The 57133-nt window shown below is 62.7% G+C and carries 50 protein-coding genes and 2 tRNA genes (1 of these 52 only partly in view); 28 read left to right on the top strand and 24 right to left on the bottom strand.

From position 1 onward, the window contains the following. Positions 1 to 360 carry the 3' portion of a DeoR/GlpR family DNA-binding transcription regulator gene (locus tag QA637_RS02925; RefSeq protein ID WP_283063316.1) on the top strand. 390 nt of this gene lie to the left of the window's left edge, so only the last 360 of its 750 coding nucleotides appear in the window; the start codon falls outside the window, past its left edge; its stop codon occupies positions 358 to 360. A 57-nt stretch (positions 361 to 417) separates the two neighbouring features. Here the strand turns inward: QA637_RS02925 and QA637_RS02920 are convergent, their stop codons facing one another. Continuing rightward, positions 418 to 1425, bottom strand: a complete 1008-nt coding sequence (locus QA637_RS02920; protein WP_283063315.1) for an asparaginase — start codon at positions 1423 to 1425, stop codon at positions 418 to 420. A 71-nt stretch (positions 1426 to 1496) separates the two neighbouring features. On the opposite strand from QA637_RS02920, the gene QA637_RS02915 reads away from it, so the two are divergent. Continuing rightward, positions 1497 to 2234 (top strand): DUF3750 domain-containing protein, encoded by a 738-nt coding sequence (locus QA637_RS02915; protein WP_283063314.1) that lies wholly within the window; start codon positions 1497 to 1499, stop codon positions 2232 to 2234. A 297-nt stretch (positions 2235 to 2531) separates the two neighbouring features. Here the strand turns inward: QA637_RS02915 and QA637_RS02910 are convergent, their stop codons facing one another. Next, on the bottom strand, positions 2532 to 3539 hold the full coding sequence (locus QA637_RS02910; RefSeq protein WP_283064850.1) for an NAD(P)H-quinone oxidoreductase: 1008 nt from the start codon (positions 3537 to 3539) through the stop codon (positions 2532 to 2534). Between the two features lie 239 nt (positions 3540 to 3778). On the opposite strand from QA637_RS02910, the gene QA637_RS02905 reads away from it, so the two are divergent. Beyond that, positions 3779 to 4576 (top strand): sulfite exporter TauE/SafE family protein, encoded by a 798-nt coding sequence (locus QA637_RS02905; protein WP_283063313.1) that lies wholly within the window; start codon positions 3779 to 3781, stop codon positions 4574 to 4576. Positions 4577 to 4661: 85 nt separating this feature from the next. Here QA637_RS02905 and QA637_RS02900 read toward each other — a convergent pair whose 3' ends face one another. Further along, positions 4662 to 6482: a GGDEF domain-containing protein gene (locus tag QA637_RS02900; RefSeq protein WP_283063312.1), complete on the bottom strand. Its 1821-nt coding sequence runs from the start codon at positions 6480 to 6482 to the stop codon at positions 4662 to 4664. A gap of 164 nt (positions 6483 to 6646) precedes the next feature. Further along, complete coding sequence (locus tag QA637_RS02895) at positions 6647 to 7195, bottom strand: HdeD family acid-resistance protein (RefSeq protein WP_283063310.1); 549 nt, start codon at positions 7193 to 7195, stop codon at positions 6647 to 6649. A gap of 149 nt (positions 7196 to 7344) precedes the next feature. Between QA637_RS02895 and betI the strand changes: the two genes are divergently transcribed. From betI to betA, 4 genes are all read left to right on the top strand, one after another. Next, complete coding sequence (gene betI / locus QA637_RS02890; RefSeq protein WP_283063309.1) at positions 7345 to 7956, top strand: transcriptional regulator BetI; 612 nt, start codon at positions 7345 to 7347, stop codon at positions 7954 to 7956. Positions 7957 to 8066: 110 nt separating this feature from the next. Continuing rightward, positions 8067 to 9605 (top strand): choline-sulfatase, encoded by a 1539-nt coding sequence (gene betC / locus QA637_RS02885; protein WP_283063308.1) that lies wholly within the window; start codon positions 8067 to 8069, stop codon positions 9603 to 9605. Position 9606: 1 nt separating this feature from the next. Beyond that, positions 9607 to 11070, top strand: coding sequence for a betaine-aldehyde dehydrogenase (gene betB, locus QA637_RS02880; RefSeq protein WP_283063306.1), 1464 nt, complete (start codon positions 9607 to 9609; stop codon positions 11068 to 11070). Positions 11071 to 11224: 154 nt separating this feature from the next. Then, positions 11225 to 12874, top strand: coding sequence for a choline dehydrogenase (gene betA, locus QA637_RS02875; RefSeq protein WP_283063304.1), 1650 nt, complete (start codon positions 11225 to 11227; stop codon positions 12872 to 12874). A gap of 64 nt (positions 12875 to 12938) precedes the next feature. On the opposite strand, the gene QA637_RS02870 is transcribed toward betA, so the two are convergent. Further along, positions 12939 to 13415, bottom strand: a complete 477-nt coding sequence (locus QA637_RS02870; protein ID WP_153442260.1) for a DUF6644 family protein — start codon at positions 13413 to 13415, stop codon at positions 12939 to 12941. 8 nt (positions 13416 to 13423) lie between these two features. Next, the gene (locus QA637_RS02865; RefSeq protein WP_283063302.1) at positions 13424 to 13753 is read right to left on the bottom strand and encodes a DUF6152 family protein; all 330 of its coding nucleotides are present in this window, start codon (positions 13751 to 13753) and stop codon (positions 13424 to 13426) included. A 344-nt stretch (positions 13754 to 14097) separates the two neighbouring features. Here QA637_RS02865 and QA637_RS02860 point away from each other — a divergent pair, with 344 nt between their 5' ends. From QA637_RS02860 to QA637_RS02845, 4 genes are all read left to right on the top strand, one after another. Further along, a complete protein-coding gene (locus tag QA637_RS02860; RefSeq protein WP_283063300.1) occupies positions 14098 to 14853 on the top strand; it encodes a phosphoadenylyl-sulfate reductase in 756 nt (251 codons plus the stop codon). A gap of 46 nt (positions 14854 to 14899) precedes the next feature. Beyond that, a complete protein-coding gene (gene cysD, locus QA637_RS02855; RefSeq protein ID WP_153442175.1) occupies positions 14900 to 15853 on the top strand; it encodes a sulfate adenylyltransferase subunit CysD in 954 nt (317 codons plus the stop codon). Continuing rightward, on the top strand, positions 15853 to 17355 hold the full coding sequence (gene cysN / locus QA637_RS02850) for a sulfate adenylyltransferase subunit CysN (RefSeq protein WP_153442176.1): 1503 nt from the start codon (positions 15853 to 15855) through the stop codon (positions 17353 to 17355). The genes cysD and cysN overlap by 1 nt, the downstream gene beginning before the upstream one ends. Positions 17356 to 17510: 155 nt before the next feature. Further along, positions 17511 to 17702 (top strand): hypothetical protein, encoded by a 192-nt coding sequence (locus QA637_RS02845; protein ID WP_153442177.1) that lies wholly within the window; start codon positions 17511 to 17513, stop codon positions 17700 to 17702. Between the two features lie 569 nt (positions 17703 to 18271). Here QA637_RS02845 and QA637_RS02840 read toward each other — a convergent pair. Together QA637_RS02840 and QA637_RS02835 are read right to left on the bottom strand one after the other, a co-directional pair. Then, a complete protein-coding gene (locus QA637_RS02840) occupies positions 18272 to 18553 on the bottom strand; it encodes a hypothetical protein (RefSeq protein WP_153442178.1) in 282 nt (93 codons plus the stop codon). Positions 18554 to 18813: 260 nt separating this feature from the next. After that, a tRNA-Pro gene (locus tag QA637_RS02835) sits at positions 18814 to 18890 on the bottom strand. Positions 18891 to 19181: 291 nt separating this feature from the next. Between QA637_RS02835 and QA637_RS02830 the strand changes: the two genes are divergently transcribed. Both QA637_RS02830 and ggt read left to right on the top strand, forming a co-directional pair. Then, a complete protein-coding gene (locus QA637_RS02830; protein ID WP_283063296.1) occupies positions 19182 to 19595 on the top strand; it encodes a hypothetical protein in 414 nt (137 codons plus the stop codon). Between the two features lie 157 nt (positions 19596 to 19752). Then, on the top strand, positions 19753 to 21354 hold the full coding sequence (gene ggt / locus QA637_RS02825; RefSeq protein WP_283063294.1) for a gamma-glutamyltransferase: 1602 nt from the start codon (positions 19753 to 19755) through the stop codon (positions 21352 to 21354). Between the two features lie 1103 nt (positions 21355 to 22457). Here the strand turns inward: ggt and QA637_RS02815 are convergent. Then, entirely contained in the window at positions 22458 to 24527 is a 2070-nt protein-coding gene (locus QA637_RS02815) for a coiled-coil domain-containing protein (RefSeq protein ID WP_283063291.1), read from the bottom strand. Positions 24528 to 24829: 302 nt separating this feature from the next. After that, positions 24830 to 24904, bottom strand: a tRNA-Gln gene (locus QA637_RS02810). Between the two features lie 288 nt (positions 24905 to 25192). Between QA637_RS02810 and QA637_RS02805 the strand changes: the two genes are divergently transcribed. Next, positions 25193 to 26116, top strand: a complete 924-nt coding sequence (locus tag QA637_RS02805; RefSeq protein ID WP_283063289.1) for an MBL fold metallo-hydrolase — start codon at positions 25193 to 25195, stop codon at positions 26114 to 26116. 84 nt (positions 26117 to 26200) lie between these two features. Here the strand turns inward: QA637_RS02805 and QA637_RS02800 are convergent, their stop codons facing one another. After that, the gene (locus QA637_RS02800; RefSeq protein ID WP_283063287.1) at positions 26201 to 27106 is read right to left on the bottom strand and encodes a DUF1499 domain-containing protein; all 906 of its coding nucleotides are present in this window, start codon (positions 27104 to 27106) and stop codon (positions 26201 to 26203) included. 259 nt (positions 27107 to 27365) lie between these two features. On the opposite strand from QA637_RS02800, the gene QA637_RS02795 reads away from it, so the two are divergent. Both QA637_RS02795 and QA637_RS02790 read left to right on the top strand, forming a co-directional pair. Continuing rightward, positions 27366 to 27752 carry a hypothetical protein gene (locus QA637_RS02795; RefSeq protein WP_283063286.1) on the top strand — a complete coding sequence of 129 codons (387 nt, stop codon included), beginning with the start codon at positions 27366 to 27368 and terminating at the stop codon, positions 27750 to 27752. Between the two features lie 314 nt (positions 27753 to 28066). Beyond that, positions 28067 to 28342 carry a hypothetical protein gene (locus QA637_RS02790; protein ID WP_428843126.1) on the top strand — a complete coding sequence of 92 codons (276 nt, stop codon included), beginning with the start codon at positions 28067 to 28069 and terminating at the stop codon, positions 28340 to 28342. A 48-nt stretch (positions 28343 to 28390) separates the two neighbouring features. Here QA637_RS02790 and ppdK read toward each other — a convergent pair whose 3' ends face one another. From ppdK to QA637_RS02765, 5 genes are all read right to left on the bottom strand, one after another. Then, positions 28391 to 31084: a pyruvate, phosphate dikinase gene (ppdK, locus tag QA637_RS02785; protein ID WP_283063285.1), complete on the bottom strand. Its 2694-nt coding sequence runs from the start codon at positions 31082 to 31084 to the stop codon at positions 28391 to 28393. 171 nt (positions 31085 to 31255) lie between these two features. Beyond that, positions 31256 to 34717, bottom strand: coding sequence for a chromosome segregation SMC family protein (locus tag QA637_RS02780; protein WP_283063284.1), 3462 nt, complete (start codon positions 34715 to 34717; stop codon positions 31256 to 31258). A gap of 283 nt (positions 34718 to 35000) precedes the next feature. Next, on the bottom strand, positions 35001 to 35372 hold the full coding sequence (locus tag QA637_RS02775) for an endonuclease domain-containing protein (protein ID WP_283063282.1): 372 nt from the start codon (positions 35370 to 35372) through the stop codon (positions 35001 to 35003). Positions 35373 to 35458: 86 nt separating this feature from the next. Beyond that, a complete protein-coding gene (locus tag QA637_RS02770; RefSeq protein WP_283063280.1) occupies positions 35459 to 36274 on the bottom strand; it encodes a DsbA family protein in 816 nt (271 codons plus the stop codon). 117 nt (positions 36275 to 36391) lie between these two features. Then, a complete protein-coding gene (locus QA637_RS02765) occupies positions 36392 to 36904 on the bottom strand; it encodes a DUF721 domain-containing protein (protein ID WP_283063278.1) in 513 nt (170 codons plus the stop codon). A gap of 191 nt (positions 36905 to 37095) precedes the next feature. Between QA637_RS02765 and mutY the strand changes: the two genes are divergently transcribed. The 3 genes from mutY (at position 37096) to QA637_RS02750 (ending at position 40036) form a co-directional block, all read left to right on the top strand. After that, complete coding sequence (gene mutY / locus QA637_RS02760) at positions 37096 to 38187, top strand: A/G-specific adenine glycosylase (RefSeq protein WP_283063276.1); 1092 nt, start codon at positions 37096 to 37098, stop codon at positions 38185 to 38187. Positions 38188 to 38252: 65 nt separating this feature from the next. Then, positions 38253 to 38870 carry an HAD family hydrolase gene (locus QA637_RS02755; RefSeq protein ID WP_283063275.1) on the top strand — a complete coding sequence of 206 codons (618 nt, stop codon included), beginning with the start codon at positions 38253 to 38255 and terminating at the stop codon, positions 38868 to 38870. A 128-nt stretch (positions 38871 to 38998) separates the two neighbouring features. After that, positions 38999 to 40036, top strand: coding sequence for a calcium-binding protein (locus tag QA637_RS02750; RefSeq protein ID WP_153442199.1), 1038 nt, complete (start codon positions 38999 to 39001; stop codon positions 40034 to 40036). 273 nt (positions 40037 to 40309) lie between these two features. Here the strand turns inward: QA637_RS02750 and QA637_RS02745 are convergent, their stop codons facing one another. The 3 genes from QA637_RS02745 to QA637_RS02735 all read right to left on the bottom strand — a co-directional run bounded on the left by QA637_RS02745 (position 40310) and on the right by QA637_RS02735 (position 42274). Then, positions 40310 to 41440, bottom strand: a complete 1131-nt coding sequence (locus tag QA637_RS02745) for a site-specific DNA-methyltransferase (RefSeq protein WP_283063272.1) — start codon at positions 41438 to 41440, stop codon at positions 40310 to 40312. 149 nt (positions 41441 to 41589) lie between these two features. Beyond that, positions 41590 to 41949 (bottom strand): antibiotic biosynthesis monooxygenase family protein, encoded by a 360-nt coding sequence (locus QA637_RS02740; protein ID WP_283063270.1) that lies wholly within the window; start codon positions 41947 to 41949, stop codon positions 41590 to 41592. 4 nt (positions 41950 to 41953) lie between these two features. Continuing rightward, positions 41954 to 42274 carry an NIPSNAP family protein gene (locus tag QA637_RS02735; protein ID WP_283063268.1) on the bottom strand — a complete coding sequence of 107 codons (321 nt, stop codon included), beginning with the start codon at positions 42272 to 42274 and terminating at the stop codon, positions 41954 to 41956. 71 nt (positions 42275 to 42345) lie between these two features. Between QA637_RS02735 and QA637_RS02730 the strand changes: the two genes are divergently transcribed. Then, on the top strand, positions 42346 to 43026 hold the full coding sequence (locus QA637_RS02730; protein ID WP_283063267.1) for an ArsR/SmtB family transcription factor: 681 nt from the start codon (positions 42346 to 42348) through the stop codon (positions 43024 to 43026). Here the strand turns inward: QA637_RS02730 and QA637_RS02725 are convergent. From QA637_RS02725 to QA637_RS02715, 3 genes are all read right to left on the bottom strand, one after another. Continuing rightward, positions 43006 to 43464: a DUF1284 domain-containing protein gene (locus QA637_RS02725; RefSeq protein ID WP_283063265.1), complete on the bottom strand. Its 459-nt coding sequence runs from the start codon at positions 43462 to 43464 to the stop codon at positions 43006 to 43008. The two genes, QA637_RS02730 and QA637_RS02725, sit on opposite strands and share 21 nt — an antisense overlap. Further along, positions 43461 to 44048 (bottom strand): biotin transporter BioY, encoded by a 588-nt coding sequence (locus tag QA637_RS02720; RefSeq protein WP_283063263.1) that lies wholly within the window; start codon positions 44046 to 44048, stop codon positions 43461 to 43463. The genes QA637_RS02725 and QA637_RS02720 overlap by 4 nt, the downstream gene beginning before the upstream one ends. Before the next feature lie 308 nt (positions 44049 to 44356). Continuing rightward, positions 44357 to 45025, bottom strand: a complete 669-nt coding sequence (locus tag QA637_RS02715) for a GntR family transcriptional regulator (RefSeq protein ID WP_283063262.1) — start codon at positions 45023 to 45025, stop codon at positions 44357 to 44359. Between the two features lie 180 nt (positions 45026 to 45205). Here QA637_RS02715 and QA637_RS02710 point away from each other — a divergent pair, with 180 nt between their 5' ends. Both QA637_RS02710 and QA637_RS02705 read left to right on the top strand, forming a co-directional pair. Further along, a complete protein-coding gene (locus QA637_RS02710; RefSeq protein ID WP_283063261.1) occupies positions 45206 to 45901 on the top strand; it encodes an HAD family hydrolase in 696 nt (231 codons plus the stop codon). A gap of 203 nt (positions 45902 to 46104) precedes the next feature. Beyond that, positions 46105 to 47211: a branched-chain amino acid ABC transporter substrate-binding protein gene (locus QA637_RS02705; RefSeq protein WP_153442207.1), complete on the top strand. Its 1107-nt coding sequence runs from the start codon at positions 46105 to 46107 to the stop codon at positions 47209 to 47211. Between the two features lie 180 nt (positions 47212 to 47391). Here the strand turns inward: QA637_RS02705 and QA637_RS02700 are convergent, their stop codons facing one another. Beyond that, complete coding sequence (locus QA637_RS02700; RefSeq protein WP_184108504.1) at positions 47392 to 47937, bottom strand: hypothetical protein; 546 nt, start codon at positions 47935 to 47937, stop codon at positions 47392 to 47394. Between the two features lie 473 nt (positions 47938 to 48410). Here QA637_RS02700 and thrC point away from each other — a divergent pair, with 473 nt between their 5' ends. The 4 genes from thrC (at position 48411) to QA637_RS02680 (ending at position 54906) form a co-directional block, all read left to right on the top strand. After that, positions 48411 to 49811 (top strand): threonine synthase, encoded by a 1401-nt coding sequence (thrC, locus tag QA637_RS02695; protein ID WP_283064848.1) that lies wholly within the window; start codon positions 48411 to 48413, stop codon positions 49809 to 49811. Positions 49812 to 49826: 15 nt separating this feature from the next. Further along, positions 49827 to 51128, top strand: a complete 1302-nt coding sequence (locus tag QA637_RS02690) for a M16 family metallopeptidase (RefSeq protein ID WP_283063258.1) — start codon at positions 49827 to 49829, stop codon at positions 51126 to 51128. 254 nt (positions 51129 to 51382) lie between these two features. After that, on the top strand, positions 51383 to 51994 hold the full coding sequence (locus QA637_RS02685) for a GNAT family N-acetyltransferase (RefSeq protein ID WP_283063256.1): 612 nt from the start codon (positions 51383 to 51385) through the stop codon (positions 51992 to 51994). Beyond that, positions 51994 to 54906 (top strand): sensor domain-containing phosphodiesterase, encoded by a 2913-nt coding sequence (locus tag QA637_RS02680; RefSeq protein ID WP_153442210.1) that lies wholly within the window; start codon positions 51994 to 51996, stop codon positions 54904 to 54906. Before QA637_RS02685 ends, QA637_RS02680 begins: the two co-directional genes overlap by 1 nt. A 23-nt stretch (positions 54907 to 54929) precedes the next feature. On the opposite strand, the gene QA637_RS02675 is transcribed toward QA637_RS02680, so the two are convergent. Further along, complete coding sequence (locus QA637_RS02675; RefSeq protein ID WP_153442211.1) at positions 54930 to 55535, bottom strand: YqgE/AlgH family protein; 606 nt, start codon at positions 55533 to 55535, stop codon at positions 54930 to 54932. Between the two features lie 165 nt (positions 55536 to 55700). On the opposite strand from QA637_RS02675, the gene QA637_RS02670 reads away from it, so the two are divergent. Together QA637_RS02670 and QA637_RS02665 are read left to right on the top strand one after the other, a co-directional pair. Then, on the top strand, positions 55701 to 56549 hold the full coding sequence (locus QA637_RS02670; RefSeq protein ID WP_428843115.1) for a protein-disulfide reductase DsbD domain-containing protein: 849 nt from the start codon (positions 55701 to 55703) through the stop codon (positions 56547 to 56549). Between the two features lie 73 nt (positions 56550 to 56622). Further along, positions 56623 to 57108, top strand: a complete 486-nt coding sequence (locus QA637_RS02665; protein ID WP_184108503.1) for a peroxiredoxin — start codon at positions 56623 to 56625, stop codon at positions 57106 to 57108. Positions 57109 to 57133 lie beyond the last annotated feature (25 nt).

Here is a 57133-nt window from a genome sequence, read left to right as displayed (position 1 = left end):
CACGACGCCGAGGTGATCCTGATCGGCGGCAGGCTTTACAAGCATTCGATGGTGGCCACCGGCGCGACAACAGTCGCCGCGATCAAACAGATCCGCGTCGATATCTTTTTCCTTGGCGTCACCGGCATTCATCCGGCGCAGGGGCTTTCGACCGGAGACTACGAGGAGACGGCGATCAAGCGCGCGATCGCCGACCAGGCGGCGGACACCTACGTGCTCGCAACTCCTGAGAAGTTCGGCGCAGCCTCTCCTTACCGCATCATGAGCGTCAGCGAACTTGCCGGGCTCATCGTCCACGCGGAGACGCCTGCCGAAGCCCTGTCGCCCTATCGTGATTGCACGGCTTTGATCGTTGCCTAGATCATTGAGCTTACGCAATCCGGATGGAAAACCGCTACGCACTTTTCCTGGAATTGCCTAGGCGGAAAGAGCTTCCGTCACGCGCACGTCGCCCACATGGATGCCGTTCCAGTTGCGCATTGAATGGTTGGCTTGTGCCATCAGCGCCGTTTGGACCTGAGGATCATCGGCGAAGAGCCGCGCAAGCGTCGCGGTCACCATCGCCTCGGCGGCGCGGGTCGTCCCGTCTTCGCATTTGACCGCGATGGCGATCCCCTTCTCCGGGATCGCCGCACAGAAGACGCCTTCGGCGCCGGTCTTGGCAAAAATGCGGCCCGGCGCAGTCTTCATCAGCCGCGTGCAGGCACGCTTGGTACCCGCGACGTAGAAGGGCTCGGCCATGCAGGCCTCGATCAGCCGCCTGGAAGCGCGCGCCCGCTCGGCCGCAAGCCCTGCCCCCGTCGCCATTTTGGCGAAGCCATGGGCAAGCCCGTTCAAGGGCACGGCATAGGTCGGGATCGAGCAGCCGTCGACCCCGCAATTGTCGCGCGCAAGGATTGCACCCGTCAGGCTTTCCATGACGCCGCGGATTTCCTGCTGGATCGGATGGTCGTAGCCGACATAGCCGCGAACCTCCGTGCCCGAATGACAGCAAGCGCAGACGAAGCCCGCATGCTTGCCGGAACAATTGTTATGCAAGGCGCTCGGCCCCTCGATCGAACGAGCCTGCCCGATTAAGGTCTTCTGGTCGAAGGACCAGTGCGCGCCGCATTCGAGCGCATCGACATCCCGACCGGCCGCCGCCAGCATTTCAGCCGCAAGCGCGACATGTTCCGGCTCGCCGGAATGCGAAGCACAGGCGAGCGCCAGCGCCTTGGCGCCGAACCCGTAGGCGTCCGCCGCGCCGCTTTCGACCAGCGGCAAAGCCTGCATGGCCTTGCACGCCGAACGCGGGAAGATGGCAGCGTCCGTATCGCCCAATGAAAACACGGTGTTGCCGTCACCGTCGACAACGATGACCGTGCCGCGATGGCGGCTTTCGACTAGATTTCCGCGAGTTACTTCGACCAGGACGGGATTAGACATGCTTGCCCTCAAATTTCCTCTTTCGCCTCTGCATTTATCAGGAATCCGACCGCTGGGAACCGGGGGGTGCGATGAAATTCATCCGCAAGCTGCTTGTCGCCTTTATGATCATCTACCTGCTTCCGGCGCTAGCCTCGGCTGGCTGGTGGTACATGAAGGAGAGGCCGCAGAGCTGGCGGGACGCGGACTGGTCGTCCGCCGGCCTTCTCCCCAAAGCGGCTGTAAGCCCCGAGGCCGCAGTTTATATCCTCTCGGCAACGACCGGCGGCATGAAGGGCGCCGTCGCCAGCCATGCCTGGATCGTCACAAAGGAAGAAGGAGCGCTGGCCTATGCCCGATACGAAAAGGTCGGCTGGGGCAAACCTATCCGTAAGAACGCCTACCAGGCCGATGGCCGCTGGTATTCGAACGAGCCGCGCATCGTCGCGATGATCAAGGGAGAGCAGGCGCAGCGCCTGATCCCTAAAGTCGAGCAAGCGATTGCCGATTACCCCTATTCCTCGCCCGGCACTTACAGGCTGTGGCCGGGACCGAACTCCAACACCTTTGTCGCGCACGTTCTTCGTTCGGTACCCGAGCTTGACGCCGTACTGCCGCCGAACGCCGTCGGCCGCGACTACCTGCCTGAGGGTAAACTTTTTCAGATCGACGCCGATGGCCGCGACCTGCACGCAACGCTCTACGGGCTCGCCGGAATCTCCGCCGGCTGGCGAAGCGGGCTGGAACTGCATTTCATGGGATTGGTGGCTGGGTTCGACATCGTACGGCCCGGCATCAAGATACCGGCGCTCGGGCGCTTCGGGATCTGACCCGGGTTCCAGCGCTTCCTGAGAACAAAAAGGAAAAGGGCCGCGTCAGCGACCCTTCCATGAGCATTTGGCCTGTGACGGCCCGGGCTTTTCCAGCCCAAGGAAGGCGGGTATCAAGCCGAGGGCTGCCTCGACTCCTTCACCTCTCCCATGCCTGTCACGAGGTCCGAAATCTCACTAGACATTGGATCACCTTCCTTTCTGTTCGTTGACGTTACAACAAACGTAAGTCATTCCCGCCCGAATACAAGACCGACCATCGTCGAAGGCATCGATCGGAGGATTGGACAAGAACTCCTAGGATCTGCCCATGGTCATCACGATCTTGCCGATGTGATCGCCTTCTTCCATCAGGCGATGGCCATCGGCGACCCTTTCGAAGGGTAGAATCTGATGGATGACCGGCGCCACGGCGCCTCCCTCCAGCAATGGCCAGACCTTTGCCGCAAGTCCGTCGCGGATTGCCTGTTTTTCCGCGGATGTGCGCGGGCGAAGCGCGGACCCCATGATATGCAGGCGCTTCGTCAGGATCGGCCCGATATTGGCGCCCTCCACGCGCGCGCCACCCAGGAACGCGATGATCGACAGACGGCCATCCCTGGCGAGCGAACCGATATTGCGATCGAAGTAGCGCCCGCCGACCATGTCGAGGATGACGTCCACCCCTCGCCCACCTGTCTCGTCAAGCGCAACGGCCTTGAAGTCTTCCTCGCGATAGTTGATCGCTCGCTTCGCCCCGAGTGCCTCGCAAGCCCTGCACTTCTCGGCGCTACCGGCGGTCACCAGAACCTCGGCGCCGAAGGCTTTGGCGAGTTGGATTGCGGTGGTGCCGATACCGCTCGATCCGCCATGGACCAGGATCGTTTCACCCGCCTTGAGCCCTGCCATATCGAAGACGTTGGCCCAAACCGTGAAGAACGTTTCCGGCAGCGCCGCCGCCTTTGTCGCATCATACCCCTTTGGCCAGGCGAGAGCCTGTGTCGCCGGCAGCGCGCAATATGCCGCATAGCCGCCGCCATTGGCGAGCGCGCAGACCTTGTCCCCGATCGAGAAGCCGGTTATGCCCTCGCCCATAGCAACGACCTCGCCGGCCACTTCAAGGCCGAGGATCGGGCTCGCGCCCGGCGGCGGTGGATAGTCGCCCTTGCGCTGCAGCACGTCCGGCCGATTGATGCCGGCTGCCTCGACACGGATCAGGATATCGCCGGCTTTGACGTCCGGCAGCGGCCCGCGCGCCAAAACCATGTTTTCCGGGCCACCCGGGCCCGGCAGGTCCACATAGGTCATTTCAGTCGGAAGATTCATCTCAGTCGTCATGGCGGCATCCTCGCAAGCGGCATCCGTTCCGTTCTACCTATAGCTCGGTTGCAGCTCCGGAAAGGTCCCGGCGCGAGCTCACCCCAACTTCCGAAAGGAAGAAAGAACCATTTCCGGCCCCAGACGTTTCCGCGTCAGTGGCTTGGCGGCCTGATCCGACCAATGCAGGTGCGTGCTGATGGGTGGAACCGTTGGCGCCGTGCCCGTCAAAGCGGAGAGTGCGCCCTGTGGACGCCATCTGGAGCATAGATGCATCCGACATCTTCACCGTACATTTTGCGCTCTACATAGTGCTAGGCTTTGTGGCGCAGCTAATTGACGGCGCCCTGGGTCAGGCCTATGGCGTGATCGTTACAACAGCTTTGCTCGCAACGGGCAGTCCACCGGCCGTCGCCAGCGCCAGTACGCACGCCGCGGAGATTGTGACCACCGGGCTGGCGGGCGGCTCACACATCTGGCACCGCAACGTCGATTGGGGCTTTTCTCACGCCTGGTGCCGGGGGGGCGTTGTCGGCGGCTTCGCCGGCGCCTATGTGCTGACACAGGTGCCGGAAGATCCGGTCAAGCTTCTGATATCGATCTACCTGCTGGCGATGGCCGTGCTGATTGCCCGGCAAATCTACACCGGCGGGCGTGAGCGCGATCACAATATGCCGACCGCGCCGATCGGGCTTGCCGGAGGTTTTTTTGATGCGGTGGGCGGCGGTGGCTGGGGATCGTTCGTGAATTCCACATTGATCACCCGCGGAGAGAGCGCCCGCTGCAGCATTGGTTCCGCGAGCCTTGCAGAATTCTTTGTGACGATTGCTGTCAGCGCCACCTTCGTGTTGCAGCTCGACCTCGGAGGTTATGTGCTGGTCGTGCTTGGCCTGATCATAGGCGGCGCCGTGGCTGCGCCCCTGGCTGGCTGGATCAGCAAGACGCTGCCACATGGGGTGCTGGCGGCCATGGTGGGCCTGACCGTTGCCTCCCTGGCCGTCTATAACCTGATCTCAGTGAGCTCCGAGCTCTTCGCGGCCCCATAGCTCGCCGTGCTGTCGGCAGGATTACCGGCGATGAGCGGGAGCTGCTTAAGCTGCTGGCCAAGCGCAATCGAAAGGGCGTGTGGATCTACGATTCCGGCTGGACATATCCGTTGCCGTCCAGTTGCTCCAACACAAGACCGTCCAGGCTTGCCTTGGCGCGCGCCTTTATCTCGGCGATCCTCTTGCTCACCGTCTGGCTGTCGGAAAGGACGAAGCCTTCCGGCAGCACGAGAACCGCAATCGAGCAGCGCATCAGCGGAAAGTCCTTCGCGCCACCGTCGCGGCCATACCCGCTGATGCGCCCCGCCACCTGATGTTCCGGCGAATAAAGTTGGCGAACGTCCGAACGAAAGTCATCGACGAGGCGCATGAGGACGGCGCGGATTTCCCCTTCGTCGAGGCCGCTGACGCCGACGAAGAAATCGTCGCCGCCGACATGCCCCAGGAACTTCTCCTCGCCGATGAAGTGGCGTCTGAGCAAAGCGGCAAACAGCGTGATCGCCAGGTCGCCCTTCTGGAAGCCGTAGGTATCGTTGAAAGGCTTGAAGTCGTCGAAGTCGCAATAGCAGAAATAGCGCGTCACATCGCCGTCGAGGATCGCATCCTGCACATAGTCACGGATCGCGCGATTGCCCGGCAGGCCCGTCAGCGGGTTCTGCTCCTGCGCCGTCTTCAACTGTTTTTCGTTGATGATCTTCAGCAGCGACGAAGCGGATAGAATGCCGGCATAACGCATGTTTTCCGTCAGGATCACACAGTCGCTGCCGTCCATGCCGGCGAAGATTTTCAGCATCTCGTCGGCCGGCGTGTCGAGATCGGCGATCGGCGCGGGGCTCACGAAATGCGAGATACGGCGCTGATAAATGCGGTTCTTCAGAAGATCCCGGCCGAAGGGATGATAGATCATTTCCTTGACGTGATACTCGTGCAGGATGCCGCGCGGTTCGCCGTTGGCGTTCAGCACGGGAAAGAAAGCCTGGCGCGGATTGAGCCGGAACAGATCGAAGACGGATTCGAGTTCATCGCTTTCCCTGACGGCAGGGAGCTGTTCGATCTGTTTCCTGATCAGGATGCTGTCGAGCGTCGCGGAGGTGCGCCGTGCGGCGCCGCTCAGTTCCAGATGGGGATAAGCCGGCTGCAGTTCGCTTAAGTGTGTGGTGGGGCGGGCAATGAAATAACCCTGAACCAGATCGCAGCCGAGATCACGGCACGCGAGGAACTCGGCTTCCGTCTCCACGCCCTCCGCAATCACGCGCGTTCCGAGCACATGGGCCGTGTTTACCGTGTGGCGGACGAGGTGGCGCTTGCGCGGGTCCCGCTCGATGCCGGAGATGAAGTGCCGATCGATCTTGACGTAGTCGACGGGCTGGTCGCAGAGCAACTTCAAGCCGTTGAAGCCCGCACCGAAATCATCGATCGCAAGCTTGAAACCGGCAAGCCGCAATTGCCTCACCAGCGCGGAAAAATCCGGCATTTTGCCACTGTCGAAGCGCTCCGAAAGCTCGAAGCAGAGCGAAGACGGGGCAATGTTGGCGCGCTTGAGGTGGTTGACGAGGCGCTCGACGATATCGTCCTCGCCACCGACCAGCCTCGAATCGAAATTCAGGAAAAGGGTCCGTGCCGAAAAATCGGGGATCGTCGCGAAGGCGGCGACGGCGCGGCTGTTGATAAGGTGTTCGAGCGGCAGAAGCTGGCCCACCTCCTCCGCCTTGTCCAGCAATTCGAGTGGCGAGGCAAAGCCAAGACGCTGGAACCCGCGCATCAGCGATTCATAACCGAAGACGGCACCGGTCGTCGCCTCGACGATCGGCTGAAAGGCGTTCTCGATGACGAGCTTGGCAAGGGTGACAATCTGGTCGTCGCCGAAGCGGCGAAGCGAGAGGATTTCGGTGGGGGCGACGGACATGCCGGCTCCAGGATAAAGACAAACACACGCGCGCCAGCATCAAAGCCAAGCGTCAACGAAAGCTTTCGCGAGTGTGAAAGTTTGATGAAGGATTGGCAGCCTGAGTAGAGTGTATCGGTATGCGCCCCTTATGGTTGCACAACGCCGAAGCGGCGCGATCTTCCTCAGCCCTTTGCGAGAACGCCGAAGGCGATCGAGGCGAGCCCCTGCATGACGAGATCGACCGCCAGAAACAGGCCAAGGATCCAGAGGCTGTTGACCGGCCAACCGGCGGCGATGACGAGGCCAGCGGCGAGCGTGACGAGACCGCCGACGACCATCCAGCCCCATCCGCCGAACGGCCGGAGCTTGAAGCCGACCCAGACGCGGAAGCAGCCTGCAACGATCAGCGCCAACGCCATCAGGAAGGTCAGGACCGCAGAGGCAAGCACCGGATTGATGAAGGCGAAGAGGCCCGCCGCCGCGTAGAAGGCCGCGCTCAAGAGCCAATAGAGGAAACTTCCCCAAGTCTTGACCTGAAAGGCGTGACCGAGATTGAGCAGACCGCCAATCAGCATGATGATGCCCACATAATAGACGGAGGCAACCGTCGCCATGAGCAGATTGCCGAAGGCAATGCCGCCGCACATGATCAGGATCACGCCAAGGGCGACGAACCAGACCCATTTTCCGGCGACAGCCTCTCTACCGGCGGGATCGAATGCGTGGGCCATCTTCAACCTCCAGTCTTATCGGCGAGCATGAACGCCACCTTTCGATTGAGCCGGATTTCTCAGCAAAAAGAAAGAGAAAAAGCGACAAAGTTTTTTATTGATTGATGAGTCAATCAAAAATAAACTGGAAGGAGTCGAGGGAGTTTCGGATGCCGAAAATCGGGATGGAGCCTGTACGGCGAAAGGCATTGGTGGACGCGGCGCTGCGCGTGATCGGCGACCAAGGCACGCTCTCGGTCACCATGTCGGATATTGCCAGAACCGCCGGCGTCTCGCCGGCGCTCGCGCACCACTACTTCGGCAGCAAGGATCAATTGTTGATCGCAACGATCCGCAGTCTCCTGGCGCAACTGCGCGACGACGCGGTCGCTGCGCTTCAGACCGCGAAGACGCCGCGCGAAAAGCTGAGTGCACTGATCCGCGTGAGCTTCAGGGCCGAGCAGTTCGCGCCAGAGACGATCGCTGCCTGGCTCGCTTTTTATTCCGAGGCGCAGCGCTCGGAGGACGTTCGCCGTCTCCTCGTGATCTACGCGCGACGGCTGCGTTCCAATCTGTTGGCGAGCCTTAAGCTGCTTTGCGCTTTCGATGACGCGGAACGCATCGCCGAGGGCGCGGCTGCGATGATCGACGGACTCTATATCCGCCAGAGTCTGCGCTCGGCTCCGATCAGCATCGAAGCTTCGATCGCGCTGACCGAGGACTATGTAAATGCGCATTTGCGGGCGACGGACGACGGAAGTCGCCCCTCTTCTGGGGTTTAACCCGAGGACTAGCCTTCTCCCCGCAAGCGGGGAGAAGGTGGCGGCAGCCGGATGAGGCGCGATCGCCCGCACCGCAAAACTGTAATTCGAACAATCGAGGAATCAACGACGTGACTGCCGGGAAGCCCAATATTCTGATCATCATGGTGGACCAGTTGAACGGAAAGCTTTTTCCGGACGGCCCCGCCGAGTTCCTGCATGCGCCGAACCTGAAGGCGCTCGCCAAGCGCTCGGCGCGCTTCCGCAACAATTACACGTCGTCGCCGTTGTGTGCTCCCGCCCGCGCGTCCTTCATGGCCGGCCAATTGCCGAGCCGCACCCGCGTCTACGACAACGCCGCCGAGTACCAGTCGTCGATCCCGACCTATGCGCACCATCTGCGCCGGGCCGGCTACTACACCGCGCTTTCCGGCAAGATGCATTTCGTCGGGCCGGATCAGTTGCATGGCTTCGAAGAGCGCCTGACGACCGACATCTATCCGGCCGATTTCGGCTGGACGCCGGATTACCGCAAGCCCGGCGAACGGATCGACTGGTGGTATCACAACCTCGGTTCCGTCACCGGCGCCGGTGTGGCGGAAATCACCAACCAGATGGAATATGACGACGAGGTGGCGTTCCTCGCGAACCAGAAGCTCTACCAGCTCTCGCGCGAGAGTGACGACGAAAGCCGCCGTCCCTGGTGCCTTACCGTTTCCTTCACCCACCCGCACGATCCCTACGTCGCACGGCGCAAGTTCTGGGATCTCTACGAGAAATGCGAGCAACTGCTGCCGGAGGTCGGCGCGCTCCCCGTCGATCAGCAGGACCCGCATTCTCGGCGCATCATGCTCTCCTGCGACTACGATAACTTCGAGTTGACCGAGGAGAATATTCGCCGGTCGCGGCGGGCCTATTTCGCCAACATCTCCTATCTCGACGAAAAGGTGGGAGAGCTCATCGACACGCTCACGCGCACGCGGATGCTCGATGACACGCTCATCCTCTTTTGCTCCGACCACGGCGATATGCTCGGCGAGAGGGGCCTGTGGTTCAAGATGAACTTCTTCGAAGGCTCGGCGCGCGTGCCGCTGATGATCGCTGGACCGGGTGTCACGGCCGGCCTGCATCTGACGCCGACCTCGAACCTCGACGTAACGCCGACGCTTGCCGATCTCGCCGGCATCTCCATGGACGAGGTAAAGCCCTGGACGGACGGCATCAGCCTTCTGCCGATGGTAAACGGTGCGGAGCGCACGGAACCAGTGTTGATGGAATATGCGGCGGAAGCCTCCTATGCGCCACTCGTCGCCATCCGCGAAGGCAAGTGGAAATATGTCCACTGCGCGCTCGACCCGGACCAGCTTTACGACCTTGAGGCAGATCCGCTGGAACTCACCAATCTTGCGGAGAACCCGCGCGGGCCTGTCGATCAGGCGACGCTCAGGGCCTTCCGCGACATGCGCGCCGCCCACTGGGACATGGAGACCTTCGACGCGGCCGTGCGCGAAAGCCAGGCGCGGCGCTGGGTGGTCTACGAGGCGCTCAGAAACGGCGCCTATTACCCGTGGGACCACCAGCCGCTGCAGAGGGCATCCGAGCGCTACATGCGCAACCACATGAACCTCGACAACCTCGAGGAGTCCAAACGCTACCCGCGGGGAGAATGACATGAGAGCCCAACCGAAAGCGTCGCACTTCATCGACGGTGACTATGTCGAGGACACCGCCGGCACGGTGATCGAGAGCATCTATCCGGCGACCGGCGAGGTGATCGCCCGGCTTCATGCGGCGACGCCTGCGATCGTCGAAAAGGCGATCGCCGCAGCGAAACGGGCGCAGCCGGAATGGGCTGCGATGAGCCCGACGGCACGCGGCCGCATCCTCAAGCGCGCCGCCGAGATCATGCGCGAGCGCAACCGCGAGCTCTCCGAACTGGAAACACTCGACACCGGCAAGCCGATCCAGGAGACGATCGTCGCCGACCCGACCTCGGGCGCCGACAGCTTCGAGTTCTTCGGCGGCGTCGCGCCCGCCGCGCTCAATGGCGACTATATCCCGCTCGGCGGCGACTTCGCCTACACCAAGCGGGTGCCGCTCGGCGTCTGCGTCGGCATCGGCGCCTGGAACTATCCACAGCAGATCGCCTGCTGGAAGGGCGCGCCGGCACTCGCCGCCGGCAATGCCATGGTCTTCAAGCCGTCGGAAAACACGCCGCTTGGGGCGCTGAAGATCGCCGAGATCCTGGTCGAAGCCGGCCTGCCAAAGGGGCTCTACAACGTCATCCAGGGCGATCGGTCGACCGGCCCCCTGCTCGTCAATCACCCCGACGTCGCCAAGGTGTCGCTGACCGGCTCGGTGCCGACGGGCAAAAAAGTCGCAGGGGCCGCCGCGGCGGAGCTCAAGCACGTCACCATGGAGCTCGGCGGCAAGTCGCCGCTGATCGTCTTCGACGATGCCGATCTCGAAAGCGCGATCGGCGGTGCCATGCTCGGCAACTTCTACTCGACCGGCCAGGTCTGCTCGAACGGCACCCGCGTCTTCGTGCAGCGGAAGGTCAAGGAAACGTTCCTGGCGCGGCTTAAGGCGCGCACCGAGGCGATCGTCATCGGCGACCCGATGGACGAGGCGACACAGCTTGGGCCCATGGTTTCGAAGGCACAGCGCGACAAGGTCTTCTCCTATATCGAGAAGGGCAAGGCGGAGGGCGCGCGGCTGGTGACCGGCGGCGGCATTCCGAACGCCGTCAGCGCTGACGGAACCTATATCCAGCCCACCGTCTTCGCCGACGTCACCGACGAGATGACGATCGCGCGGGAGGAGATCTTCGGGCCGGTGATGTGCGTGCTCGACTTCGACGATGAGGCGGAGGTCGTCGCCCGCGCCAACGCCACCGAATTCGGCCTTTCCGCCGGTGTCTTCACCGCCGACATCACCCGCGCGCATCGGGTGGTCGACCAGCTCGAGGCGGGTACGCTCTGGATCAACACCTACAACCTCTGCCCGGTCGAGATCCCGTTCGGCGGCTCGAAACAATCGGGCTTCGGGCGGGAGAATTCGGTCGCGGCGCTCAACCACTACACCGAGCTCAAGACCGTCTATGTCGGCATGGGGAAGGTCGAGGCGCCGTACTGAATTGCAATTCTGCCCCTCACCCTAACCCTCTCCCCGCAGGCGGGGAGAGGGGACTGGCGCGGCACGGCATATCCCTTCTCCCCGCAAGCGGGGAGAAGGCGGCGGCAGCCGGATGAGGGGCACACCGCAGATACGTAGAAGAAAGACAACGCTTATGCAGGCAGATTTTGTCATCATCGGTTCCGGTTCGGCGGGCTCGGCGCTCGCCTATCGCCTGTCGGAGGACGGCAAGCATTCCGTCATCGTGCTGGAGTTCGGCGGCTCGGACGTCGGCCCGTTCATCCAGATGCCGGCAGCACTCGCCTGGCCGATGAGCATGAACCGCTACAATTGGGGCTACCTTTCGGAACCCGAGCCGAACCTCAACAACCGGCGCATCACCGCGCCGCGCGGCAAGGTGATCGGCGGTTCCTCCTCGATCAACGGCATGGTCTATGTGCGCGGCCACGCGGAGGACTTCAATCGCTGGGAAGAGTTGGGCGCCCAGGGCTGGGCCTATGCGGACGTGCTGCCCTATTTCAAGCGGATGGAACATTCGCACGGCGGCGAAGACGGCTGGCGCGGCACGCAGGGGCCGCTGCACATCCAGCGCGGCAGCGTCAGGAACCCGCTCTTTCATGCCTTCATCCAGGCAGGACAGCAGGCGGGGTTCGAACTCACCGACGACTATAACGGCTCCAAGCAGGAAGGCTTCGGCCTGATGGAGCAGACGACCTGGCAAGGCCGGCGCTGGTCGGCAGCCTCCGCCTATCTCAAGCCGGCGCTGAAGCGTCCGAATGTCGAACTGATCCGCTGCCTCGCCCACAAGGTCGTCGTCGAGAACGGCCGCGCGACCGGTGTGGAGATCGAGCGCAATGGCCGGACCGAGGTGGTGAAGGCCAATCGCGAGGTGATCGTGTCGGCCTCGTCCTTCAACTCGCCGAAGCTGTTGATGCTCTCCGGCATCGGTCCGGCGGCGCATCTGAAGGAGATGGGGATCGAGGTGAAGGCCGACCGGCCGGGCGTCGGCCAGAACCTCCAGGATCACATGGAGTTCTACTTCCAGCAGGTAAGCACCAAGCCGGTCTCGCTTTACTCCTGGCTGCCGTGGTTCTGGCAAGGCGTCGCCGGCGCGCAATGGCTGCTCTTCAAGAGAGGCCTCGGTGTTTCCAACCAGTTCGAGGCCTGCGCCTTCCTGCGGTCGGCGCCGGGCATCAAACAGCCTGACATCCAGTACCATTTCCTGCCGGTGGCGATCAGCTACGACGGCAAGGCCGCGGCCAACACGCACGGCTTCCAGGTGCATGTCGGCTACAACCTGTCGAAGTCGCGCGGCAGCGTCACCCTTCGCTCGTCCGACCCGAAGTCCGATCCGGTGATCCGCTTCAATTATATGAGCCACCCGGAGGATTGGGAGAAATTCCGCCACTGCGTGCGGCTGACGCGCGAGATCTTCGGCCAGAAGGCCTTCGACCAGTATCGCGGACCGGAAATCCAGCCGGGCGACAAGGTCCAGACGGACGACGAGATCGATTCCTTCCTGCGCGAACATCTCGAAAGCGCCTATCACCCCTGTGGCACCTGCAAGATGGGCGCCAAGGACGACCCGATGGCGGTAGTCGATCCGGAAACACGGGTGATCGGCGTCGATGGCTTGCGCGTCGCCGACTCCTCGATCTTCCCGCATGTCACCTACGGCAACCTCAACGGGCCCTCGATCATGACAGGCGAGAAGGCGGCCGACCACATCCTCGGCAGGCAGCCCCTCGCCCGCTCCAACCAGGAGCCCTGGATCAATCCACGCTGGGCGTTAAGCGACCGGTAAGACAAAGAGTTGAGGCGCGCGCCTTGGGGACAAGCCCCCTCCCCACCCCCTCCCCACGAGTAACCTACTCCGAAAGGAAACCGATCCAGCGGCCAGCAAGAACCGCTCCTGTCCAGACCGCCATGGAAATGAGCGCCGAAAGGCGGACTCTCCAGGAGAGCGGTCCGCCTTTGACGACGGCGCGCCACTGCGGCGTCAGATGCAGCAAAACCGCGTTGACGATGCCCAGTACGAGCAGCGTGATCTTTGTCAGGAAGGCAGCGTTGCCTGCATATTCAAGCGGGCGGACGCTGAAAAGGCAGAAGCCCGTGACGATCGCGAGGATCACGCCGGTTGCAGCGGCGCGCGAAAGGTACGGCCCGATCGTCGCGACCGGCACCTTGCCGAAGAACCCGATGAGGCGCAGATCGAGCGGCAGGATCGCGCCGACGACTATTCCGATCGACAGGATATGGGCGGCGTTCACGAAGAGGTAGAGGAGCGCGGAACGCCGTATCGCCACCGCGAAAGGCAGGGTGCCGATCCACTCCACCGCCTCCATGCCGCTCGTCAATTCGTCTGTATCCGGTCGGGATAGATGTCGTAGACTTTTCCGGCCACCGTGATTCGAACGGCTTTCATCCGCTTTTCATTATGGTCGAGCGAACGGTTTCCGAGGGCCACCACCGGATCGCCGACTTTCGCCACGCCCTCGACAAAGCCCGACCGCTCTGTCTGGCGGAGGTTTGCGAGCTCGACCCGCCAGAGGCCGTCATTCTCCGTCGCGACGTCCAGCGTCGGATGCGGCGGAGCCATGGAGATTTCCTGGATCGTCCCGGAAAGCTCGATCTGATCGGCCTCCGCCCAGGACCAGCCGTGGTGCGCGTACGCTCCCGTCACAAGCAAGAGCCCCAGAGCTCCCCCCCCCGAGCATGCGAGCAGGTAAGGACCTGGCCATCACTTGTCTCCTTTCAATGGATCGCGAGATCAGCCTGAACCTGGAGCAGGCGCAATGAAAGGACAGAGCATTCAACTATTCTTGAATGGCGAGCATGGGCCGGTGCTCTCGGGTGCAACGTGCCACGCCCTTCCCGCAAGATTAATCTACTAAATTACTAGGTTTTCTTAGAACTTTAGGGATCAGAGAGATATTTGCTCTGATCCTTGAGCAATAGAAATCCGTTTTTCTGTCATTTGTCACGAACGGCTGCGATATTCCGTGCAAATTGCAACGGGATGTAGCCATGACCACGCAAACCCTCGAAGCCGAAGCGGCAGCCCTCAGCGAAGCGCTCGAAGGCCTCGATCTTGCCGGGCGCCTGGCGCTTATCGCAGGACTTGAAGGCAGGGCCGTTTTCACGACCTCGCTTGGTATCGAGGACCAGGTCATCACGGCCGCGATCGGCACCAACCGCCTCGACATCGATGTCGCGACGCTGAAGACCGGCCGCCTCTTCACCGAGACTGTCGCGCTTATCGACGAGACCGAGGAAACCTATGGAATCCTCATCAAGCGCTTCCACCCCGAAAAGGCCGACATCGACGCCTTTGTGGCGCAGTACGGCATGAACGGTTTCTACGAAAGCGTGGAGGCCAGGCATGCCTGTTGCGGCGTGCGCAAGCTGAAGCCGCTTGCGCGTGCGCTCGAGGGGGCAAGCTACTGGATCACCGGCCTTCGCCGCGGGCAGTCGGGTAATCGTGCGGCGACTCCATTTGCGGAAGCCGACATCGAGCGCGGGCTCATCAAGATCAATCCGCTCGCGGACTGGGATATCGAGACGATCCGTGCCCATGTCGCGGCCCATGCCATTCCAGTCAACCCGCTTCACAGCCGCGGCTATCCGTCGATCGGATGCGAGCCTTGCACCCGGGCGATAAAGCCCGGCGAGCCGGAGCGCGCCGGACGCTGGTGGTGGGAGAACGACGAGAAGCGCGAATGCGGCCTGCACGTGCCGGAAGCGGCCTCCTCCATCATCCCCAATGCCAGCAGTGCCGCCTGAGACGACCTGCGCATCAAGAGACAAGTATCCTCCCCCGGAGTTCGAAATGCCCCATAACCATCCGGAAACGGAACTGCATAATCCGCAGAGCACGAAACCGCCGCTCGATCCGCATCTGAAGGCGCTCGAAAACGAAGCGATCCACATTTTCCGTGAGGTCGCCGCCGAATTCGAGCGCCCCGTGATGCTCTATTCGATCGGCAAGGATTCGTCCGTGCTCTTGCACTTGGCGCGTAAGGCCTTCTATCCCGGCCGCGTGCCCTTCCCGCTGCTTCATGTCGACACCGGCTGGAAGTTCCGGGAGATGATCGCGTTTCGCGACGAGATCGTCGAGAAATACGATCTCGATCTGGTCGTCCACACCAACCCGCGCGGCGCGGCAGAAAATGTGACCCCCTTCTCGCACGGCTCGGCGCTCTATACCGACATCATGAAGACCGAAGCCCTGCGCCAGGCGCTCGATGCCGGCCAGTACGATGCCGCATTCGGCGGGGCACGCCGCGACGAGGAAGCAAGCCGCGCCAAAGAGCGGATCTATTCGTTCCGCACCCCCGATCACCGCTGGGATCCGCGCAACCAGCGCCCCGAGCTATGGAACATCTATAACGGCATGATCCGCAAGGGCGAGAGCGTGCGCGCCTTCCCGCTCTCCAACTGGACCGAGGTCGACATCTGGCGCTACATCCAGGCCGAAGAGATCCCGATCGTCCCGCTCTACTTTGCCAAGAAGCGTCCGATCGTCGAACGCGACGGCATGATGATCCTTGCCGAAGATCCGCGCCTCGAACTTCTTCCAGGCGAAGTGAAGCGCGAGGAGGTGATCCGCTTCCGCACGCTCGGCTGCTTCCCGCTGACGGGAGCAATCCGCTCCGGCGCGACGACACTCGACGACATCATTTCCGAACTTGAAACCGCGACCGTCTCCGAGCGGCAGGGACGCGCCATCGACCGGGACCAGTCCGGCTCGATGGAAAAGAAAAAACGCGAGGGATATTTCTGATGACCGCACCCGCAATCGCGAACGCCGCCCTGGACGACGCAACCGAAGCCGTGGCCCTTCCGGCGCAGGAACCGGTGCGCGCCACGCGCGATTCCCGCCCGCTTCGCCTCATCACCTGCGGCAGCGTCGACGACGGCAAATCGACGCTGATCGGCCGGTTGCTGTGGGACACCAAGGCGGTCAAGGAAGACCAGGCCGCAACCCTGCAGCGCGACTCCAACGGCAAGCAGAACGATCTCGGGCTGCCCGATTTCGCGCTGCTTCTGGACGGCCTGCAGGCCGAGCGCGAACAGGGCATTACCATCGATGTCGCCTATCGCTACTTCTCGACCGACAAGCGCTCCTTCATCGTCGCCGACACGCCCGGTCACGAGCAATACACCCGTAACATGGCGACCGGCGCTTCGACCGCCGATCTCGCCGTGCTGCTTGTCGATGCGCGCGTCGGCCTTCTGGAGCAGACCCGCCGCCACGCAACGATCGCGACGCTGATGGGCATCCGCCAGTTCGTTCTCGCCGTCAACAAGATCGACCTCACCAACTACGACCGCGCCCGCTTCGAGCAGATTTCGCACGAGTTCAAGGAACTCGCCCTGTCGCTCGGCGTGCGGCAGGTCACGGCGATCCCGGTTTCGGCGCTCAAGGGCGAGAACGTCGTCTATGACGGCCGTGCCTCGATGCCCTGGTACGATGGCCCGACGCTGATCGAGGTTCTGGAGCTCGCAACGACGCGCTCTGCGCAGACCGTCGGCTTCCGCCTGCCCGTGCAGCGCGTCTCGCGCCCGGGCGAGAGCTTCCGCGGCTATCAGGGCACGGTTGCCGGCGGCTCGGTAAAGCCCGGCGACTCCGTCGTGATCCTGCCATCGGGCATGGTTGCCAATGTCACCAAGATCGTCACCTTCGATCTCGTGCGCAATGCCGCCGTTGCTGGCGACGCGATCACGCTGGTGCTTGACCGCCAGGTGGACGTCTCGCGCGGTGACATGATCGCAGCAATCGACAGCCAACCGATGACCGGGCTTGCTTTTGATGCCCAGCTCGTTGCGCTTCAGCCGGAGGGTATCCAGCCCGGCAAGCGCTATTGGCTGAAATCCGGCAGCCGCCGTCAGCGCGTGCAGGTTCAGCCCGCAAGCCAGCTCGACCTCAAGACCGGCAAGTGGAACCATGCGGACGAACTGCCGATGAACGCCATCGGCAAGGTTCATCTCGTCTTCGACGAGCAGGCGATTTTCGACGCTTACGAACAGAACCGCACCACCGGTGCCTTCATCCTGATCGATCCGGATACCAACAACACGGTTGCCGGCGGCATGATCACCGCCAAGCGCGCCGCGCTCGGCGGCATCCATGCGGAAGAAAGCCGGGTGATCCTGTCGCTGCCGGCGGACCTCGCCGATCAACTGATGGCAACGGAACTCTTCGCGGGCCGGCGCGAGGACGTGGACGTCCGTCGCGTCACTGCCGGCAAGGCGGCCGAAATCATCGACACGATCGACGGCTGACCGACAACTTATCGAATGCGAAAAAAGGGGCCGCTTGGCCCCTTTTTTCGCTCCCGGTCCATTCGGTTACCAGCGGTCGCCTTGCTTCTTTTCCTCTCTTCCAAACCGTCTCCACTGCCCTAGCTTTTCGCCCAGCATCGCAGGGAGGCGCAGCTATGCTTGGCAGCAACACGAAGGAAACGCCCGACGGCGGCTTCGAAGGCCGCACGATGACGATCGAAGCATTTGCGCGGAAATACCGCCTCGATGAGGAAGAGGCGCATCGGCTGGAAGAAGAATTCGGGTCCTCTGCAGCCGAACTCGTTCTGCTCAAGGCTGCACGACGCAACGGGCTTCCCGAGGAGTGAGGAGCCCATCGCGGATCGGTCAAGCCCTCCGCTCGATCGGCGCAAATTGCATCGTTAGCGGCGGCGGGTCGCCGTTGCGCCAAAGCTGATAGCCGACGACGCTGCCTATATGGCGGACCAGATAACGTTTTCGCGCAGTGTGAAAATTGGTTCCTTCAACATCACGACCTCACGGCAATGCGTTTGTTGAAGGGATAGTGGCGCTGAACGTTCACCGTGAATAGATAACATTTGGTTTACGGTCTATTTCCGAGTGAACAACAAAAGCGCTCGCGTCGGCTACTGCATGATCCCCAGGAAACGGCTCCGTCTCCTCGCCACCCCTGAGAAGTTAGGGTTTTAAACCCAACCGCCTATTCGTAAGTTGCCGCGTCGATCATGACGATCGATAGGACTGTTTCACCGTTTCCGGACGCCGTGGGACAGTCCGCCGAACGGCGAACACGAGCCGTCATGCTACAGCGCAACGAAGCGCTGTAGCACTTTGAATTGCCGCATGTTTTGTCCTTAACTCGGATACGATTTAAGGAAACATCCGGTAACACCCGACCGCCATCGCCCGTCACCAGTCAAGGGACGCGGACCTTCACGTTGGCGTGCTGGTTCGCGGCAGCCGTGGCGGTGGCCGGCGTCTGGGTTTCCTCCCCTGTAAAGGGGCTTCCTTGACCGGGCGCCAAGGTACCGCTGTGGCCGGCCTTGTTCGTCGTAAATGCCTGGGTGTTGGACGACGCCGTGCTGCCTGGCCGCAATCCGTTTTGCTGCGCCTGGAAGAGATGATCGTCCGCTTGTGCAACAACTCCGGAAAGGATCAGCAAGACGGTCGCCGTGGGAATTGAGATGTGCATCTTCATGACAAGATCTCCATCGTTCAATGCCCCCAGCATTCGACACGGCGGTAGGCACCAATATTCCGCGACGTGCCTTCACGGCTTTGTGAAGCCGCTCGTTCAATGGTCGACGAGGGTGCAAGCAAGCGGCAAATAACTGATGGGAGGCTTGGTGAAGATCTGAGCGAAGACTTTCTGTTTGGCGCCACGGCAATGGTGGGACGCGAAGCAAAAAGCCGGGCTCCGAAGAGCCGGCGACCGATCCGCTAAGGTATTGATTCGGCTGGTCGGAGTGGCGTGATTCGAACACGCGACCCCCACGTCCCGAACGTGGTGCGCTACCAGACTGCGCTACACTCCGTGACCAGCGGCGCCTCTATAGAACAGCATTTTCGATTTCACAAGCGCCCAACGCAAAAAAGAATGCCGCCTGAGGCAAAAATTTCGGGCAGTGGAAAACCGACGGCCCGCCTCGCGCCGCGCCGGAATAGGGCGTTTCTGCAACGCTTCATATTTTCCTGAAAGCCGGCGGTCAGGGCGGATTTTCTTTCTCATGCTTTGGCGCTAGAGGCTCAGCGGAAAGCTAGGAAATCCGGGGGATACGGGCTTCCGCGCCGTAAAATTTCAGAACGAGACTCAAAGGGACAAAAACATGAACTTCCGCATGATGACGGTCGCCGGCCTTGCGCTGGCTCTTGCCGGCTGCACGACGACTTCAGGGGTGGCAAGAAACGCGGTCGAGACGCAATGGCTGGGCAAGCCCGCCGGCACGTTCTTCGCACAGTTCGGTCCGCCGATTGCCGACGTCGAAACCGGCGATAATACCGTCTACAGCTGGAAGGGCGGCTACAAGACCCGCAAGATCCCGGCCGAGTACGAAAAGACCGCCGACGGCAAACGTGGCAAGCGCATTTCCGCCGCACGCACGGAATACTTGAGCTGCTCCGTACAGCTCACCGTCTCGTCCGACTACGTCATCCGCGCCGTCCGCCTCGTGGGCGACCGCAAGCGCGCCAACGGCCCGAGTTGGTGCGAGGAGTTCCTCGGCGGCGCCAAGGCGGAGTGAGGTTCACTTCCGCGACGACGCGACCACCCGTCGGCAAAGGCTGGCGGGTTTTTGCGCCCCACGACCCCGGTCATCGCTACGGCTGAGCCTTTTCATCCAACCGGCATGGGCATAGGCTCCGAGTCCCGTGTTTTCCTCGAGACCCTCGGAGCTTGCCATGCGTGACCTGCACCTGCCCGGCCGTTCCGTCGTCATGGGCCGGCACGGCGCCGCCGCCACCTCGCACTTTCTTTCCACGCTCACCGCCATCGATATCCTGCGCCGCGGCGGCAACGCCGCCGACGCCGCGATTGCCGCCTGCGCCGTGCAGTGCGTGGTCGAGCCAGGCTCGACCGGCATAGGCGGCGACAATTTCGTGCTCTACGCCCCTGCCAGTAGCGATCCGGCGGGCAAGGTCTATGGCCTGAATGGGTCCGGCCGCGCGCCCAGAGGCCTTACAGCCGAGTATCTTTTGAAGCAGGGAATAAAAGAGATCGCGCTGACCTCGGTGCATGCCGTCACCGTCCCCGGCGCGGTCGACGCCTGGAGCAAGCTGAACCGGAGTTTTGGGTCGATGCCGCTCGCCGAGCTGCTGCAGCCCGCCATCCGCCATGCAGAGGAAGGCTTTGTGCTGACCGAGCGCGTCGCCACCGATTGGCGCCGCAACGAAGGCAAGCTGAAGGCGGACGCCAACAGTGCGCGCATGTGGTTGAAGGACGGCAGCCGCGCCCCGAGGGCCGGCGAGGTCTTTCGGCAACCGGAGCATGCGAAAGTCCTCCGCGAGGTCGCTGCAAAGGGGCGCGACGGCTTTTACACCGGCTGGGTCGCCGAGGACATCGTGGCCTACCTGCGCGGGCTGGGCGGTCTGCATGCGCTCGAGGACTTCGCCACGCAAGAGGCCTTCTGGGTCGAGCCGATTTCGACGACCTACCGCGGCATCGAACTCCTGGAGATCCCGCCGAGCAGTGTGGGCATCACCACATTGCTGATGCTCAACATCCTGAGCGGCTTCGACCTCAGCAAATATGATCCGGTCGGCGCCGAGCGTTTCCATATCGAAGCCGAGGCCACGAGGCTGGCATTCGAGGCGCGGGACAGATATGTCGCCGACCCCGCCTTCGCCGACGTGCCCGTCCAAAAGCTGCTCTCGGCGGGCTTCGCCGACGAGCTTCGCGGCCGCATCGACCTGAAAAAGGCCATGCCGGTGGCAGGCCCAACCGGCGCCACCACGCATCGCGATACGGTCTATATCAGCGTGGTCGACGAAAAGGGCAATGCCTGCTCCTTCGTCAACTCGCTGTTCTGGTCCTATGGCACCGGCCTCAGCAGCCCGAAGACCGGCGTGCTCCTGCAGAACCGCGGCATCGGTTTCAGCGTCGATCCCGCGCATCCCAATTGCGTGGCGCCCTGGAAGCGCCCGCTGCACACCATCATCCCGGCGATTGCCATGAAGGACGGCCGGCCATGGCTATCATTCGGCGTGATGGGCGGCGGCTTCCAGCCGGTCGGCCAAAGCCACGTGCTGACCAATATTCTCGACTTCGGCATGGATGTTCAGGAGGCCATCGACTGCGCCCGTGGCTTCCACCAGATGGGCCGCTTCGAGGCCGAGCGCGGCATCCGCGAGGATGTACTCTACGGCCTTGCGGCACTGGGCCACGAGATCAAGATAGCCGAAATGCCCCATGGCGGGGCGCAGGCGATTATGATCGATGCGGCAAACGGCGTGCTGCAGGCCGGATCGGACCCGCGCAAGGACGGTTGCGCGCTGGCTTATTGAAGCGTTCCTAAATAGGGTGCCTCAAGGAGGATGACCTCGGGTCAGACGGAGTTTGACGTTCCACCACCCGCTTACCACCGGCCGCAGTCACAGGCATCGAGTGGCCTAAATCACCGAGAGGACCCTGCCGGCCGAATCGAGACGACACGTGATTCGCGCCTGACGGGTCTGAATGCCACCCTGCCGTGCATAGTCTATACGCACCATGAGCGGGGCCATAAGGGCGCCGCGGCGATCCCGCTGCAGAGGACCGGCGCTTCTCGCGCCAACGCGCACGGCACCAAGGGGCGATGCAGCAGACGCGATCGCCTGGCTGCAGACGTCAATCACGGCGCTGGGCATTGCCGGAATCGCCCCAGTTCGAACCGGGTCCAGTGAGGGGTTGCCCGGGTTGCCCGGGTTGCCCGGTTCGCCTCGCTCGCCTCCTGTCCGGCCTCCTCTGAACGGCCACAGGACGCGAGGCAGGGCGGCGAGCAGTCCTGCACCCCTTGCGGGAGGCCCACCGGTGATCGGGCTGGGAGTGGCGGTCGCCGGGCTGGCAGTGCCACTGACATTTCCATTGATGCTCCCAGTGACACTCCCCCCAGTGACACTGGTACCCCCACTGACACTGGTACCCCCACTGACACTTCCCCGCGGGCCGGAGACCGCGGTCGGGCCACCTGAAGCCATCCCCGGAACGGTCCCCGCTCCTCCACCGCTCGACGGCACGGCACCCGAACCTACCGAACCACCTGAAGGCGCCGCAGGAGTACCTGCTTTTCCACGGTGCGACGACCCGCCTTTCAAACCGGCACCCGCCGATTTGCCGCTGCCCTTAGCGCCACCTTTGCCACCGACGCCAACGGTCGATCGCCCATTCTTGGCTACCGAGACTCCGGCCGTTGCTCCGCCTACCTGGCCGACGCTCGTGCTAATACCCACCGAAGCGCCATTCTTGCCGACGCTGACACTGACTCCGGTACCACCAACCCTAGTGCCGGCCCCAAGGGCCGAGGCAGGGCCGATCGCGACTGTAATCAACAATGTGACCGCTAGATTCGCGTGCATTGCCGTGTTCCTCATCTCCAGGCAAACGAGCCTTCGATTGCCCTCCACCTCCGTTACCAAAGCCCACTCACTGGCAAATGCTCGGGCAGCAGCGCGTCGGGGAGCGCGATCGTCGCCGGTCGAACGGCTCGCGTTGGGTTGCGGACCTGCACCCTGCGAATCTTCTTAGACCCCTGATCACGGGCGGATCGGGCAGCTGTCGGTGGGACAGCCTTTGCACGTTCATTTGCGCGATTGCCGACGCGCGCCTTCGGTGGAGGCTCGTTATCCGCCACGCGGCGCTCGCTTCGGGCTTTGAGGTCGTCATTTTTCTCACGCCTCGCCAGATCACGGCTGTTGGCGCGCTCGCGCTGCTCCAGCGCCGTGCGCTGCGCCGCCAAGACCCGGGTTAACTCTTCCTTTGCCGTGTCGCGCTCCCGGCGCGCAGCGTCGAGGTCACGCGCGAGCGATTTTCCCTTCTTGGACTCCAGTGCGAGCGCCTCGCCTGCCCGCGCTGCCGCCGCCTGGGCGAGCTTTCGAGCCTCTATCGCGGCCGCCTGCTCACCCGCCGCGAGATCGGCGTGCGCCTTGAGGGCTGCTACCGATTGGCGGGCAACCGCGAGATCGCGTTCGAAGGCTGCAAGCTTCTGCCGCTCCTCATCAAGCGTCCGTTTCGCATCAGCCAGTTCCCGGCGAGCGGCGTCGAGGTCGCGCGCAAGGGACCTTCCCTTCTCGGACTCCAATGAGAGCGCCTCGCCTGCCCGGCTGGCCGCCCCCTCGGCGAGCTTTCGAGCCTTTACCGCGGCCGCCTGCTCAGCTTCGGCGAGATTGGCGCGCGCCTCCAGCGCTGCTACCGATTGGCGGGCAGCCGCGAGATCGCGCTCGTGGGCGGCAAGCTTCTGCCGCTCTTCATCGAGGGCTTGTCTTGCCTCGGCCCGCTCCCGCAGAGCGGCGTCGAGGTCGCGCGCAAGCGATCGCCCCTTCTCGGACTCCGATGAGAGCACCTCGCCTGCCCGGCTGGCCGTCGTCTCGGCGAGCTTCCTGGCATCTACCGCGGCCGCCTGCTCAGCCGCGGCGAGACTGGCGCGCGCCTCTAGCGCTGCTACCGATTGGCGGGTAGCCGCGAGCTCGCGTTCGTAGGCTCCGAGCTTGTTCCGCTCCTCATCAAGGGCACGTTTCGCATCCGCCAGGGCCACCTCCCCGGCTTGCTGCGCTCTCAGCGCGGCTGCCTTCGATCGGATCGTGTCAGCGGCCTTGGACCTCAGATCTTCCATCTCGCGCCGCACAGCCGTCAGATCACGAGCAAGCCCTTCGGCTCTTTCGCGCTGCTGTTCCAGGGCTCGTTCCTTTTCAGCCACTGTATCGGCAACATTGCGCGCTTGCGCGGCGTCGTCGCCTGCGCGCCGCATCGCATCGAGATCCCCCCTAGCGGCCGCCAGATCCCGGCGGAGAATTTCCTCACGCGCACCATTGGCCGCTTGGGCACCATCCTTGATTGCGGCGATGTCTTTGCGGGCCACGAGGAGCTTTTGTTCCAGCGCGGCGCTCCTGGCGCGTTCATGCGCGGCTTTCTCGTTGGCCTTGGCCACTGCGTCCGTGGCTTGCCTTGCCTGTACCATCGTATTCGCCGCCTGATCGAGTTCAACGCTCATTGCTTTCAGGTCAGCCAAGGCAGCACTGAGTTCCTTCGTTAACGTGGCGCCCAGTTCGCGCTCCGTCTGTGTTTCCCGGCGAGACGCTTCGAGTTCCCTGCGAGTGGCAGCCAAGTCGTGACGCAGAGTTTCGACCGTCGACCGTTCTCGCTTCAGAGCGGACAACAGCTCCGCCACCGACGGCTTCGCCACAGGCAATTGTGCCACGGGCGGGCGCCTTCCGGCATCGGCGGGCGATGGCTGGCCCACTGGCGCCGGCATTGGCCGTTGGGCGATCATGACCTCGCCTTCTCGCCTGCCGCTTCCGGCATGCGATGCCGGATCGCTTACTGCCGGACATCCGAGCAGCAGAGCAAGGCAGAGGGGAGTGAAGAAGAGGACGATCCTGACGGACCTCTGCCGCACGCGACGCCACGGGACTCCCGCGGTTCGACGGTCCTTGGAGGGGAATGCTGGGCTGCCGTAGGTCGGCTCGGATAGCTTGATATCCATGACTGATCCTCCGGCTAGGCGCGACTTGAAAAGTCATGCGCGCACAGCACTGGTGATCCTCAAGGGTGTTCAGTCTAGCACAGCCAGTTCGTAGCGATGCGGGTCCAATAGGATTAGGCATCCGCCGATTGGCTTAATCCGTCGGCATTACTTGGACATCTGAGCCGACGTCGTAGTCGAGAGTCCGCAAGCGCTGAGCGCAATGGTTGAGGGATTGCCGACAGGAGGACCAGTGATCCGCGAGCCGCGAATGAGGGGCGGCGAAACCGTAACCCATGTGTCCGGTATGGACCCTTTGGAACTGGCTGGGGCGCCTGGATTCGAACCAGGGAATGGCGGTACCAAAAACCGCTGCCTTACCGCTTGGCTACGCCCCAACTTAAGCTGGCGAGAAATCGCCGTGCCAAATCGAGCGCCTGATTAGCAAAGCTCGTCGCCCGTCACAATGCTTAACTTCGCCTTCGACGCAGAATTCTTTCGCCCGCCTTCAGCCGGTTCGACGCACGCGGCCGACATTGGCGCAAAACTTTCCAGCGCCGGGAGTGGTTTCTTCCCATGGCCCTTTGGCCTATTGTCGCGGCGCGCCTGCGCAATGTGCTGAAGGCAGGCGCGGAGCCGACAGTCATCATCGAGATCGAGTACACGTGAAAGCCAGGAAGAGACGTATGCAGGGACCGGATTTCGACCTCGACTTCAAGCCGGCTCACGGTGAGGCGGTGCCTGTTGCCGACCGCGTGCAGCGCATTACGGTCAACAATCCCGGTCCCTTCACCTTCCACGGAACGAATAGCTATATCGTCGGCAAAGGTTCGGTCGCAGTGATCGATCCGGGACCCGACGACGACGCACATTTCCGTGCCCTGATGGCCGCGCTCGATGGCCGCGAGGTGACGCACATCGCCGTCAGCCATACACACCGCGATCATTCCCCCCTCGCCCGGCGGCTGAAGGCCGCGACCGGGGCCACGATCGTTGCCGAAGGACCGCACCGCGCGGCCCGCCCCTTGCATGCCGGCGAAACCAATCCCTTCGCCGAAAGCTCGGACATGGATTTCATGCCCGACATCGCGCTTTCCGAAGGCCAGCGGGTCGAGGGCGACGGCTGGGGCCTGACGGCCGTGATGACGCCTGGCCACACCGCAAATCATGCCGCTTTCGCGCTCGACGGCACCGGCATCCTCTTTTCCGCCGACCATGTTATGGCCTGGGCGACGAGCATCGTCGCACCCCCGGACGGCGCCATGGCCGACTATATGGCCTCGCTCGAAAAGCTGATGCAGCGGGACGATCGGCTCTATCTGCCGGGCCATGGCGGTCCGGTCACCGACCCCGGGGCATTCCTCCGCGCGCTTCGGGCACACCGCAAGATGCGCGAGCGCTCCGTGCTTGAACGCATCCGCGCCGGTGACCGAAAGATCCCGGACATGGTGAAAGTGATCTACGCTTCCACCGACCCGCGTCTCCATGGGGCCGCGGCACTTTCAGTGCTGGCGCATCTCGAAGACCTCGTGGAACAGGGCCGCGTCGAGACCGACGGTCCGCCGTCGCTCTTCGGCGACTATCGGCTCGTGCCGGGCGGCGCCGGCTGACTACTGCATGTTGCAGTCGCTTAAAGTGCTGCAGCGTCCTTTGCACGTCTGATAGGACGCGCGGCGCTGTAGCCGACAGTGCGGTCAATCGCCGGCAATGCCCAGAAGTTCGGCGTCAAGCGCCCGCAGGAACTCCTCGGCAAAGGCGGCGCCCATGCCGAGATCATGGGCGCCATAACGAGAGGCCACGCGCACATCGACGAAAGTGGTCTCCGCCTCCTCCCGGAGCCTGATCAGTACATCGAAGCGGAAGCCGACAATAAGGGTACGCCATTCGCCCTGCAGCACAACGTCGGTGGAGCGCCTTCCTGGAAGCGGGTCGAGATCCGGCGCGGGACGCGCAGCCGGAACCGGAATGACGTCCGGCTCTCTATTCGTGTCCACTCCAGCGCCGCCCTGAACCGCCAGATCCCCGAGGTCCGCGCGGGCGTTCTCGACGCCGAGTTCCGCCGTGGTGGCGATACGCGTTTCCCCGGCGACCTTGCGCACGCCCTGGAATACGCGGTCGAGGGCGCCGTCGTAACGCCTCCCCGTCAATCCAGGATAGGCGGCGATTTGCGCCTCCCGATCCTGCGGCGTGACCGTCGGGCTTCGCGTGAGCCAACTCCTTTCCGCCACAGGAGTCTTGATCCACGGTGGCGGTGTCACCGTGTCGGTCGTGACATCGTAGATCTTGGGCCGCATCAGATATTGCACGGCGCCGAAGCCGAAGAAGCCGAGCGGAGGGGCGGCATAGGTAAGCGCGGACAGCGACGCGATGCCGCCGATCGCCGCTACCTGCCAAAGGCGCGTGAGCCCGATGGCCGCAAGCAGCACGCCAGCCAGAGCAAAAACGCCCGACAGTGAGGCAAGCGCCAGAAAATGCGGTGTGGTCAACGGACCGAAACGGTGCGCCAGCAGCGACAGCGCAAAGATTGCAAATGCGATGCGGGCGAGCCCGCGCGCCCAGTGCGCGGCGTAGGAATAGGGACGCTCGTAGCGGATAATCATCTAACGGAATCAATCCCCGAAGCGGAACAGACCACGGCCTTCTTAGACCATGGCGCCAAGCGTGGGAACACCCAATGCTCGCCCATCTGCCGACGAAAACTGCGCTTGCGGCGGTGCCGCAAATTCGCCATTCTCGTTAAACAGGTATTTCGGCATTAAGGATTCTCGCCAAACGTTTTCCGGCGGGAAGGAGTTCAACCGGAGGCATCGGCCGGCGTCGACAGTGAACAACGCGCGGCAATCAATCGGAGAGGATATCATGGTCGCACCGGAAACAAGCGTGACGAAGGCTGCCCCCACCCTCCTGCCTCAACCCGGCGACGCTGCCATACCGATGGCACTGCTCGAACTGGAACTTTCTCTCGATGGCTTTTCCGGAAGCAAGGATGAATTTGCCGCCTTTGTGCGCACGGTCGCTGCCGATATCGGTGGCGAGCTGCTTTTCACTCTGCCTGCCTCCGGTCTGATCGAGGATTGCCTCACGATCGCCGCCATTCGTTACAGCGATGCCGGAAAGGCGCCGACGATCCTGTTCGTCTGCCTTGGCGGAGACGGAACCGAGATCCGCGTCGAGCAGCCAGGCGCGCAAACCGCGGATCTGAAAAGCTTTGCCGAGGCCTTTGTCGGCGTCCTCGAGCGAATCTGAACAACGGCCCAACGGCGGTTGACCGGTCGGCAGCGGCGGGCGCATGATATCGCGGCCTAATTGAACTGCGCCTTGCGGACTTGCTTTATGCGTTACCGGTGCATGCTTGTGCCCTCTGCGTGCAGAAGCGCGACGAACCCTCTCCCTCGCCCCGCCGTGAATATGCCCCGCCTTTCGGCCGATCTTTGTTCCCACACGCCGGCGCCGGCGGCCCGCACCAAGATCGGCGCTACGCAACATCTGCTGTGCTCGATTGATCGTCGCGTGCCGCGCGTGTCGATTTGAGCGGGATGAGGAAAAGTGCGATCCAGGAGGTGGTGATGAAACCTTTGAGACTGCTGACCCTCGCCGCGGCTGGGCTGCTGCTTGTCGCGTGCCAGACGCCGGAGGAACGGCGGGCGGCCGACAGCAACACCTGTGCCTCCTACGGTTTTCGCCGCGGTACCGATGCCTTCGCCACCTGCCTGCAACGCATCGAACTCGACCGCCGCGCCGAGGCGCGCAGCATGCGCTACAGCAACGACCTAATGATGTGGGGCTGGAGCCGGCCGATCGTCGTCGAGCGGCCTCTGATCGTCAGACCGAAATGATGCTGGCCAACAAGGCGTTCCCGACTTACGGACACAGGGCGGCAGCGATCAGCTCGCTGCCGCCGCGGTCTCGGTTTTGCCGCTGACGTTGATCGCCGCCTGCGCCGCTGCCAGCCGGGCGATCGGCACGCGGAACGGCGAACAGGAAACATAGTCGAGACCCGCCTCCTCGCAGAAGCGGATGGACGCAGGATCGCCTCCATGTTCACCGCATATCCCGAGTTTCAAGCCGTTCTTGGTCCGCCGGCCGCGCTCGGTCGCAATCTGGATCAGTTCACCGACACCGTCGAAATCGAGAGAAACGAACGGATCCTGCTCGATGATGCCCTTCTGCTGGTAGGTGGCGAGAAACAGGGCGGCGTCATCGCGAGAGATGCCGAAGGTGGTCTGCGTCAGGTCGTTGGTGCCGAAGGAGAAGAAATCAGCCGACTCGGCAATCGTGTCGGCCCGGAGCGCCGCGCGCGGCAGCTCGATCATCGTGCCGATCAGGTAGTCGATATTCACGCCGGCCTCGCCGATGACGTCCTTTGCCACCGCCTCGATGCGTTCCTTGACGTAGTCGAGCTCGGAGCGAAGCCCTACGAGCGGAACCATAATCTCCGGGACCACGGCAGCACCGGTCTTGTGCGCGGCCTCGACCGCGGCCTCGAAGATCGCGCGCGCCTGCATTTCGGCAATTTCCGGATAGGAAATCGCCAAACGGCATCCGCGATGCCCAAGCATCGGGTTGAACTCGTGCAGAGCATCGACCCGTTGGCGCAGCTCCGAAGGATCGATCGAGAGGACCCCCGCGACGTCGGCGATCTCGTCGTCCGTCTTCGGCAGGAACTCGTGCAGCGGCGGGTCGAGAAGACGGATCGTGACCGGCAGGCCGTGCATGATCGAGAAGAGCTCGATGAAATCCGAGCGCTGCATCGGCAGCAGTTTGGCGAGCGCCTTGCGCCGCCCCGCCTCGTCCTCAGCGAGAATCATCTCGCGCATCACATTGATGCGGTCGTCCTCGAAGAACATATGCTCGGTGCGGCAGAGGCCGATGCCTTCGGCGCCGAAGGAACGGGCGGCGCGCGCATCCGCCGGCGTTTCGGCGTTGGTGCGAACGGTCATCCGGCGGCTCTGATCGGCCCATTCCATGATCCGGCCGAAATCGCCCGAAAGCTCGGGCTGAAGCATCGGGATTTCGCCCTTCAGCACCTGGCCGGAAGACCCGTCGATCGTGATGATGTCGCCCTTTTTCAGGGTCACGCTTGCCGCGATCAAGAGCTCGTTGCGCGGGTCGACGCGGATATTGCCCGCCCCGGATACGCAAGGCGTCCCCATGCCGCGGGCAACGACTGCCGCATGGCTGGTCATGCCTCCGCGGGTTGTCAGGATACCCTGCGCCGCATGCATGCCGTGGATATCCTCGGGGCTCGTCTCGACGCGGACCAGAATGACCTTGCGCCCCTCCTTGACGGCCTGGACGGCCTCCTCGGAGGAGAAGACGATCTCGCCGGTTGCCGCGCCCGGCGAGGCCGGCAGACCGGAACCGATGATGTCTCGCCGCGCATGGGGGTCGATCGTCGGATGCAGGAGTTGGTCGAGCGAGGCTGGGTCGATCCGCGCCACGGCCTCGTTCTTGGAAATGAGCCCCTGTTCGGCCATGTCGACCGCAATCCTCAGGGCCGCCTTGGCGGTGCGCTTGCCGGACCGGGTCTGCAGCATCCACAGCTTGCCGCGCTCGATCGTGAATTCCAGGTCCTGCATGTCGCGATAATGCCGCTCGAGCTTGCCGCAGATCGCCTCGAATTCGGCGAAAGCCTCGGGCATCAGCTTTTCCAGAGACGGCTTGTCGGAGCCCGACGCGATGCGTGCGGCCTCGGTGATGTTCTGCGGCGTGCGAATGCCGGCGACGACGTCCTCGCCCTGGGCGTTCACCAGAAACTCGCCATAGAGCTCGCTCTCGCCCGTCGATGGATTGCGGGTGAAGGCGACGCCTGTCGCCGACGAATTTCCGAGGTTGCCGAAGACCATCGCCTGCACGTTGACCGCAGTACCCCAACCGGCCGGAATTCCGTGAAGATGACGGTAGGTTATCGCGCGCGGGTTCATCCAGCTCGAAAAGACCGCGCCGATCGCGCCCCAGAGCTGAACCTCGGGATCCTGCGGAAAGGGCTCGCCAAGCACCTCTTCGATCGCTTCCTTGTAGCGCGAAATGACGTGCTGCCACTCGACGGCCGAAAGTTCCGTGTCCTGCTCGTGGCCAAGCCGCCCCTTCTCGTCCTCCAGGATTTCCTCGAAGACCTCATGGTCGACGCCCATGACGACATCGCCATACATCTGGATGAAGCGCCGGTAACTGTCCCAGGCGAAGCGCGCATCGCCGGCGTCGTGCCCGAGTGCATGCACGGACTTGTCGTTGAGGCCAAGATTGAGAACCGTGTCCATCATGCCGGGCATCGACGCGCGCGCTCCGGAACGGACGGACAGGAGAAGCGGACGGACCGTGTCACCGAAGGTGCGGCCGGTAATTTTTTCCATCCGGGTAATGCCCTCCCGCACCTGCTCGCGCAGGCCGTCGGGCATGGCCCTGTCATTTTCGAAATAGCTGTTGCAGGCATCCGTGACGATCGTAAGCCCGGGCGGCACCGGCAGGCCGAGATTGCACATCTCCGCGAGGTTTGCTCCCTTGCCGCCGAGCTTGTTGCGATCCCCCGCACGCCCTTCGGCCTTGCCTCCGCCGAAGGTATATACCCATTTCGTCATGCCTGCTCTCCACCCAGAAACAGCTTTGATGACGGTCTACAGTATATGTTTCGGACTGAAAATGCACTGGACGAAGATTTTTGCTGCGGTGCATCAAAATTGAAACGAACGCCAAGCCAGCCAAGACAGCCGCGTCATTCGACGTCGCCTGACCTAGTTGGGGCGGGCTGTTCAGACCACTTCCCGCAGGCGTTCGGCCGTCTGCAGGTCGACGGAGACGAGTTGCGAGACGCCCTGCTCGGCCATGGTAACGCCGAAGAGACGATTCATGCGCGCCATCGTGATCGGGTTATGGGTGATGATGATGAAGCGGGTCTCGGTCGAGGCCGCCATTTCGTCCATCAGGTTGCAATAGCGCTCGACATTGTGGTCGTCGAGCGGGGCGTCGACTTCGTCAAGCACGCAGATCGGAGCCGGATTGGTGAGGAAGACGGCGAAGATCAGCGCCATCGCCGTCAGCGCCTGCTCGCCGCCCGAGAGCAGCGTCATCGTCTGCGGCTTCTTGCCGGGCGGACGGGCGAGGATCTCGAGGCCGGCCTCCAGCGGATCGTCGCTCTCGATCAGTTGCAGTTCCGCGGTACCGCCGCCGAAGAGGTGGGTGAACAGCCGCTGGAACTGCCCGTTGACCACATCGAAGGCGGCGATCAGCCGCTCGCGCCCCTCGCGATTGAGGTTCTGGATGGCGCTGCGGAGCTTGCGGATCGCCTCGATGACGTCGTCGCGCTCCTTGAGGATCGCCGCCAGGCGTTCGGAGAGTTCCTTCTGCTCTTCCTCGGCGCGAAGATTGACGGCGCCGAGCCGTTCCCGCTCGATCTTCAGCCGTTCGAGCTCGCGCTCGACGCCGTGCATGCCGGGCAGCGCCTCGTCGGCGGCAAGTCCGGTCAAGCGCATCACCTCGTGCGGCGCGCAGGCAAGGCCCTCGTGAATGCGCGCCTCGATCTCGACGCGACGCTCGCGGGCCGAGACCAGGCGCTCTTCCGCGCGACCGCGCTTTTCCCGGGCCTCGGCTAGATCCGAAAGCGCAGCAGCGGCAGCTCGATCCGCCTCCCGCTGGCGGCCTTCAGCTTCGGCGAGAACGTCGGCCGCTTCGCGGCGCGAAGCCTCCGCCTTCTGCAGTTCGTTCATCAACGCGCGGCGCTTGTGCTCGAACTCGTCGGGCGCAGCCACCAATTCTTCGACTTCGTCCCGCGCTTCGGCCTCGCGCTCGCGCAGCGTGTCGATATGTTGCTCGGCGCTCGCTGCCCTCGCCCGCCACGTCTCGCGCTCCGCGGCGATTGCCGAAAGGCGGCGCAAGCGCATCTCGTTCTCGCGGGCGAGACTGTCATGGGCAGCACGCGCCTCCGCGACTGCGGCGCGATCGGCGGCAACCGCCGTCGTCTGGTTGCGCAGATTGAGCTCAAGTTCGGAGAGATCCGGGGTTGTGGCGAGCGCGTCGTTGGCCGCCTCGATCTGTTCTGCCGCCTCCTCGACCTGCCCCTGCAGTTGAAGCCTGGTTTCGGCAAGAACGGCGCGGCGGCGGGCGAGATCGCCCGAGGCACGCTCGGCTGCAGCCAGCGCTTCCCGCGCCTCGGCAAGTTGACGGCCGATCATGCGTTGGGCATCGCGCGCAAGCCGCAGCCGCTCATCCTCGGCACGGATGCGTGCACCGGCCGCGGTGAGATCGGCTTCGGCCCGCCGCAGCGCTTCGGTCGCATCCTCGGTCTCGCTCTCGAGTTCGAGAAGCCGGTTCTTCTGCGCGAGCCGCAAGGCTGCGGCGCTCGGCGCCTCCGACCCCGTCACGTGCCCGTCCCAGCGCCAGACCGCGCCTTCCTTTGTCACCAGGCGCTGGCCGGTCTTCAAAAGCGGTAGCAGGCGCTCCGCCTCCGCTTCGCTTTCGATGATCCCGATCTGGCCAAGCGCCCGCTTGAGCGCATCCGGTGCGCGCACATAGCCGTCAAGCGGCACGGCACCTGCCGGTAAGGGCGGATCGGCAGAATGATCGCCGGGCATTCGCCAATGTGCGGGCGCCGCCTGGTCCAATGGCGAATCAAGGTCGTCGCCGAGCGCCGCACCAAGGGCCGTCTCGAAGCCGCGTTCGACCTTCATCTCCTCGACGATCGCCGGATAGGCGCCGCCGCCGGCCGCCTCCAGCATCCGGCGGATCGTGCGTGCCTCGGCTTCGATGCCATTCAACGCTGCACGCGCCTCATCGACCGGCGGGCGGGCAGCAGCCTCGTCGGCACGGGCGTGGGCGAGCGCCTCCTCAATGGAGACGACGGCCGCTTCGGCTTCCTCCAGTGCAGCCTCCGCGACCTCCACCTGTCCCTGCTTTTCATGCGGATCGGGAAGCGCCGCCATTTGCCGGTCGAGATCATCGAGATCGCGTGTCTGATCGGAAAGCTGGCGGACGAGGCGCGCCTGGCGTTCTGAGAGATCGCGAAGCGTTCTTTCGATCTGATTGCGACCCGCCTGCGCCTCGGCACGCTCGGCCGTCAGCCGTGCGAGCTCGGCTTCGCTGATCGCCAAAGCCTCGTTGGCAGCATCGAGCCGTTCGCGCGTCTCGCCGGCGCGGTCATCCGCCTCCGCCAGCACGTCACGAAGCTCCGCTTCCTCCTCGTCGAGGCGTGCGAGAATGCCGGCATTGTCTGCGACCAGCCGCTCCTCGCGCGCAATATCCTCGGCGAGTTGCGCCAGCCGGCGCTGCAATTCATCGCGGCGCCTGAGGATTCGGCCGGCATCCTCTTCAAGCTGCGAACGGGCGATCTGCAGGCGCTGCAGCGCCGCCGCGAGCTTCGCCTCGTTCTCGCGCAGCTCCGGCAGTTTGAGGCTGGCGATCGCTTGGGCCTTCGCCGCTTCCATCTGTATTTGCGCCTTTTCGGCGACCAGTGCGGTGATCTCGTTCAGCTGGCTTGTCGCCTCGGCTTCCGCCTCTTTGGCCTGCACCCAGCGGATATGGAAGAGGATCGCCTCGTGCCGGCGAATATCGGCCGACAGCATCTTGAAGCGGTTGGCCTGGCGGGACTGGCGCTTCAGGCTCTCGATCTGGCTTTCGAGCTGGGACGTCACGTCGTCGAGCCGCTCGAGATTGGTCTCGGCCGCCCGCAAGCGCAGTTCCGCCTCATGGCGGCGGGAATGCAGGCCGGAGATACCGGCCGCCTCTTCGAGCAGCTGACGGCGGGCCTGAGGCTTGGCGGCGATCAGTTCGCCGATCCGCCCCTGCCCGACCATCGATGGCGAGCGGGCGCCGGTCGATGCGTCGGCAAACAGCAGCTGCACGTCCTTGGCACGCGCTTCCTTGCCGTTGATGCGGTAGACCGAACCCTGCTCGCGCTCGATGCGGCGGGTCACCTGGATCTCGTCGCTGTCGTTGAAAGCGGCGGGTGCGGTGCGATCGCCATTGTCGAGATAAAGGCCGACCTCAGCCGTGTTGCGCGCCGGCCGGTTTCCAGAGCCGGAAAAGATCACGTCATCCATGCCGGAGGCGCGCATGTTCTTGTAGGAGTTTTCGCCCATCACCCAGCGCAGCGCCTCGACAAGGTTCGACTTGCCGCAGCCGTTTGGCCCGACGACGCCGGTCAGGCCGCGCTCGATAACGAATTCGGTCGGTTCGACGAAGGACTTGAAGCCGAGCAGGCGGAGCTTGTTGAACTTCATGGGCGGGACGCTGGGGCGGACGGCAGGTACCCCCCTCTGCCGAATACATCGGCTGCAGGAGCCGTGCGGTACCCCCCTCTGCCCTGCCGGGCATCTCCCCCACAAGGAGGGAGATTGGCCAGAAGCGCAGCCCTGCCCCGCGATAACATCGCGTGTGCCGAGACCACGCCAGGGATGAACCAATACGGTGGCCTGCTGGTGAAGCGGGGCGTTGCCGCTCGCCGATCTCCCCCCTTGTAGGGGAGATGCCCGGCAGGGCAGAGGGGGGTGGGCCACGAATGCATCACTCGAATGCCCCCTCCCCGATCACGCGCACGATGTGCTCACACACATTATCGATATCGCGCAGCACGTCATCATTCCAGAAACGCAGTACCGTCCAACCGTCCGCCTCCAGACGCTGGGTACGCTGCCGGTCGTAATCGATATCCCCTGCTCTCGCATGCTGTGAACCGTCTACCTCGACGATCGGCCGATGCTCGGCGCATGCAAAATCAACAACGTAGCCGGCAATCGGAACCTGCCGGCGAAAGCCTAGCCCCATCAGGCGGTGCGCACGCAACTCGTTCCAGAGCTTGAGTTCTGCATCTGTCATCGCACTGCGCATGCGGCGCGCATTGGCGCGGGTTCTCGGCAAAACATCAACGTGAGGCATGCGATGCCCTCACTTGCTGTAAGCACCGAATGCAAAAAACGGGCGCACGGCTGCCGCCGTCGCCCGCCATTCGAATAAGCGAAGGATCAGAGCTTGCTGTCGATGAGGGCCGACATAACGTCAACCGACATGTCCCCCGAATAGTGCTCACCATTGACGAAGAAGGTCGGCGTCGACTTGACGCCGAAATCCTTGGCGCCCCTCTGCATCACTGCATTCACATCATCCAGAAGTTTTTGGTTCGTCAAGCAGGCCTCGAAGCTCTCCTGTGTAAAACCGGCGAGTTTCGACATCTGCAGGAGCGCATCGCGGCCGTTCTGCGCTGCGGCCCACTGCTCCTGCTGCTTGAACAGCATCGAGATCATCGGGAAATACTGCCCCTCGGGCGCGCAGCGTGCCAGCATGAAAGCCGCGGCGGCGCGCGGATCGAACGGGAATTCGCGCACGATGAAGCGGACCTTGCCGCTGTCGACATACTTCGCCTTGATCGCGTCGAAGGTCTTGTTGTGGAAGTTCGCGCAGTGCGGGCAGGTCATCGACATGTATTCGACGATCGTCACCGGCGCATTGGCTTCACCCAGAGCCATTTCCGGCAGCGCGCCCGGTTCGAGCAGCTTCTTCACGTCGACGCTGCCTTCCGACTGTGGCAGTTCAACCTTGGCCGCCGGGGGCGTGGCTGCCTGAGCGACCTCGGTTTCAGCAGGCTTCGCCTCGCTGGTGGCGGCGGGTGCTGCCGGCGTGGACGCAGTTGTCGTCGCCTCCGTGGTCGCGCTGGTTTCAGTCGGCGCAGTCGAAGCCGTCTCCTTCTTCTCCTCGCTGCAGGCGGCGAGCATCAGGGCGAGCGCGGCGACGGCGGCACCGCCCAGAAGGCGTTTCGAAAGGCTCTTTTCGGAAGCGGACATGAATGTGACCCGTGTTCTGTGAGGGAAAATTAAATTGCGAATTCGATAACTTGCCTTGCTGGAGGCGACAAGGGGCGCCGTCTCAACTGAATTCAAAGAAACGTGACCGCTTGAAGATCACGTTTCCTTCCTGCGCGACGAAAACACTGATGTACCAAGACGCCGGAGCGCGGCCTTCAGCGCCTCGCTTTCCACACCTTCCACCATGGCTTCGAGCTTTCGCGCAGGCTCGCCGACGAGCGGACGCTGACGACGGGACGGCTTGGGTGCGGCTGCAACCGGCTTCTGCACGATCCGGACCTGACCGATCGCGTAGAAACCGAAAAACCCGTTGATCCGCTGGATCAGTTCGCCCTGGGCGTGGGTCAGGAAAAGCGCTCTCGCGCCCTCGCAGGCGACGGTCAGAACGCCAGGCTGATGGCCGCCCTCGCCGCCCATCTCAGAAGCACGGCGCGGCCAGGCGATTTTTTCCGGCCGTGTACAGTCGGCAAACTCCGGACCGGCGATTTCGTCCCAGGAGCCCAGCAGCATGGTGTTGATGCCCGCGCGCTTGGCGAGCACCGGGTCGATCAGGCCGTTTGCGACCTCGCTGATCTGGACGACGCCCCTGCGGGCCTTCTCTTGATTCACCGGCACGACTTTCTGTTTGCAGTTCCGATTGCGCCTTGAAGGCTACTGCATGTTTCCTTAAATCGTAGCCGATTTAAGGATAAAAACATGCAGCAATTCAAAGTGCTACAGCGTCCTTTGCGCGTGTCATAAGACGCGCGGCGCTGTAGTGACGTCATCCAACTATAGGCCGGAAAAGGATTCCCCGGCAAATGAAGCACGACACCCCGGCGGCGGACGCCACCTTTCTTCTTCTCGACTGGTACGATCGCCACCACCGCGATCTTCCTTGGCGGGTCTCGCCGCCAATGGCGCGAAAGGGCGTCATCGCCGATCCTTACCACGTCTGGCTGTCCGAGGTCATGCTGCAGCAGACCACCGTCCAGGCGGTCAAGGCCTATTTCAACAAGTTCCTGACGCTGTGGCCGACGATCAACGATCTTGCCGCTGCGGATACCGAAGACGTGATGAAAGCTTGGGCTGGGCTCGGCTATTACGCCCGTGCGCGCAACTTGAAGAAATGTGCCGAAGCGGTGGCGGCCGAGCACGGCGGACGCTTTCCGGACAGTGAGGACACGCTGAAAGCACTTCCCGGTATCGGCGGCTACACGGCGGCGGCAGTCGCGGCGATCGCCTTCAACCGCCGAAGCGCCGTTCTCGACGGCAATGTCGAGCGCGTGATCTCGCGGCTCTACGCCATCGAAACGCCACTGCCGGCGGCCAAGCCGGAAATGCGGGCGCGAGTCCTTGCCCTGACGCCTGAGGACCGCCCGGGTGACTTCGCGCAGGCGATGATGGATCTCGGCGCGACGATCTGCACGCCGAAAAGGCCGGCCTGCTCGCTCTGTCCCTTCCGCGCAAGCTGTATGGCGCTTGCAACGGCCGACCCCGAAACCTTTCCACGCAAGGCGGAAAAGAGGCAAAAACCGCTGCGCCTCGGCGCCGCATTCGTGGCGATCAACCGCTCGAACGCCGTCTATCTGCGGAAGCGCGCCGACACCGGCCTTCTCGGCGGTATGACCGAGGTGCCCGGAACGGGATGGACCGCCCGCCACGACGGCGAAACCTCGGTCGATGCCCAACCGTTTGCCGCGCCTTGGGAGGCCTGCGGAACGATCACGCATGTTTTTACGCATTTCAAGTTGCGCCTGTCGGTCTACCGCGCCAATGTTCAGCGCCCCGAGACGGGAACGAACGGATGGTGGGAGCCGGTCGCATCGCTCGGGGCGCAAGCATTGCCAACCGTCATGAAAAAGGCAATCGCCCAGGCTATACCAAACGCCTTCAAGACCGAGCGAAGCTAGGCTCAGGCGAGAAGCGTTTTCATCAGTTTCCCCGCACAGGACTTTGAAACATCTAAGGATTGCCGATGAGCAGCGCAAACATCCGCCACATCGTCTTCGACATCGGCAAGGTGTTGATCCATTACGATCCGCGTCTTCCCTACTGCCGCATCATTCCGGATGAAGCCGAGCGCAACTGGTTCTTCGCCAATGTCTGCACCCATGACTGGAACGTCGAGCAGGATCGAGGACGCTCGTGGGAAGAAGCGGAGGAGATTTTGGTTCGGGTACACCCGGATCGCGAGGACCAGATTCGGGCGTTTCGCAAATGCTGGCACGAGATGGTGCCGCATGCCTATGTCGAGACCGTTTCCCTGATGGAGGGACTGATCGCCGAAGGGCGCGACGTCACCATGCTTACCAATTTTGCGTCGGACACCTTCCGCGAGGCCCAGAAGCTTTATCCCTTCCTGACGCTGGCACGCGGCGTGACGGTCTCCGGCGATGTCGGCCTGATCAAGCCGGAAGTCGCGATCTATCGGGCCCATGCGAAAGCCTTCGATCTGGAGCCCGCCGCCACGCTCTTCATCGACGACAGCATGGCCAATGTGGAGGGCGCGCGCACTGCGGGTTGGCACGCGGTTCACTTCACCGACGCCGAGAAGCTGAAGGTCGATCTCGCCTGCTATGGCATACAGCACTAAGACCGTTCGGGGATGCCCGTACTGGCTGTAAAATCATCAAAGCGCCACAATCGGTTCAGCCGCCATTCAGCTCGCGCCGTTCATGATCAGGACCAGAATTCGACGCCCACTATGAAAGGTTCTGTTCCATGGCCACGCGTATCTACGGCACGAACTACAGCGACAAGATCGTCCAGAACGGCTATATCTCGGTAGAGATCTATGCCCTTGATGGAAACGATCAGATTTATCTGAACAGGACCGACAGTTACGGCGGATATAACTTCGTCGATGCGGGATACGGCAACGATGTCGTCGTTAATTACTTCGAGGGCGGCAACGATATCTTCATGGGCGCCGGCGACGATCTTTATATCGCCGATGCCCGTGTCCGTGACGCCAGCTCCTACGACGTGGTTTACGGCGGCAGCGGCAACGACCGCTTCGAGATCGAAACCTATGCCAGCGACTATTACGGCGATAGCGGCAACGACACCTTCCTTTCCGTCGGGTTCAAGAACTACTTCAACGGCGGCACCGGCGTCGACACCATCAGCTATCAACTGCAGGACAGCTTCGGTTCGGAGCGCGGCCGGGGCGTGACGATTGACCTCGGCTACAAATATGCGACCACCGGCACCGGCCGCCGGGAAGACCTGATCAGCATCGAGAATGCGACGGGCACCAACTACGGCCATGACGACATCACCGGCAGCTCGGTCGCCAATGTGCTGCGTGGGCTCGGCGGCCACGACATTCTCGAAGGCCTCGGCGGCGACGATTTCCTCGATGGCGGCACCGGCGACGACGATCTCTATGGTGGTTCGGGCGCCGATATCCTGCGCGGCGGCACCGGCTTCGACTATCTCAACGGCGGCACCGGCACCGACAGCTTCGATTTTAACTCGATCAGCGAATCGGCCGTCGGCAGCCGGCGCGACGTGATCGCCGACTTCCACCGGTCGGAATGGGACGTCATCGACCTTTCGACGATCGACGCCGACACGACCTGGAGCGGAAACCAGAGTTTTACCTTCATCGGCAGCCGCGGCTTTTCCGGCGAGGCGGGCGAGTTGAATTTCCGCTCCGGCGTCGTCTCGGGCGATGTCAATGGCGACGGCTACGCCGATTTCCAGATCAAGGTAAACGGCGTCTCCAGCCTGCGGGTCGACGACTTCTTCCTCTGATTGTTTGCTTTTTGGCATGGAGCCCTGGCTGCGAACAGCAGCCGGGGCCTCGCTGTTCCAAAAACCAGCGATTCTATGGCCCGGAGCGTATGCGATCGTCTCCCCGCAAAAGCGGGGAGAAGGTGGCCGGCAGGCCGGATGAAGGGCCGTTCCTACTTCATACAAACGCCCGGAATCCTCATCGGATTCCGGGCGTTTAAAGCTCTCCCTCCGGGACTGAAGGTACAAAAACCGGATGGAGCGCTTTTCGAAGACCCGAGCGGAACTGGTTGATCAGTTCAGTTTTGCCAGGTCATTTCGAATGACGGATCGGAGTTCGTCGATCGGCTTCAGGCTGTCGCCCTCTTCGAAGTGCCAGAATGTCCATCCGTTGCAGGCATCAAGGCCCTGTACCTTCGCGCCAAGGCGGTGGATGGAACCGGCCTCGCCACCCGAGGCAAGCGTTCCGTCCGCGCGCACGATCGCGCTGTAGCGACGCTTGGCATCGGTCAGAACTGCGCCGGGCTTGATCAGCCCGCTTTCGATCAGCGTGTTGAAGGCAACGCGCGGCTCTGCCTTCTTGCCCGTCATGACGGAAAGCGTCGCCTTACCGAGCGGCTCGACGGCGGCGATGCGTTCCGCCGCGGCATCGATATAATCCTGCTCGCGCTCGATGCCGACGAAATGGCGGCCGAGGCGCTTGGCGACGGCACCGGTGGTGCCGGAGCCGAAGAAGGGATCGAGCACGACGTCGCCGGGCTTGGTCGAGGCCATCAGGATACGGGCAAGCAAGGCTTCCGGCTTCTGCGTTGGATGCACCTTCTTGCCATCGTCACCCTTCAGACGCTCGGCGCCGGAGCAGATCGGGAACAGCCAGTCGGAGCGCATCTGAACGTCGTCATTTGCCGCCTTCATGGCTTCGTAGTTGAAGGTGTAGCCCTTGGCCTTTGCGTTCGGCGTCGCCCAGATCAGCGTTTCATGCGCATTCTGGAAACGGCGGCCCTTGAAGTTCGGCATCGGATTGGTCTTGCGCCAGATGATGTCGTTCAAGATCCAGAAATGCAGGTCCTGCAGGATCGCACCGACCCGGAAGATATTGTGGTAGGAGCCGATCACCCAGAGCGTGCCGGTCGGCTTCAGGACACGGCGGCAGGCAAGCAGCCACGCGCGGGTAAAGGCGTCGTAAGCCTCGAAGGAAGCGAACTGGTCCCAGTCGTCGTCGACGGCATCGACCAGCGATTGGTCAGGCCGGTGCAGCATGCCGCCGAGCTGGAGATTGTAGGGCGGGTCGGCAAAAACGACATCGACGGAATTATCGGGAAGCGCGTTCAGCGCGGCCACGCAATCTCCCTTGATGATGCTGTCGAGCCAGTTCAACGGACGGGCGGCACGGGAGATTTCGGCAAGCGAAACAACTGAAGACATGGACAACTCGCAAAAACGCTTACTCGGACTGACTATACGCTTATGGTTACCGAAGATGGTTACCAAAGGCTGAAACCGTTCCGGAAAAATTCGCGTCCATGCTTATGCCGACCGACCGTCGCTCAGTGGCTCACTGGTGCGGCGCATTCTCAAGTCGTCTCGGCTCGTTCATGCCATTCGCGACTGTCCGGCGGCGCCTGATCGCGATCGTTGAGGCCGTAGTCCCGGACGACCGTCGCGATCCTCAGCCGATAATCGGCAAAGACGCCGTGCCGTCCTGCCTCCTGGGCGGCGCGATGTTCGGCACCGTTACGCCACGCCTTCACCGCCGCCTCGTCTCGCCAAAAGGAAAGCGACAGCAATTTGTTCGGATCGGCAAGGCTTTGAAACCGCTCGATCGAAATGAAGCCGTCGATCCCGTCCAGCCGAGGACGCAGATCGGCGGCAAGGCCAAGATAGGTGTCACGCTCGTCCTCGGACGGCGCGACTTCGAATATTACCGCAATCATCGCGTCATTCCTTTCCTTGCGGCAGAGAGACGTTCCTCAAAAAGATACGGTCCTCCTTGAGAATGAAGCGCTCACGCCTGGCGAATTCATAGTTCTCGCGACCGAGCGGATCGGCGGCGAGCCGCGCTCGATAGGCTTCGTAGGCGGCAAGACTTTCGATGTTGTAGACGCCGTAGGCAATCGTAGCAGAGCCCTCGTGCGGGCCAAAATAGCCGATGAGATCGGCACCGCAGCGGGGAATGGCTTCGCCCCAATTGCGGGCATAGGCCGCGAAATCGTCCTTGCGGAACGGGTCGATCTCGTAACGGATAAAACAGGTGATCATGGTCGTCTCCTTCGTGATGAAGACAACTATGCCGCCTTGTTCGGCGCGAATGCTTCGATTATGATCGAAGTATGAAGGAAGGTCCGGACATTGCCCTGATCGGCTCGCTCATCGGCGATCCTGCGCGCGCCAACATGCTGACCGCGTTGATGGGCGGCCGGGCTTTGACGGCTACCGAGCTTGCGACGCATGCCGGAATAACGCTGCAGACCGCAAGCTCGCATCTTGCCAAGCTGGAGGCCGGCGGGTTGCTCACGCAGCGCAAGCAGGGCCGCCACCGTTATTATGCCTTGAGCGAGGACGAGGTCGGGCTGATGCTCGAAAGCATCATGGGCTTTGCGGCAAGCCGTGGGTTGACGCGGCATCGACCGGGACCGAAGGACCCGGCACTCAGAAAGGCGCGTGTCTGCTACAATCACCTCGCCGGTGACTACGGGGTACGCATGCTCGACAGCCTGGTCGCCGCGCGCCAAATCGAGGTAACCGGTGATGACCTTGTGCTGACCGATGCCGGTCAGGCGCGCGTCGAGGCCTTGGGCATCGACTATGCCGCGCTCAAGAAATCCCGGCGGCCGATCTGCCGGACCTGCCTCGACTGGAGCGAGCGCCGCTCGCATCTTGCCGGCTCGCTCGGCGAGGCACTCCTGACCCTCTTCATCGACAAGGGGTGGGCGAGGCGCGAGCAGAACAGCCGCGCCATTCGCTTTACCGATACCGGCGAAAAAGCCTTCTTAGAGCTCTTCCCCCAATAGGGCAGGCGGCGCCCACCCGCCTCGAACCACCGCGCCGGCAAAGCCATCGCGCGCGACGCGCGTGCAGAGGGCGGACCATTCGCATTCATCGCAGGCACCACGGACAGAACCAAGCGCAAAGGCGCCGCGCAGGTCCTGAAGACGCCGGTCGTCGAGAATGAGAACGGAGCCCGGGCCAAGCGGAAACCCAAGCAGGTCGGCTACTGCAGCCAAGGCCCGACTGTCGCGACCGCGGATATTCTCGTTGCGGCAATGAGCTTCGGCCAAACCCAGCATCGGCGCACAGATATCGTCCGGCCCTTCGACGATCTCGATCGGCTCGCCGGCGGAAAGGCGACGGGCAACGACTTGGTAGTTGCGGGTGAACGAGGGCGTATAGCCCTCGCCCACGAAAGTCAGCAGACACAGAAGGTGATGCCCGCGCAGGCGAACCGTCACAGCAGGTCCGCCGGCTCACGAACGCGGTCCTGGATCCCCTTCAGAACTGCGGCGGCGAGCGCCGATTTCAGGACGGCACCGAGCAGGAACGGGACGACACCCAACATGACCGCCTTCTCAAGGCCGATCAGCGTCGCGAGCCAGGCCGCGCCGATGACGAGGCAGAGTATGTTGGCGGAAAAGTGCGCGAGGAAGCTCAGCACCACCCGATCGCCCGTCCAGCCCCGGCCAGCCAGCCAACCAGCAAGGCCGCCGATCAACGGAAAAGAGACAAGATAGCCGGCGGTCGGACCGGCGAAATGGGCGATGCCGCCGGCGCCGTTTGCAAGCACCGGCAAGCCGACGATGGCTTCCGCCAACCAGGCGAGGATTGTGACCACGCCGAGGCGCCAGCCGTAGATGACACCGATCATGGTGACTGCGAACGTCTGTATGGTGATCGGCACCGGCACCATCGGCACGCTGATCTGCGAAGAAAGCGCAAGAAAGCCGGTGCCTGCCAGCACGAACAGGGCCTTGAGCGGCAACGCCTTACCGCCGAGACGAAGCGGATCGAAGGCAGACGCAGAAACGAGTTCGGACATGGGTTCTCCTAAACCAGTATTTCACGATTATAGATAATTTCTAGAACTATCTATAATTCGCTCAATACCCGTAAGCAGAGGTGCAATCAATAGCTAGAGGCTACGAAATCGCCGGCCCCTACATGCCGCGCATCTTTTGAGACGCGCAAAATCGCGCCGTAGAGCTTTGAATCGCTGCATGATTTTTTCCTCAATCGATTCCGACTTGAGGAGTCATGCAGTAGGCGACCGGAAGGCCCCGGCGGACCTTCAGCGAGCCCTCGCTCTAAAATTATAGATAATTCGAAACACTCCACCCCGGGCGTGCGCTAGCCGACGATCGAAAAGGCGTCGTGAACTTCGCCTGAGGCCGTCCTTACCGGAGTCTTACCGATCCATCCGACATGACGCTCGAGAATGGCGGCCGCCTCGTCGCCCTTCCCCTGACGGAGAGCCGTCAGGATCGCGCGATGATCATGATCCGTGCGCGCCTCCCAACTCGACCGCCAGGCCGAGAAAAGAAACCGGGCACTTGCCGCGTGAAGATCGTCAATCGCGGCGAGCAGGCGCGGCATACCGCAGGGCTCGAGAATGATCCGGTGAAAGGCACGGTTCGCCGCCTCCCAGGAGCGCACATCTCTGGAACTGTCTGCCGCGGCCGTTGCCGCCTCGGCCCTGTCCAGGATCGCCGGCGTCAGGTGAGGCACGGCGTGGCGCAGCGCCAGGACTTCCAGGGCGGCCCGCATCTCGGCCACTTCACGCACCTCCTGGAGGTCGAAAGCAGCGACACGCACGCCGCGGCGCGGCTCGCTCACGGCAAGCCCCTGCGCCTCCAGCCTACGAAAGGCCTCGCGAACGGGAACATGGCTGGCGCCGAATTCCTCTGCAACGTGATCCTGCCGCAGCCGCTCGCCTGGCGGCAGCACTCCGGAGATGATCCTTTCGGCAAGCACGCGGCTGATGCGGCTCGCAAGCGTGTCGTCACGTTCCTTGTTCATGCGCTACAGATAGAGGTGCATCCCGACGCTGTCGAGCAAGCTCGCATGCGCATCCGGCGATTTCCAAAGGTTGAGCTTTCGACCGCCGTCGTATAAAGCTCGCTCAACTGCCGCTTTCGCCGCGATCCAGACTCCTCCCCCTGCCGCTGGCGTATTTTCTCCCAAGGAACTGACCCCCAAATGACCGGTATCGATCTCATTATCTTCGATTGCGACGGCGTGCTCGTCGACTCGGAAATCATCGCCTCGGAAGTCGAGGCCGGATTGCTGACGGAAGCGGGCTACCCGATCAGTGTCGAGGAAATGGCCGAGCGTTTCGCCGGCATGACCTGGCACAACACGCTGCTGGCGATCGAGAAAGAGGCGAGTATTCCACTGTCGGCATCGCTGATCGACAAAGTCGATGCCATTCTCGACAAGCGGCTCGCCCGCGATGTCAAGATCATCGAGGGCGTCAAGCCGGCACTGATGCAGCTGACGCTGCCGCACTGCGTCTGCTCCAACTCCACCTCCGAGCGCCTTGCCATCATGCTCGGCAAGGTCGGCATCAAGGACCATTTCGGCAAGCATATCTATTCCGCGCGCGATCTCGGCCCGGACCGCGTCAAGCCGAAGCCAGATATCTTCCTGCACGGTGCCGCCCAATTCGGTATCGATCCCTCGCGCGTCCTCGTTATCGAGGACTCGGTGCATGGTATTCATGGCGCACGCGCCGCAGGGATGCGGGTCGTCGGCTTCACCGGCGGTGCCCATACCTATCCTTCGCACGCGGACAAATTGACCGAAGCTGGCGCCGAGACGGTGATTTCCCGCATGGCGGTTTTGCCCGGCGTGATCGCCGCGCTCGCCGAATGGTCGGAGTCCATGACGGCCTGACGGCCGTGCGATCCTTTTTTCGCCCCGGCTGCTACCGGGACGGAAAATCCCGCGGGTTGCGATGGGGGCGCGTTCACTTTGCGCGCGAGGACGCCATGCCGCATTGATTGCGCGTGACCTTCCTCCGGAAATCATGGCTTTCGCACTGCGCCCAGGGGCTATATCAAGCAGTCTACAAGCGTTACTTCCAAGGAGGAGACATTATGCGTCTTTCGATATTGACCGGTTTGACGTTGGCGGCCAGTGTCGCTTTCGCACCGCTCGCCCATGCCGATATCACGATTGGCGTGATCACCCCGCTCACGGGTCCGGTCGCCGCCTTCGGCGAGCAGGTCAAGAACGGCGCCGAAGCGGCGGTCGAGGCCATCAACAATGCCGGCGGCATCAATGGCGAAAAGATCGTCATCAAGATCGTCGATGACGCCGGTGAGCCCAAGCAAGCCGTATCCGTTGCAAACCAGCTTGCCGGCGAGGGCCTGCGCTATGTTGTCGGCCCGGTAACCTCCGGCACCTCGATGCCGGCATCGGACGTGCTCGCGGAAAACGGCATCCTGATGGTCACGCCGACGGCGACGACGCCGGACCTCACGACCCGCGGCCTGTGGAACGTGCTGCGTACCTGCGGGCGGGATGACCAGCAGGCGGTCGTTGCCGCCGACTATGTCATCAAGAACCTAAAGGACAAGCGCGTCGCCGTGCTGCACGACAAGGCCGCCTATGGCAAGGGGCTTGCCGACGGGTTCAAGGCCGCGATCAACGCGGGCGGCATCACCGAAGTCGTCTATGAGGGCCTGACCCCCGGCGAAAAGGACTTCGGCGCCATCGTCACGCGCCTCAAGGCCGAGAACGTCGACGTCGTCTACTTCGGCGGCTATCATGCCGAAGGCGGCTTGCTCGTTCGCCAGATGCGCGACCAGGGCGTAAACGCCCAGCTTCTCGGCGGCGATGGCCTCTCTAATACCGAGTTCTGGGCGATCGGCGGCGAAGCGGCGAGCGGCACGGTTTACACCAATGCGAGCGACGCGACCCGCAACCCGGCAGCCGCTCCGGTGATTGAGGCCCTCAAGGCCAAGAACATCCCCGCCGAAGCCTTCACGCTCAATGCCTATGCCGCCGTGCAGGTCCTCAAGGCCGGCATCGAAAAGGCGGGCTCCGCCGAGGACCCGAACGCAGTCGCGACGGCAATCAAGTCCGGCGACGCGATCGATACCGTCATTGGCAAGCTGACCTACGGCGAAACCGGCGATCTCACCTCGCCGAGCTTCTCGCTCTACAAATGGGAAGCCGGCCAGAGCGTCCCGGCCGAATAAGGCGGCCGCGAACGGATAAGAAAACGCCGGGGCATGCCCCGGCGTTTTTTGTTGCGCGCTGCGGGATTTCGCGTCCACCTACAGCGCCGCGCGTCTTGCCAGACGCGCAAAGGACGCTGTAGCGCTTTGCTGCATGTTTTTATCCTTAAATCGGCTACGATTTAAGGAAACATGCAGTAGTCACTGCGTCCGGTACGGTCCCTCATCGAAGCCGACGAAAACCTTGGCCTCGGCGCCGGCACCAGCGGGAATCGTCACGTCGGCCTTGGTGAAAACGAACTGGGTCGAGGCGCTGCCCTGCGGAACCTCGACCGGAAATTGGGTGAGTTCGGAATAAAGCGTTTTTTTACCGTCCGTCGCGGCAACACGGATCGGCAGGGTCACCTTGCCGGGTCCTCCAGCGGGGCCCGCCACGACACGTCCCTGCACCACCACCGTTACCTTGAGCGCATCTTCACTCTGCACGCATTGACGCGTGGTGTCGGCGAGCGACGCCTGATAGACGACCTTGGTCGGATCGTCCTTCGCGCCCTTCGCATAGGTGCGGTAGCTGGACGTCCCGTCCCGAAGCGTAATCTGAGGGCAGGCCGCCTGTATTACCGCCGGCGTAGCGGCGGACGCACTTCCGCCAGATTCGATGGCGCCGCCCGTTTGCGTCTTGTTACAGCCGGCGAGCGCCGCAAGAAGCGATACGGCGAGAACACGGCGAGATACTTTGCCAAACACGTTACACAACCTCTGCTGAACCCGGTTAAACACCAGATCACGATGAGTTTGGACTGGATCAATCCAAAATCATCGTGATCGATATCGATAGGTTAGAGCGCGATGGAGCAGTGACCCCCCTTTATCCCAATCGCGCCTCCACTGCATGTTTCCTTAGATGCACCCGATCTAGGGACAAGACATGCAGCAATTCAAAAGTGCGGCCTTTGCGCGTCTGATTAAGGCGCGCGGCACTGTCGACCGAAAACGTTCGGTCAGGGCCTTTCACGGCCCACGGGCATCGTCTATAGCAGCGGCGTTTTGAAAAATCGATCCAGTCAGCGGTCCTATGAAGAAGATTCCGGGGAGCGTGGCCAGCCGGAATTGCCATGGTGACAAGATTGACGGGGTGTTTTGCCGGGGATTGACGCAATAAGGCGGCCGGGTCGGGCGGACCTCAGGGCCGTACGCGTGGACAGGACGAAGGGGTGAAAATGGTGAAGTATGTTTCGACACGGGGAGAAGCGGCGCCCCTCGGTTTCTGCGACGCCCTCCTCGCAGGGCTCGCGCGTGACGGCGGGCTCTACCTGCCGAAGGAATGGCCGACGCTCTCGAAGAAGGAGATACGGGCGCTGCGCGGCAAGTCCTATCAGGAAATCGCCTTTGCCGTGCTCGAGCCCTTCACCAACGGCGAAATTCCGGCCACGAAGTTTCGCGAGATGATCGACGAAGCCTATGCCAGCTTCCGGCATCCGGCCGTCGTGCCGCTGGTGCAGACCGGGGCGAATTCCTTCGTGCTGGAGCTCTTCCACGGCTCGACGCTCGCCTTCAAGGACGTGGCTATGCAGTTGCTCGCCCGCCTGATGGATCATGTGCTTGCGGAGCGCGGCGAACGGGCGACCATCGTCGGCGCGACGTCCGGCGATACCGGTGGCGCGGCAATCGACGCTTTTGCCGGCAGGGAACGCACCGACATCTTCATTCTCTTCCCGCACGGCAAGGTCTCGCCGGTGCAGCAAAGGCAGATGACCACGTCCACGGCCGCGAACGTGCATGCGATTGCGATCAAGGGTAATTTCGACGACTGCCAGAATCTCGTCAAAGCGATGTTCAACGACCAGAGCTTCCGCGACGGCGTCAAGCTCTCGGGCGTCAACTCGATCAACTGGGCCCGCATCATGGCCCAGATCGTCTACTATTTCACCGCGGCGATCTCGCTTGGCGGCCCCGACCGCAAGATTTCCTTCACCGTCCCGACCGGCAATTTCGGCGACATCTTCGCAGGCTACGTGGCCAAGCGCATGGGCTTGCCGATCGACAAGCTGATCATTGCGACCAACGAGAACGACATTCTTGCACGCACGCTGAAAACCGGCCGATACGAAATGCGCGAGGTCAAGGCAACCACATCGCCATCGATGGACATCCAGATCTCCTCCAACTTCGAAAGGCTGTTGTTCGAGGCTTACGATCGCGATCCGGCCATGGTGCGTGCTGCCATGGCAGGTCTCAGGCAATCGGGCTCCTTCGCGATCGACGACGGTGCCTTGAAAAAAATTCGCAAGGAGTTCCGCGCGGCCCGCGCCTCGGAAAAAGAAGTGGCGAAGACAATCCGCAAGACCTTTGAGGGCAGCGGCTATCTCCTTGATCCGCATACAGCAATCGGCGTGTTCGTGGCGGCCAAACACGAAAAATCCTCTGCACCGATGGTGACGCTTGCGACGGCCCATCCGGCGAAATTCCCCGACGCAGTAAAATCGGCAAGTGGTATTGACCCCGCGCTTCCAACGTGGCTTGCTGATCTCATGAATAGGGCGGAGCGTTTCGATATCCTGGACCCGGAGCTTAAGAACGTCGAAACCTTCATCGGCGAGCGTACCCGCGTTCGGGAGTAGAACGAGAAGAAACGTATGATGAAAGTTAAGTGCACCCAGCTCCCTTCCGGGCTGACGGTGGTGACCGAGCGAATGCCGCATCTCGAAAGCGTGGCGCTCGGCGTCTGGATCAAGTCCGGTTCGCGCAACGAAACCGTGGATGAACACGGCATAGCGCACCTGCTGGAGCACATGGCTTTCAAGGGGACCCGGCGGCGCAGTGCCCGCCAGATCGCCGAGGAAATCGAAAATGTCGGCGGCGAACTCAACGCCGCCACCTCCACCGAAACGACCTCCTACTACGCCCGCGTTCTCAAGGATCATGTGCCGCTGGCTGTCGACATCCTCGCCGACATCCTGACTGACTCGACCTTCGACGCCGAGGAACTCAGGCGTGAGAAACACGTCATTCTGCAGGAAATCGGTGCCGCGGACGACACACCGGACGACGTCGTCTTCGACCGCTTCGCCGAGACGGCCTATCGCGACCAGACGGTCGGCCGCCCGATCCTCGGCACGCCGGACACCGTCATGTCGTTTTCGCCCGACCAGATTCGCCATTACCTCGGCCGCAACTACACGACCGACCGGATCTTCATCGTGGCAGCCGGCGCGGTCGAGCACGACGCCTTCGTACGCGAGGTCGAAACACGCTTTTCCGCCCTGCCGCGCCTGCCGCACTCCTCTCCCGTTCTCGATACCGCGCGTTACACCGGCGGCGACAGCCGTGAGAGCCGCGACCTCATGGATGCGCAGGTCCTGCTCGGCTTCGAGGGGAAAGCCTACCATGCACGCGACTTCTACTGCTCGCAGATCCTCGCCAACATTCTCGGCGGGGGAATGTCTTCGCGCCTGTTCCAGGAAGTGCGCGAGCACCGGGGCCTCTGTTATTCCGTCTATGCCTTTCACTGGGGCTTCTCCGACACCGGCATTTTCGGCGTCCATGCTGCCACCGGCGGTGAAAACCTGCCGGAACTGATGCCGGTGATCGTCGACGAACTGCGCAAATCATCGATGAGCATCGAGCAGCAGGAAATCGAGCGCGCCCGTGCGCAGATCCGCGCGCAGTTGCTCATGGGGCAGGAAAGCCCTGCGGCGCGCGCAGGACAGATCGCCCGCCAGATGATGCTCTACGGCCGCCCCATCCCCAATGAGGAATTGATGGAACGGCTCTCCGGCATCACGAAGGAGCGCCTTACCGATCTCGCCGGTCGCTTGTTCTTCGATACGGTCCCGACGTTGTCGGCGATCGGCCCACTTGAACATCTGGCTCCCATGAGCGACATCCTGTCGTCTCTAAGCCCCAGGGCGGCCGAGACTCATGCCGTGGCGATCTGACCGGATCTGCCGCCGAGCAACGGCCTAACCTGGCGAAACCGAAGTGTTTTTCTTGTACAATTCCTGAAAATCGGATTCGATTCGAGCGCGAAGTTGTGCAACGTTTCAGAAGTGCGGCGGCGCTACCGGAAAGCTTGATCGGCGGCGCCGTTGACGGGAGGCATACGTCCCGTCGCGCGTAACTGGCTGGGACGGACGAGGAAAATCCAGACGGCTTTTGCCCGCCCCGCCGCGATCCTGGTCTGGAGGGACATATGGCACGATCGGTTTTTCGGTTTCTGTCGCGGCAGCCCGAGTCGATCGAGATCGCCAACCGGAACTATCTGCTCCGCCTTCCCCGATACGCCGACTATCGCCAATGGTATCAGCTGCGCAGCGAGAGCCGCGCCTTTCTGGAGCCGTGGGAGCCCAGCTGGCGTGCCGACGAAATGACCGAGAGCGCGTTTCGCGGCCGCGTCATCCGCAACGAGCAGGAATATGCCTCCGGCCAGGCCGTTCCCCTGTTCCTTTTCCACAAGCCCGACGAAACGCTCCTCGGCGGCCTCACCATCGGACATATCCGGCGCGGCGCCGCCCAGAACTGCATGATCGGCTATTGGATGGGGCAGAAGTTTGCGGGCCAGGGTCACATGTACGAGGCCCTCAAGCTGACGATCCCCTACATCTTTTCGGTCCTTGAGTTGCACCGTATTGAAGCAGCCTGTATTCCAGAGAATGCTCGGAGCATCCGGCTCCTTGAAAAGGCCGGCTTTGAGCGTGAAGGCTATTTGAGACAGTACTTGAAGATAAACGGGCAGTGGCGGGACCATCTGATGTTTTCCCTCCTGCCCGCAGACGCCGTACCGAACAGGAATATGCCCCTTTGATGCCCCTGACCTCTAAGCCGTTCGCGCGACCAGCCGCAAAGCTGGCGGCGTTTCTGGTCGCATTCGCCGTCTTCGCCATTGGCCTTGCCGGCGGCGTTGCGCATGCGCTCGAACCGGTGAAGATCTCTCGCGAAGATACGGCACTCGACCTGACGGCGACGACCGAGATCTACAGTGGAAGGGGCGAGGCGTTCCAGGTTTCGACCGCGCCCGGCACCGACGGCATCGTGCGCCGCATCGAGGTGCGATCGAGCACCGAAAATCACCAGGGCGACTGGGCGGTTTTCGCGCTCGCAAATGTCTCCGAGGAGCAGCTCGAGCGCGTGATCGTCGCGCCGCATTTCCGGCTGGTGAATTCAAAGCTGTTCTGGCCGGATCTCGGGTCGCAGCGCATCCTCTCTATCACGCCGAGCGAAGGCTTTGCCCTCGACCGGCAGCCGAGCGATGAGGCCGACGTCTTCCGCATCACCCTCAATCCGGGCGCCGTCATCACCTTCGTCGCCGAGCTTGCCACCCCCGATCTGCCGCAAATCTATCTTTGGCAGCCCGATGCCTACAAGGACACGGTCAACGCGTTCACGCTCTACCGTGGCATCGTGCTCGGGATCGCCGGTCTCCTGGCGGTGTTCCTCACCATCCTCTTCGTCGTCAAGGGAACCTCGATGCTTCCGGCGACGGCGGCGCTTGCCTGGGCAGTGCTTGCCTATATCTGCGTCGATTTCGGTTTCCTGTCGAAACTGATCAGCGTTACCGCCGGCGATGAGCGAATATGGCGAGCGGGCACCGAAGTCTTCCTGGCGGCGGGACTGGTCGTTTTCCTGTTCACCTACCTCAACCTCAATCGCTGGCATCAGCATCTCGGCTATGCAACGCTCGCCTGGATTCTCGGACTGGCACTACTCTTCGGCGTCGCCGTCTATGACCCTGCGATCGCCTCGGGCATTGCCCGCCTCTCCTTCGCGCTGACGGCAAGCGTCGGCATCGTGCTGATCGCTTATCTCGGCTTCAACCGCTACGACCGCGCGATCCTTCTGGTTCCGGCCTGGCTATTGATCCTTGTCTGGCTTTTCGGTGCATGGCTCGCGGTCACCGGCCAGCTCGCCAACGATATCGTCCAGCCGGCGCTCGGCGGCGGCCTCGTGCTGATCGTGCTCTTGATCGGCTTCACCGTGATGCAGCATGCCTTTGCGGGCGGCGCCTATCAGCAGGGTCTTTTCTCCGATCTGGAGCGGCAGTCGCTCGCGCTTACCGGATCGGGCGACACCGTGTGGGATTGGGACGTCGCGCGCGACCGCGTCGTGACCATCCCCGACATCTCGCACCAGCTCGGTCTGTCGCTCGGAACCATGAACGGCCCCGTCCGGAACTGGGTGCCGCGCCTCCACCCGGACGACCGCGACCGGTTCCGCGCGACACTCGACGTGCTGCTGGAGCATAGGCGCGGCCGGCTGAACCATGAGTTCCGCGTGCGTGCCGAAGATGGCCACTATCATTGGCTGTCGATCCGCGCGCGCCCCGTGCTCGGCGCAAACGGCGAGATCATCCGCTGCGTCGGGACCATCGTCGACATCACTGAACAGCGCAATTCGATCGAGCGGCTGCTGCACAACGCGCTCCACGACAATCTGACCGGCCTTCCGAACAGGCAGGTGTTTCTCGACCGCTTGCAGGCAATCCTGCTGATGGCAGACGGATCCAGCACAGTGCGGCCGACCGTTCTTGCGATCGACATCGATCGCTACAAGCAGGTCAACGATTTGCTCGGCATCGCGGCTGGCGACAACATTCTCATCGCGTTGACGCGCCGTCTGCGCCGTCTATTGCGCCCGCAGGACACTCTGGCACGCCTCGGCGGCGACCAGTTCGGCCTCATCCTTCTCTCTGAGCGCGATCCGGCGAAAATCGCCGACTTTGCCGATGCGGTCAGCAAGGCGATCATGGTCCCGCTCAACTACGGCAATCGCGAGATCAATCTCACCGCCTCGATCGGCCTGGTTTCCTGGCTCGACCAGGAGCAGAGCGCAGCCGGGCTTCTGGACGACGCGGAGCTGGCGATGTTCCGCGCCAAGAAGGCGGGCGGCAACCGCGTCGAACCGTTCCGTCCGGCCTTCAGAACATCGGGATCGGACCGCCTGCAGCTCGAGGCGGACCTCAAGCGGGCGATCGAGCGCAAGGAACTTTCGCTGGTCTACCAGCCGATCGTTCGGCTCAACGATGCTGAAATCGCCGGCTTCGAGGCGCTGATGCGCTGGGATCATCCGAAGCGTGGCAATGTCTCGCCGACGGAGTTTATCCCGATCGCCGAGAATTCCGATCTCATCAATCAGCTTGGCATGTTCGCCTTCGAAAAGGCGACCAACGATCTTACCGATTGGCAGATACAGACGGGCGACCTGCCGATTTTCGTTGCGATCAATCTTTCGAGCGCACAGCTTCTGAACAACGAGCTCTATGACGACATCCGCGCCGTTCTCAACAAGAACCGCTGCGATCCCGCAAAGGTCAAGATGGAGCTGACGGAATCGCTGGTGATGGAAAACCCGGAACAGGCGCGGCTCGTCCTCGAAAAACTCAAGGAGGCAGGCCTGCGGCTGGCGCTCGACGATTTCGGCACCGGCCACTCGTCGCTCTCCTACCTGACGCGTTTTCCCTTCGACACGATCAAGATCGACAAGGCGCTCGTTCGCGACCCGAGCGACAAGCGCGGCATCCTCTTGCGTTCCGTGATCACGATGGCCCGCGAACTCGACATGCAGGTGGTGGCCGAAGGCATCGAATCCGAAGAAGACGCGATCCAACTCGCGCAGATGGGTTGCGATTACGGCCAGAGTTTCCTCTTTGGTCCGCCGGTCGGATCGGAGTCGATTCTTCGCCTGCTGAAGGAACGATTTCCCTTGATGAAGAGGGCGTAGCCCGCGACGAAGCGGGCCGAAGGTCAGGCGTGGCCGGCGTCTGTGGAAAGCATGGCTGAACTGACGCCCATCAGCTCAAGCGCTCGGTCATATTTCTCGTCCAAGGCGCGGTCGAAGATGAGCTCTTCGCGTGCGGGGCACGTCAGCCAGCCGTTTTGGGCGATCTCAGCCTCGAGCTGGCCGGGACCCCATCCAGCATAGCCGAGCAGCATCGTCGCCTTGAGCGGCCCCTCGCCGCGCGAAATGGCTCTGACGATATCGAGCGTCGCCGTCAGGCAGATGTCATCGCTGACAGGAATGCTGGAGTCGCTCAGATAATCGTCTGAATGCAGCACGAAGCCGCGGCCGGTCTCGACCGGACCGCCTGCCTGTATCTGAAAGTCCCTGGCCGTCGGAGGGAGGCGGATCGCCTCCTCCTCGTCAAGGAGCTGCAGATGCAAGAGGACATCCGGGAAGGTCAGCCGCTGGGGCCGATTAAGAACGAAGCCCATCGCCCCATCCTCGGAATGGGCGCAGACGAAAATGACCGTGCGGGCAAAATTGGCGTCGAACATGCTCGGCATGGCGATCAGGAATTGACCGTCAAGGAAACCACGTTCGCGTGTCTTGTGCAGCACCGTTGTCGCCATAATGGGTATAGCCTACCAATTCGTCGCGAAATGAAAAGCGCCTCTACGTGGCGGCTGCGAAAATTTGCACGCGCGCCGCTCACGCGTGCCAATCAAGCGATTATGATCGCCGGCATAGTCAGGGTCGACTGGCGGTACGGGGCGAAGAACGGTAATGCTTAGCCCATGACCAAGCGCCCTCCATTAGAGAAGATGGCCCAACGCCTCGCTGCGGCAAGTCTTCTGCTTTTATTTTTTCTTCCAGCCAAAACATATGCGGCCGCCAGCGACTGGGTGACGTCGGCCGGCGGCACGATCCGTCTCGTCGCCGCGCAGCCCGAAGGGGACGGCACCATACCGGCTATTCTCGAGGTCAAGCTAAAGCCCGGCTGGAAGACCTACTGGCGAGATCCGGGCGCAAGTGGAATCCCCCCACAGATTACGATCGACCCCTCCTCCGGCGTTGTCCTCCAGGCTATCAATTTCCCCGCACCGAAGACATTCGGCGAGGGGGCGGGCCGCTATGTCGGCTACGACACGCCCGTCGCTTTTCCACTGGTGCTGAAAAGGACGCGTGGCGACGGCGATCTCGCCATCCGGGCGTCGGTCTTTCTGGGCATCTGCGAGGAGATCTGCATTCCGGTCCAGGGCGAACTGAACCTTATCCTGAAGCAGGGCGAGTTCGACAATCCCCTCGACGGGGCACGCATCGCCGATGCCGTAGCGGCGCTGCCGCAAGCCCCGTCGAGCGAATTCAATGTCGCGACAGCAAACTTCGATGCGGCTGCAGGAGCGATCCGGGTCCGGCTTCAATTGCCGCCAGAAGCAAAGGCAGACCAGCCGGAGCTCTTTCTCGCCGGCCCCTCCGGTATCAGCTTCGGCAAGCCGGCGTTCGGGGTGGAAACGGGCATTCAGCGCACGGCGGACATTCCGGTGAAGTTCTCCGGCAAGGACAAGGACATCAAGGGAAAGCCGATCGCGCTGACTGTGCGCGCCGGCAGCCGCAGCATGGAAACGACCCTTGCCTTTGAGTGATGGCGACCTATAGTCCCTGACGCGTTCGGTCGCTCCCACCGCACCGAACTTCGCTCATATCAGGGAGAGAACCGTGACTATTTCCGTCGGAGACAAGCTGCCCACCACAACCTTCAAGGAAAAGACTGCCGACGGCCCGGTTGAGGTGACGACGGACCAGCTCTTCAAGGGCAAGCGTGTCGTTCTTTTTGCCGTCCCGGGTGCCTTCACGCCGACCTGCTCGCTCAACCACCTTCCCGGCTATCTCGAAAATCGAGACGCGATCCTTGCCCGCGGCGTCGACGAGATTGCCGTGGTCGCAGTCAACGACCTGCACGTCATGGGCGCCTGGGCAACCGCGTCCGGCGGCATGGGCAAGATCCATTTCCTCTCGGACTGGAACGCCGCATTCACGAAGGCGCTCGGCATGGATATCGATCTTTCTGCCGGCACGCTGGGCATCCGCTCCAAGCGCTACTCGATGCTGGTCGAAGACGGGGTGGTGAAGACGCTGAACGTCGAGGAGAGCCCCGGCCAGGCGACTGTTTCGGGCGCCGCCGCCATGCTGGAACAGCTTTGATCTGACACCGCGCTCGCAAGAATTG

This window comes from Sinorhizobium terangae (genome assembly GCF_029714365.1).
Taxonomy (GTDB): Bacteria; Pseudomonadota; Alphaproteobacteria; order Rhizobiales; family Rhizobiaceae; genus Sinorhizobium; species Sinorhizobium terangae.
Note: the sequence above shows the minus strand (reverse complement) of the source record. Positions and strands in the feature narration are given on the sequence as shown.

Bases quoted from the DNA above. Each gene is read 5' to 3' on its own strand.
- QA637_RS02920 (WP_283063315.1), bottom strand. From the start codon at position 1,425: ATGTCTAATCCCGTCCTGGTCGAAGTAACTCGCGGAAATCTAGTCGAA.
- QA637_RS02915 (WP_283063314.1), top strand. From the start codon at position 1,497: ATGAAATTCATCCGCAAGCTGCTTGTCGCCTTTATGATCATCTACCTG.
- QA637_RS02910 (WP_283064850.1), bottom strand. From the start codon at position 3,539: ATGAATCTTCCGACTGAAATGACCTATGTGGACCTGCCGGGCCCGGGT.
- QA637_RS02900 (WP_283063312.1), bottom strand. From the start codon at position 6,482: ATGTCCGTCGCCCCCACCGAAATCCTCTCGCTTCGCCGCTTCGGCGAC.
- QA637_RS02895 (WP_283063310.1), bottom strand. From the start codon at position 7,195: ATGGCCCACGCATTCGATCCCGCCGGTAGAGAGGCTGTCGCCGGAAAA.
- betI (WP_283063309.1), top strand. From the start codon at position 7,345: ATGCCGAAAATCGGGATGGAGCCTGTACGGCGAAAGGCATTGGTGGAC.
- betB (WP_283063306.1), top strand. From the start codon at position 9,607: ATGAGAGCCCAACCGAAAGCGTCGCACTTCATCGACGGTGACTATGTC.
- betA (WP_283063304.1), top strand. From the start codon at position 11,225: ATGCAGGCAGATTTTGTCATCATCGGTTCCGGTTCGGCGGGCTCGGCG.
- QA637_RS02870 (WP_153442260.1), bottom strand. From the start codon at position 13,415: ATGGAGGCGGTGGAGTGGATCGGCACCCTGCCTTTCGCGGTGGCGATA.
- QA637_RS02860 (WP_283063300.1), top strand. From the start codon at position 14,098: ATGACCACGCAAACCCTCGAAGCCGAAGCGGCAGCCCTCAGCGAAGCG.
- cysD (WP_153442175.1), top strand. From the start codon at position 14,900: ATGCCCCATAACCATCCGGAAACGGAACTGCATAATCCGCAGAGCACG.
- cysN (WP_153442176.1), top strand. From the start codon at position 15,853: ATGACCGCACCCGCAATCGCGAACGCCGCCCTGGACGACGCAACCGAA.
- QA637_RS02845 (WP_153442177.1), top strand. From the start codon at position 17,511: ATGCTTGGCAGCAACACGAAGGAAACGCCCGACGGCGGCTTCGAAGGC.
- QA637_RS02840 (WP_153442178.1), bottom strand. From the start codon at position 18,553: ATGAAGATGCACATCTCAATTCCCACGGCGACCGTCTTGCTGATCCTT.
- QA637_RS02830 (WP_283063296.1), top strand. From the start codon at position 19,182: ATGAACTTCCGCATGATGACGGTCGCCGGCCTTGCGCTGGCTCTTGCC.
- ggt (WP_283063294.1), top strand. From the start codon at position 19,753: ATGCGTGACCTGCACCTGCCCGGCCGTTCCGTCGTCATGGGCCGGCAC.
- QA637_RS02815 (WP_283063291.1), bottom strand. From the start codon at position 24,527: ATGGATATCAAGCTATCCGAGCCGACCTACGGCAGCCCAGCATTCCCC.
- QA637_RS02805 (WP_283063289.1), top strand. From the start codon at position 25,193: ATGCAGGGACCGGATTTCGACCTCGACTTCAAGCCGGCTCACGGTGAG.
- QA637_RS02800 (WP_283063287.1), bottom strand. From the start codon at position 27,106: ATGATTATCCGCTACGAGCGTCCCTATTCCTACGCCGCGCACTGGGCG.
- QA637_RS02795 (WP_283063286.1), top strand. From the start codon at position 27,366: ATGGTCGCACCGGAAACAAGCGTGACGAAGGCTGCCCCCACCCTCCTG.
- ppdK (WP_283063285.1), bottom strand. From the start codon at position 31,084: ATGACGAAATGGGTATATACCTTCGGCGGAGGCAAGGCCGAAGGGCGT.
- QA637_RS02780 (WP_283063284.1), bottom strand. From the start codon at position 34,717: ATGAAGTTCAACAAGCTCCGCCTGCTCGGCTTCAAGTCCTTCGTCGAA.
- QA637_RS02775 (WP_283063282.1), bottom strand. From the start codon at position 35,372: ATGCCTCACGTTGATGTTTTGCCGAGAACCCGCGCCAATGCGCGCCGC.
- QA637_RS02770 (WP_283063280.1), bottom strand. From the start codon at position 36,274: ATGTCCGCTTCCGAAAAGAGCCTTTCGAAACGCCTTCTGGGCGGTGCC.
- mutY (WP_283063276.1), top strand. From the start codon at position 37,096: ATGAAGCACGACACCCCGGCGGCGGACGCCACCTTTCTTCTTCTCGAC.
- QA637_RS02755 (WP_283063275.1), top strand. From the start codon at position 38,253: ATGAGCAGCGCAAACATCCGCCACATCGTCTTCGACATCGGCAAGGTG.
- QA637_RS02750 (WP_153442199.1), top strand. From the start codon at position 38,999: ATGGCCACGCGTATCTACGGCACGAACTACAGCGACAAGATCGTCCAG.
- QA637_RS02745 (WP_283063272.1), bottom strand. From the start codon at position 41,440: ATGTCTTCAGTTGTTTCGCTTGCCGAAATCTCCCGTGCCGCCCGTCCG.
- QA637_RS02740 (WP_283063270.1), bottom strand. From the start codon at position 41,949: ATGATTGCGGTAATATTCGAAGTCGCGCCGTCCGAGGACGAGCGTGAC.
- QA637_RS02735 (WP_283063268.1), bottom strand. From the start codon at position 42,274: ATGATCACCTGTTTTATCCGTTACGAGATCGACCCGTTCCGCAAGGAC.
- QA637_RS02730 (WP_283063267.1), top strand. From the start codon at position 42,346: ATGAAGGAAGGTCCGGACATTGCCCTGATCGGCTCGCTCATCGGCGAT.
- QA637_RS02720 (WP_283063263.1), bottom strand. From the start codon at position 44,048: ATGTCCGAACTCGTTTCTGCGTCTGCCTTCGATCCGCTTCGTCTCGGC.
- QA637_RS02715 (WP_283063262.1), bottom strand. From the start codon at position 45,025: ATGAACAAGGAACGTGACGACACGCTTGCGAGCCGCATCAGCCGCGTG.
- QA637_RS02710 (WP_283063261.1), top strand. From the start codon at position 45,206: ATGACCGGTATCGATCTCATTATCTTCGATTGCGACGGCGTGCTCGTC.
- QA637_RS02705 (WP_153442207.1), top strand. From the start codon at position 46,105: ATGCGTCTTTCGATATTGACCGGTTTGACGTTGGCGGCCAGTGTCGCT.
- thrC (WP_283064848.1), top strand. From the start codon at position 48,411: ATGGTGAAGTATGTTTCGACACGGGGAGAAGCGGCGCCCCTCGGTTTC.
- QA637_RS02690 (WP_283063258.1), top strand. From the start codon at position 49,827: ATGATGAAAGTTAAGTGCACCCAGCTCCCTTCCGGGCTGACGGTGGTG.
- QA637_RS02685 (WP_283063256.1), top strand. From the start codon at position 51,383: ATGGCACGATCGGTTTTTCGGTTTCTGTCGCGGCAGCCCGAGTCGATC.
- QA637_RS02680 (WP_153442210.1), top strand. From the start codon at position 51,994: ATGCCCCTGACCTCTAAGCCGTTCGCGCGACCAGCCGCAAAGCTGGCG.
- QA637_RS02675 (WP_153442211.1), bottom strand. From the start codon at position 55,535: ATGGCGACAACGGTGCTGCACAAGACACGCGAACGTGGTTTCCTTGAC.
- QA637_RS02670 (WP_428843115.1), top strand. From the start codon at position 55,701: ATGACCAAGCGCCCTCCATTAGAGAAGATGGCCCAACGCCTCGCTGCG.